This window comes from Cupriavidus sp. FW216-B1 (assembly GCF_058789195.1).
The window spans coordinates 56,686-112,378 of record NZ_JBYTEL010000020.1; the positions used below are offsets into that span (position 1 = coordinate 56,686).

Annotated in this window: 49 protein-coding genes, 2 tRNA genes and 1 pseudogene (2 of these 52 running past the window's edge); 28 read left to right on the forward strand and 24 right to left on the reverse strand. The window is 70.6% G+C overall.

Going from position 1 to position 55,693, the window contains the following annotated elements; genetic code table 11:
* The 7 genes from yjjJ to AC3WXD_RS28295 form a co-directional block, all read left to right on the forward strand.
* Nucleotides 1-565 carry the 3' end of a type II toxin-antitoxin system HipA family toxin YjjJ gene (gene yjjJ / locus AC3WXD_RS28265; RefSeq protein WP_492325124.1) on the forward strand. It extends 761 nt beyond the left edge of the window, so 565 of the gene's 1,326 nt are visible here — the last part of the coding sequence; its start codon lies off the left edge, out of view; the stop codon is at nucleotides 563-565.
* Between the two features lie 81 nt (nucleotides 566-646).
* Nucleotides 647-1,399: a lipoyl protein ligase domain-containing protein gene (locus tag AC3WXD_RS28270; RefSeq protein ID WP_492325125.1), complete on the forward strand. Its 753-nt coding sequence runs from the start codon at nucleotides 647-649 to the stop codon at nucleotides 1,397-1,399.
* A gap of 116 nt (nucleotides 1,400-1,515) precedes the next feature.
* Nucleotides 1,516-2,667, forward strand: a complete 1,152-nt coding sequence (locus AC3WXD_RS28275; RefSeq protein WP_492325126.1) for a CaiB/BaiF CoA transferase family protein — start codon at nucleotides 1,516-1,518, stop codon at nucleotides 2,665-2,667.
* Nucleotides 2,668-3,071: 404 nt separating this feature from the next.
* On the forward strand, nucleotides 3,072-3,365 hold the full coding sequence (locus AC3WXD_RS28280; RefSeq protein WP_492325127.1) for a hypothetical protein: 294 nt from the start codon (nucleotides 3,072-3,074) through the stop codon (nucleotides 3,363-3,365).
* 145 nt (nucleotides 3,366-3,510) lie between these two features.
* Nucleotides 3,511-3,741, forward strand: a complete 231-nt coding sequence (locus tag AC3WXD_RS28285; protein WP_492325128.1) for an AbrB/MazE/SpoVT family DNA-binding domain-containing protein — start codon at nucleotides 3,511-3,513, stop codon at nucleotides 3,739-3,741.
* Nucleotides 3,742-4,064: 323 nt separating this feature from the next.
* A complete protein-coding gene (locus AC3WXD_RS28290) occupies nucleotides 4,065-4,427 on the forward strand; it encodes a type II toxin-antitoxin system RelE/ParE family toxin (protein WP_454732585.1) in 363 nt (120 codons plus the stop codon).
* Nucleotides 4,427-4,747: a helix-turn-helix domain-containing protein gene (locus AC3WXD_RS28295; RefSeq protein WP_492325159.1), complete on the forward strand. Its 321-nt coding sequence runs from the start codon at nucleotides 4,427-4,429 to the stop codon at nucleotides 4,745-4,747. The genes AC3WXD_RS28290 and AC3WXD_RS28295 overlap by 1 nt, the downstream gene beginning before the upstream one ends.
* A gap of 72 nt (nucleotides 4,748-4,819) precedes the next feature.
* Here AC3WXD_RS28295 and AC3WXD_RS28300 read toward each other — a convergent pair whose 3' ends face one another.
* The 13 genes from AC3WXD_RS28300 to AC3WXD_RS28360 all read right to left on the reverse strand — a co-directional run bounded on the left by AC3WXD_RS28300 (nucleotide 4,820) and on the right by AC3WXD_RS28360 (nucleotide 19,584).
* Nucleotides 4,820-5,656, reverse strand: coding sequence for a shikimate dehydrogenase family protein (locus AC3WXD_RS28300; RefSeq protein ID WP_492325129.1), 837 nt, complete (start codon nucleotides 5,654-5,656; stop codon nucleotides 4,820-4,822).
* 93 nt (nucleotides 5,657-5,749) lie between these two features.
* The gene (gene gabD / locus AC3WXD_RS28305) at nucleotides 5,750-7,198 is read right to left on the reverse strand and encodes an NADP-dependent succinate-semialdehyde dehydrogenase (RefSeq protein WP_492325130.1); all 1,449 of its coding nucleotides are present in this window, start codon (nucleotides 7,196-7,198) and stop codon (nucleotides 5,750-5,752) included.
* 99 nt (nucleotides 7,199-7,297) lie between these two features.
* Entirely contained in the window at nucleotides 7,298-8,038 is a 741-nt protein-coding gene (locus tag AC3WXD_RS28310; RefSeq protein WP_492325131.1) for an SDR family NAD(P)-dependent oxidoreductase, read from the reverse strand.
* Between the two features lie 30 nt (nucleotides 8,039-8,068).
* Nucleotides 8,069-9,448, reverse strand: a complete 1,380-nt coding sequence (gene lpdA / locus AC3WXD_RS28315; RefSeq protein WP_492325160.1) for a dihydrolipoyl dehydrogenase — start codon at nucleotides 9,446-9,448, stop codon at nucleotides 8,069-8,071.
* 31 nt (nucleotides 9,449-9,479) lie between these two features.
* On the reverse strand, nucleotides 9,480-10,718 hold the full coding sequence (locus tag AC3WXD_RS28320) for a pyruvate dehydrogenase complex dihydrolipoamide acetyltransferase (RefSeq protein ID WP_492325132.1): 1,239 nt from the start codon (nucleotides 10,716-10,718) through the stop codon (nucleotides 9,480-9,482).
* A 1-nt stretch (nucleotide 10,719) separates the two neighbouring features.
* A complete protein-coding gene (locus tag AC3WXD_RS28325; RefSeq protein WP_492325133.1) occupies nucleotides 10,720-11,208 on the reverse strand; it encodes a VOC family protein in 489 nt (162 codons plus the stop codon).
* Between the two features lie 59 nt (nucleotides 11,209-11,267).
* Complete coding sequence (locus AC3WXD_RS28330) at nucleotides 11,268-13,457, reverse strand: alpha-ketoacid dehydrogenase subunit alpha/beta (protein ID WP_492325134.1); 2,190 nt, start codon at nucleotides 13,455-13,457, stop codon at nucleotides 11,268-11,270.
* A gap of 78 nt (nucleotides 13,458-13,535) precedes the next feature.
* On the reverse strand, nucleotides 13,536-14,360 hold the full coding sequence (locus AC3WXD_RS28335; protein WP_492325135.1) for an SDR family NAD(P)-dependent oxidoreductase: 825 nt from the start codon (nucleotides 14,358-14,360) through the stop codon (nucleotides 13,536-13,538).
* Nucleotides 14,357-15,097: an ABC transporter ATP-binding protein gene (locus AC3WXD_RS28340; protein WP_020205439.1), complete on the reverse strand. Its 741-nt coding sequence runs from the start codon at nucleotides 15,095-15,097 to the stop codon at nucleotides 14,357-14,359. The genes AC3WXD_RS28335 and AC3WXD_RS28340 overlap by 4 nt, the downstream gene beginning before the upstream one ends.
* The gene (locus tag AC3WXD_RS28345) at nucleotides 15,094-15,864 is read right to left on the reverse strand and encodes an ABC transporter ATP-binding protein (protein ID WP_492325136.1); all 771 of its coding nucleotides are present in this window, start codon (nucleotides 15,862-15,864) and stop codon (nucleotides 15,094-15,096) included. The genes AC3WXD_RS28340 and AC3WXD_RS28345 overlap by 4 nt, the downstream gene beginning before the upstream one ends.
* Nucleotides 15,861-17,225 (reverse strand): branched-chain amino acid ABC transporter permease, encoded by a 1,365-nt coding sequence (locus AC3WXD_RS28350; protein ID WP_492325137.1) that lies wholly within the window; start codon nucleotides 17,223-17,225, stop codon nucleotides 15,861-15,863. The genes AC3WXD_RS28345 and AC3WXD_RS28350 overlap by 4 nt, the downstream gene beginning before the upstream one ends.
* Nucleotides 17,226-17,227: 2 nt before the next feature.
* Nucleotides 17,228-18,169, reverse strand: coding sequence for a branched-chain amino acid ABC transporter permease (locus AC3WXD_RS28355; protein WP_020205436.1), 942 nt, complete (start codon nucleotides 18,167-18,169; stop codon nucleotides 17,228-17,230).
* 167 nt (nucleotides 18,170-18,336) lie between these two features.
* Entirely contained in the window at nucleotides 18,337-19,584 is a 1,248-nt protein-coding gene (locus AC3WXD_RS28360) for a branched-chain amino acid ABC transporter substrate-binding protein (protein ID WP_492325138.1), read from the reverse strand.
* Between the two features lie 422 nt (nucleotides 19,585-20,006).
* On the opposite strand from AC3WXD_RS28360, the gene AC3WXD_RS28365 reads away from it, so the two are divergent.
* Nucleotides 20,007-20,711 carry a FadR/GntR family transcriptional regulator gene (locus AC3WXD_RS28365; RefSeq protein WP_020205434.1) on the forward strand — a complete coding sequence of 235 codons (705 nt, stop codon included), beginning with the start codon at nucleotides 20,007-20,009 and terminating at the stop codon, nucleotides 20,709-20,711.
* A gap of 488 nt (nucleotides 20,712-21,199) precedes the next feature.
* Here the strand turns inward: AC3WXD_RS28365 and AC3WXD_RS28370 are convergent, their stop codons facing one another.
* Nucleotides 21,200-22,129 carry a LysR family transcriptional regulator gene (locus AC3WXD_RS28370; RefSeq protein ID WP_492325139.1) on the reverse strand — a complete coding sequence of 310 codons (930 nt, stop codon included), beginning with the start codon at nucleotides 22,127-22,129 and terminating at the stop codon, nucleotides 21,200-21,202.
* 145 nt (nucleotides 22,130-22,274) lie between these two features.
* Here AC3WXD_RS28370 and AC3WXD_RS28375 point away from each other — a divergent pair, with 145 nt between their 5' ends.
* The 5 genes from AC3WXD_RS28375 (at nucleotide 22,275) to AC3WXD_RS28395 (ending at nucleotide 25,531) form a co-directional block, all read left to right on the forward strand.
* The gene (locus tag AC3WXD_RS28375; RefSeq protein ID WP_492325140.1) at nucleotides 22,275-23,393 is read left to right on the forward strand and encodes a muconate/chloromuconate family cycloisomerase; all 1,119 of its coding nucleotides are present in this window, start codon (nucleotides 22,275-22,277) and stop codon (nucleotides 23,391-23,393) included.
* Nucleotides 23,394-23,455: 62 nt separating this feature from the next.
* Nucleotides 23,456-23,734 carry a muconolactone Delta-isomerase gene (gene catC / locus AC3WXD_RS28380; protein ID WP_020205431.1) on the forward strand — a complete coding sequence of 93 codons (279 nt, stop codon included), beginning with the start codon at nucleotides 23,456-23,458 and terminating at the stop codon, nucleotides 23,732-23,734.
* Between the two features lie 53 nt (nucleotides 23,735-23,787).
* Entirely contained in the window at nucleotides 23,788-24,771 is a 984-nt protein-coding gene (locus AC3WXD_RS28385; RefSeq protein ID WP_059412114.1) for a tripartite tricarboxylate transporter substrate binding protein, read from the forward strand.
* 120 nt (nucleotides 24,772-24,891) lie between these two features.
* Nucleotides 24,892-25,128, forward strand: coding sequence for a FitA-like ribbon-helix-helix domain-containing protein (locus tag AC3WXD_RS28390; protein ID WP_020205429.1), 237 nt, complete (start codon nucleotides 24,892-24,894; stop codon nucleotides 25,126-25,128).
* Entirely contained in the window at nucleotides 25,115-25,531 is a 417-nt protein-coding gene (locus AC3WXD_RS28395; protein WP_492325141.1) for a type II toxin-antitoxin system VapC family toxin, read from the forward strand. Before AC3WXD_RS28390 ends, AC3WXD_RS28395 begins: the two co-directional genes overlap by 14 nt.
* A gap of 24 nt (nucleotides 25,532-25,555) precedes the next feature.
* Here the strand turns inward: AC3WXD_RS28395 and AC3WXD_RS28400 are convergent, their stop codons facing one another.
* On the reverse strand, nucleotides 25,556-26,299 hold the full coding sequence (locus tag AC3WXD_RS28400) for a DUF3047 domain-containing protein (RefSeq protein WP_492325142.1): 744 nt from the start codon (nucleotides 26,297-26,299) through the stop codon (nucleotides 25,556-25,558).
* A 292-nt stretch (nucleotides 26,300-26,591) separates the two neighbouring features.
* Between AC3WXD_RS28400 and AC3WXD_RS28405 the strand changes: the two are divergent.
* A pseudogene (locus AC3WXD_RS28405) lies at nucleotides 26,592-27,494 on the forward strand (LysR family transcriptional regulator); the annotation flags it as partial.
* A gap of 64 nt (nucleotides 27,495-27,558) precedes the next feature.
* On the opposite strand, the gene AC3WXD_RS28410 reads toward AC3WXD_RS28405, so the two are convergent.
* Complete coding sequence (locus tag AC3WXD_RS28410; protein WP_020205425.1) at nucleotides 27,559-28,224, reverse strand: DUF746 domain-containing protein; 666 nt, start codon at nucleotides 28,222-28,224, stop codon at nucleotides 27,559-27,561.
* Between the two features lie 141 nt (nucleotides 28,225-28,365).
* A complete protein-coding gene (locus AC3WXD_RS28415) occupies nucleotides 28,366-28,971 on the reverse strand; it encodes a response regulator transcription factor (protein WP_020205424.1) in 606 nt (201 codons plus the stop codon).
* Nucleotides 28,972-29,029: 58 nt separating this feature from the next.
* Here AC3WXD_RS28415 and AC3WXD_RS28420 point away from each other — a divergent pair, with 58 nt between their 5' ends.
* Nucleotides 29,030-30,673 carry a HAMP domain-containing histidine kinase gene (locus tag AC3WXD_RS28420; RefSeq protein ID WP_020205423.1) on the forward strand — a complete coding sequence of 548 codons (1,644 nt, stop codon included), beginning with the start codon at nucleotides 29,030-29,032 and terminating at the stop codon, nucleotides 30,671-30,673.
* A 79-nt stretch (nucleotides 30,674-30,752) separates the two neighbouring features.
* Here AC3WXD_RS28420 and AC3WXD_RS28425 read toward each other — a convergent pair.
* Nucleotides 30,753-30,829: transfer RNA gene (locus tag AC3WXD_RS28425), tRNA-Asp, on the reverse strand.
* 82 nt (nucleotides 30,830-30,911) lie between these two features.
* Nucleotides 30,912-30,987 (reverse strand) — tRNA-Glu (locus AC3WXD_RS28430).
* A gap of 261 nt (nucleotides 30,988-31,248) precedes the next feature.
* Between AC3WXD_RS28430 and AC3WXD_RS28435 the strand changes: the two genes are divergently transcribed.
* Nucleotides 31,249-31,776 (forward strand): metal-dependent hydrolase, encoded by a 528-nt coding sequence (locus AC3WXD_RS28435; RefSeq protein ID WP_020204695.1) that lies wholly within the window; start codon nucleotides 31,249-31,251, stop codon nucleotides 31,774-31,776.
* A 155-nt stretch (nucleotides 31,777-31,931) separates the two neighbouring features.
* Here AC3WXD_RS28435 and AC3WXD_RS28440 read toward each other — a convergent pair whose 3' ends face one another.
* A complete protein-coding gene (locus AC3WXD_RS28440) occupies nucleotides 31,932-32,771 on the reverse strand; it encodes a hypothetical protein (protein ID WP_492325143.1) in 840 nt (279 codons plus the stop codon).
* Between the two features lie 217 nt (nucleotides 32,772-32,988).
* Entirely contained in the window at nucleotides 32,989-33,222 is a 234-nt protein-coding gene (locus AC3WXD_RS28445; protein WP_492325144.1) for a hypothetical protein, read from the reverse strand.
* 582 nt (nucleotides 33,223-33,804) lie between these two features.
* Here AC3WXD_RS28445 and AC3WXD_RS28450 point away from each other — a divergent pair.
* A complete protein-coding gene (locus AC3WXD_RS28450; RefSeq protein ID WP_492325145.1) occupies nucleotides 33,805-35,532 on the forward strand; it encodes a hypothetical protein in 1,728 nt (575 codons plus the stop codon).
* Nucleotides 35,533-35,555: 23 nt separating this feature from the next.
* On the opposite strand, the gene AC3WXD_RS28455 is transcribed toward AC3WXD_RS28450, so the two are convergent.
* From AC3WXD_RS28455 to AC3WXD_RS28465, 3 genes are all read right to left on the reverse strand, one after another.
* Entirely contained in the window at nucleotides 35,556-35,756 is a 201-nt protein-coding gene (locus AC3WXD_RS28455) for a hypothetical protein (protein ID WP_020204690.1), read from the reverse strand.
* A gap of 126 nt (nucleotides 35,757-35,882) precedes the next feature.
* Entirely contained in the window at nucleotides 35,883-36,800 is a 918-nt protein-coding gene (gene cysK, locus AC3WXD_RS28460) for a cysteine synthase A (RefSeq protein ID WP_020204689.1), read from the reverse strand.
* A gap of 134 nt (nucleotides 36,801-36,934) precedes the next feature.
* Complete coding sequence (locus AC3WXD_RS28465; protein ID WP_492325146.1) at nucleotides 36,935-38,176, reverse strand: GGDEF domain-containing protein; 1,242 nt, start codon at nucleotides 38,174-38,176, stop codon at nucleotides 36,935-36,937.
* 14 nt (nucleotides 38,177-38,190) lie between these two features.
* Between AC3WXD_RS28465 and AC3WXD_RS28470 the strand changes: the two genes are divergently transcribed.
* The 11 genes from AC3WXD_RS28470 to AC3WXD_RS28520 all read left to right on the forward strand — a co-directional run.
* Nucleotides 38,191-38,397 carry a hypothetical protein gene (locus tag AC3WXD_RS28470; protein WP_020204687.1) on the forward strand — a complete coding sequence of 69 codons (207 nt, stop codon included), beginning with the start codon at nucleotides 38,191-38,193 and terminating at the stop codon, nucleotides 38,395-38,397.
* A 707-nt stretch (nucleotides 38,398-39,104) separates the two neighbouring features.
* Nucleotides 39,105-41,990, forward strand: a complete 2,886-nt coding sequence (locus AC3WXD_RS28475; RefSeq protein ID WP_492325147.1) for a bifunctional glycoside hydrolase/polysaccharide deacetylase family protein — start codon at nucleotides 39,105-39,107, stop codon at nucleotides 41,988-41,990.
* Complete coding sequence (locus AC3WXD_RS28480; RefSeq protein WP_492325148.1) at nucleotides 41,953-46,110, forward strand: tetratricopeptide repeat protein; 4,158 nt, start codon at nucleotides 41,953-41,955, stop codon at nucleotides 46,108-46,110. Before AC3WXD_RS28475 ends, AC3WXD_RS28480 begins: the two co-directional genes overlap by 38 nt.
* A gap of 67 nt (nucleotides 46,111-46,177) precedes the next feature.
* A complete protein-coding gene (locus AC3WXD_RS28485; protein ID WP_020204684.1) occupies nucleotides 46,178-46,735 on the forward strand; it encodes a hypothetical protein in 558 nt (185 codons plus the stop codon).
* A gap of 13 nt (nucleotides 46,736-46,748) precedes the next feature.
* The gene (locus AC3WXD_RS28490; RefSeq protein ID WP_059412124.1) at nucleotides 46,749-48,197 is read left to right on the forward strand and encodes a PelD GGDEF domain-containing protein; all 1,449 of its coding nucleotides are present in this window, start codon (nucleotides 46,749-46,751) and stop codon (nucleotides 48,195-48,197) included.
* Nucleotides 48,190-49,176, forward strand: a complete 987-nt coding sequence (locus tag AC3WXD_RS28495; RefSeq protein WP_020204682.1) for a tetratricopeptide repeat protein — start codon at nucleotides 48,190-48,192, stop codon at nucleotides 49,174-49,176. Before AC3WXD_RS28490 ends, AC3WXD_RS28495 begins: the two co-directional genes overlap by 8 nt.
* A complete protein-coding gene (pelF, locus tag AC3WXD_RS28500) occupies nucleotides 49,173-50,774 on the forward strand; it encodes a GT4 family glycosyltransferase PelF (protein WP_059412125.1) in 1,602 nt (533 codons plus the stop codon). Before AC3WXD_RS28495 ends, pelF begins: the two co-directional genes overlap by 4 nt.
* A gap of 1 nt (nucleotide 50,775) precedes the next feature.
* Complete coding sequence (gene pelG, locus AC3WXD_RS28505; RefSeq protein WP_020204680.1) at nucleotides 50,776-52,146, forward strand: exopolysaccharide Pel transporter PelG; 1,371 nt, start codon at nucleotides 50,776-50,778, stop codon at nucleotides 52,144-52,146.
* 217 nt (nucleotides 52,147-52,363) lie between these two features.
* A complete protein-coding gene (locus AC3WXD_RS28510; protein WP_492325149.1) occupies nucleotides 52,364-53,074 on the forward strand; it encodes a response regulator transcription factor in 711 nt (236 codons plus the stop codon).
* 70 nt (nucleotides 53,075-53,144) lie between these two features.
* Nucleotides 53,145-54,866: a FecR family protein gene (locus tag AC3WXD_RS28515; RefSeq protein ID WP_492325150.1), complete on the forward strand. Its 1,722-nt coding sequence runs from the start codon at nucleotides 53,145-53,147 to the stop codon at nucleotides 54,864-54,866.
* Nucleotides 54,856-55,693, forward strand: the 5' portion of a protein-coding gene (locus tag AC3WXD_RS28520; protein WP_492325151.1) for a CHASE2 domain-containing protein. The gene runs 1,574 nt beyond the window's last position; 838 of the gene's 2,412 nt are visible here — the first part of the coding sequence; it begins with the start codon at nucleotides 54,856-54,858; its stop codon lies off the right edge, out of view. Before AC3WXD_RS28515 ends, AC3WXD_RS28520 begins: the two co-directional genes overlap by 11 nt.

The window sequence follows — 55,693 nt, forward strand, 5'->3', positions numbered from 1 at the left end:
CTTGCCCGCGGCGCAGAGCGAATTGCTGGATGCCGGCGGCCAGCGCTTCTTGCAGGTCGCCCGCTTTGACCGCACCGAGCAGGGCGGCCGGCGCGGCGTGGTGTCGCTGGCCGCGCTGGACGCGGAGTTCGTCGGACGCGGCAGCAGTGCGTGGCCGGCCGTGACGGACGCGCTGTTCGCGCAGGGCGTGATCACGCAGCAAGCACATCATGATGCCGGCCGGCTCTATGCCTTCGGCCGGCTGATCGGCAACACGGACATGCATTTCGGCAATCTGGCCTTCCTGCATGACGGCGCGCTGCCGTTTCCGCTGACGCCGACCTACGACATGCTGCCGATGGGCCTGCGGCCCCACGACAGCGGCGCCATGCGCGACGACCTCGACCCGCTCACGCCGCCGGCGCAGCCGCCGGTCGCGGTCTGGCACGAGATGCTGCCGCTGGCCCGCGCTTACTGGCAGCGGCTTGCCGGCCATCCGCTGGCCAGCGCGGGATTCGCGGCGATTGCCGGCCGGCAGCAGGCATGGCTGGATGACGTCGGCCAGCAACTCGAACGGCTGGCCTGAAGGCAAGTCACCACTCGGGCGAGGGCGAGGTGGTATTGAACAGCGGTTTCCGTGCAACGTCACCACACTACGGCGCAACCCATGCCCTTCACCCCCTTCACCCCCGACCCAACCGACCCCGATCCCCTCCACGCCGAGCACGCCATGCTCGAGCAGGCCGCCGCCGGCCGCTGGCTGGCCCACCTGTGGCAGGCGCCGGTGTCGCTGGTGGTGCCGCGCAGCTACCTGCGCCATGCGCAACTGGAAGCCGCGCGCCGTGACTTCGCCGCGCGCGGCTGTCCGGTGTGGCTGCGGCTGTCCGGTGGCGGGCTGGTGCCGCAGGGGCCGGGCATCCTCAACCTGAGCCTGGCCTACCCGGTGCGCGGCGGCGCGGGCACGCACGCCGAAGGCGTCTACCTGCACCTGTGCGAAGTGCTGGCCGGCGCGCTGGCCGAGCTTGGGTTGCGCACGCACTGGCAGGCCGTGGATGGCTCTTTCTGCGACGGCCGCTTCAATCTCGCGTGGGGGCCGCAGACGGACGCACGCAAGATCGCCGGCACGGCGCAATACTGGCGCCGGGCGGCCGGCGCCGCCGATGCCGCGCTGCACGTGGTGCTGGCCCACGCCGTGCTGCTGGTGACGGCGGAGCCGGAGGAGATCAACCGGCGCGCCAACGATTTCGAGGCCGCCATCGGCAGTGGCCGCCACTACCGCGCCGACAAGGTGGTGAGCGTGGCTGGCGCGCTCGCGCGAAGCGGGCAGGCCGTGCCGGCAGCATTGGAGGAACTTACCGCCAACGCGCTGCGGCGCGCGCTGGCCGCCAACCCGCCCGCTTTCGCGGTGCCCGCCGCGTGAGGCGGGCCGGGATTCGTCGGTATTGACGATTTCCCGCGGCGGCGGCCGTGGCAAACTATCCGGCAAGACGCATCCGGGGATGGACCCGGCGCAGCGCAGACAACCGGAGACAAGACATGGCGGGACCGTTGGCGGGACTGAAGGTGGTGGAGATGGTGGGGCTCGGCCCGGCGCCGTTCTGCGCGATGATGCTGGCGGACCAGGGCGCCGAGGTGATCCGCGTCGACCGGCGGCGGGCGCCCGGCGCGCCCGCCGCCACCAGCGCCGGCAAGGCCCGCTGCGACGTGACCGCGCGCGGCCGCCGCTCGCTGGCCATCGACCTGCGCAAGCCCGGCGCGGCGCAGACCGTGCTGGACCTGATCGCCCGCGCCGACGTCCTGATCGAAGGCTTCCGCCCCGGCGTGATGGAGCGCCTGGGCCTGGGCCCCGACGCTTGCCTCGCGCGCAACCCCGCGCTGGTGTACGGTCGCATGACCGGCTGGGGCCAGCACGGGCCGCTCGCGCAGGCCGCCGGCCACGACATCAACTACATCGCCATCGCCGGCGCGCTGCACGCCATCGGCCGCCCGGACCGGCCGCCGGCGGTGCCGCTCAACTACATCGGTGACTTTGGCGGCGGCGGCATGCTGCTGGCGTTCGGCGTGATGTGCGCGCTTACCGAGGCGCGTCAGTCCGGCAAGGGACAGGTGGTGGACGCCGCCATGACCGACGGCACCGCGCTGCTCGGCGCCATGATGTACGGCTTCAAGGCCGGCGGGCGCTGGAGCAACCAGCGCGGCGACAATCTGCTCGACGGCGCCGCGCACTTCTACGACACCTACACCTGCGCCGACGGCAAATACGTGGCCGTGGGCGCCATCGAGCCGCAGTTCTACGCGCTGCTGCGCGAGCGCTGCGGGCTGGACGACCCCGCCTTCGACGCGCAGCTGGACAAGCGCCAGTGGCCCGCGCTCAAGGCCCGCATGGCGCAGATGTTCCTGACCCGCACGCGCGACGAATGGTGCGAACTGCTCGAAGGCAGCGATGCCTGCTTCGCGCCCGTGCTCGACTGGGACGAAGCGACCCGCCACCCGCACAACCGCGCGCGCGAGACCTTCCTGGAAATCGACGGCGTGGTGCAGCCGGCCCCGGCCCCGCGCTTCAGCCGCACGCCGGCCGGCGTGCCGAGCGCGCCGGTGGAACCGGGGGCGGACAGCGAGGCGATCCTGCGGGATTGGGGCATCGGCGCCGAGGCGATTGCCGCGTTGCGTGCGGATGGCGCGGTCTGAGGCGACGGGCCGCGCAAGGGTTAAAAGTTGTTGCTGTTGGGTTTGAGCGAGGCGCCGGAATCTATACTGGCTATGTCGCTGCGATCGTGGCGACCCGGGGTGAGAGCCGGAATGTGAGAGAACGGACGACTGCTGCCAGATGGTATTCTTTCGTCCGTTGTGCCTTTGTACGCCTCTACGGGCGGGCCTGGGCGGGGGGCCTTCGGGCCCGCCGGTCGCCTCTCTTCCGGTCTCTCAACCACGCCTTGTGCCCGCCCACCCGTTTGAGAGCGATTGGGCGGATTCCAGATCGTTCAAGAGAGAGGCATACACCATGCGTCAGTCTTCGCTCGCCCATCTCGGGCAGACAGCCGTTTCCATCATCACCCTCCCGCGCGCATCCGTATCGTTCAGGAGGGCGCGCCATGCCTAAACACACCCGCTACGGCATCACCGCCGAACACACCGGCGCCGACCTGTTCGTCACGTCTCACGCGCCATCCGAAACGCCCTTGAGCCTGGCGACAGAGAAAGCAGGTCAGCTTTACGCACTGCTCTGCATGACCGGCGACTATGCCGCGTCAGGCAATGCGTGCGGGGCGTTGAATCAGGAAGTACAAAGCGGAATTTTCTCACTGGCAGCGGGGCTCGCCCATGAGACGCTTGTGCTGAGCGAACTGGCAGCGCTGCGGAAGCAGGAGACCGCTTTGGCGGAATGAGGCCAGTGACCCGGCACGTTTTCGCGCATTGCTGATACGTGTTGCGCAGCCCGGCAAGCGCTTGCGCTTGCCGGCTTCGTCGACGCATCTGTATGCCAGTCGCTCGAGATAGCCAATCAAGATGCATATCTTCCAGGAGCATGACATGCTGATCGAGAAATGGGGCAACAGCCTCGCCGTGCGCTTGCCGCCGAGCGTGGTGGAAGCGCTGGCGCTGCGCGAGGGCGACGACATCGAAATCGTGATCAACGCATTGCGTACCGCTGCAATACGCAAGAAACCGGGCGCCGACGAACTGCTGTCGCGGCTGCGCCGTTTCCGCGGCAAGTTGCCTGCCGACTTCAAGTTTCGCCGCGACCAAGCCAATGCGCGATAGCCGGCAACGCAGCAGGACGACCGCGGCCGCCACCACTTCACGGCATCAGAAAGCCAAAAGCCACCGCTAGGGTGGCTTCGACTCTATCGCAGACTGCGGCGTCACCGGCTTAGGGCCCTCCGGGAGGGGCGGGAGTGGGATCGCAGTTGCCTACGAGCCAGCTAGTAGCGCTTAGCGTATCGCCAATCAAGCCCGGAGACGAGCCCGATCTCGCGCTGTACCGCCGCAGACAAGTCCAGCCCCGAAGAACCGATGCAGGAGTAATCCGAGAGGATTGCCATGATTTCTGCATCTTGTTTTTCATATCCGAACGGATATAATTCATGATCGAGAAACGCAAGCTCTTGTATTGGGAAGGGTCCTCGAAAAAGGACTTCAAGGCATTTCCCGTCCCCGTCCAGAAGGATATGGGAGTCGCGCTGTTCGTGGTCCAGTTGGGCGGCACGCCTGATTCGGCCAAGCCTTGGAAAGGCTTGGGTCCCGGGGTGTACGAGCTGGTGGAAGACCATCGGGGTGACACCTTCCGGGCGGTCTACTCCGTACTGATCGGCGATGCAGTGCATGTGCTGCATGCGTTTCAGAAAAAGTCCAAGTCCGGCATCGCCACGCCGCAGCCGGACGTGGAATTGATAGAGAGGCGGTTGAAGGCTGTGCTCACCCGTTACGGGGTGAGCGGGAGAACATGATGAGTCACAAGCACGATATTCAGGGCACCGACAACGTACTGGCAGACCTCGGTTTCGACGACGCCGAAGACCTGTCCGCAAAGGCCGCGCTCGCGTTCAAGTTCAATGCGCTGCTCGACAAGCGGGGCCTGAGCCAGACGGAGGCGGCCGCCATTACCGGCATGACCCAGCCCAAGGTGTCCCAGGTCCGCCGCTACAAGCTCCAGAACATTTCGCTGGAGCGGCTGATGCAGGCGCTGGTGTCGCTCGACCAGCATGTGGAGATCGTGGTGCAGCCCGCGCGTCGCAAGCATGCCGCCGGGATTACCGTCGCGGCCTGAGTGGGAATCCGCAAGGCCGCGCCGGATACCTGCTGAACGGTTCCGGCCGCGGCATTGCATGCCCGTGTCAACTCACCCCGCCGGCCCCAATATCCGCTCAACAAACGCCGCCTCCAGCCCAACCCCCAGGAAGCGCGCAATCTCCACGATCTGTCCATACAGCATCCACTGCCCGTGATGCACCGCGCAGCCTTGCTCGCGCGCGGCCTTGAGTAGGGGCGTGTCGCCGTCGCGCACCACGGCTTCGCAGACCAGCGTGCCGGCGGCGAGCCGGGTTGCGGGGATCGGCAGCGGGTCGGTATCGCGCAGGCCGAGCGCGGTGGCGTTGACCACCACGTCGAAGCCGGCGGGGTCGTCGTCGCCGGCGCGGATGTTCACCGCGGGCAGGATGGCTTTCAGGCTGGCCGCGAGTTCGGCGGCCTTGGCGGCGGAGCGGTTGTGGATGACCAGTTCGGCCGGCTGCTCGCGGGCGATGGCGTAGGCCATCGATTTGCCGGCGCCGCCGGCGCCGAGTTGCAGCACGCGCTTGCCGGCGAGGCGGTGGCCGCGTTCGCGCAGGCCGGCCAGGAAGCCGTCGCCGTCGAAGTTGCCGCCGATCCAGTGGCCTTGCGCGCGGTCGAAGCGCATGGCGTTGACGGAGCCGACCAGCCGGGCGGTTTCGGTCAGCGCGCCGCAGGCGGCGACCACGGTTTCCTTGTGGGGGATCGTGACCACGAGGCCGTCGAGGTTCTGCGCGCCGGCCACGCCGGCGAGGAAGGCCGGCAATTGCGCGGGCTCGACGTGGAAGGGCACGCAGGTCGCGTTCAGGCCCTGGCGGGCGGCGGAGGCGTTGAATAGCTGCGGCGTGCGCACGTGCGCGACGGGCGCGGCGATGATGCCGACAAGGCGGGTATTGCCGTCGATCTGCATGGCGGATGTGGGAGGGGAAACGGGGAGACGGAGAGACGGGAAAAGGGGGAGAAAGCGGGAGGGACGCGCGTCCTCCCGCCGTGCGCAGCCGGCTTAGATGCCCGCCATGCAGGTGTACTTGATGACGAGGTAGTCCTCGATGCCGTAGTGCGAGCCCTCGCGGCCCACGCCCGATTGCTTGACGCCGCCGAACGGCGCGACCTCGTTGGAGATCAGGCCAGTGTTGACGCCGACCATGCCGTACTCCAGCCGCTCGGACACGCGCCATACGCGGCCGAGGTCGCGCGCGTAGAAGTAGCTGGCGAGGCCGAACTCGGTGTCGTTGGCGAGGGCCACCACTTCGTCTTCGGTCTCGAAGCGGAACAGCGGCGCGAGCGGGCCGAAGGTTTCCTCGCGCGCGACCAGCATGTTGGGCTTGACGTCGGCCAGCACGGTGGGCTCGAAGAACGACTGCCCCAGCGCATGGCGCTTGCCGCCTTCCAGCACGCGCGCGCCCTTGGAGAGGGCGTCGGCGATGTGTTCCTCGACCTTGGCCACGGCCTTGCCGTCGATCAGCGGGCCGATGCGCACGCCGTCGTCCATGCCGTCGCCCACCTTGAGCGCGCGCACGGCGGCCACCAGCTTTTCGGCGAAGGCGTCATAGACCTTGCTGTGCACGTACAGGCGGTTGGCGCAGACGCAGGTCTGGCCGGCGTTGCGGTACTTGGAGACGATGGCGCCTTCCACGGCGGCGTCGAGGTCGGCGTCGTCGAAGACGATGAAGGGCGCGTTGCCGCCCAGTTCCATCGATACCTTCTTGATGGTGGAGGCGGTCTGCGCCATCAGCGTGCGGCCCACTTCGGTGGAGCCGGTGAAGGTGAGCTTGCGCACCAGCGGGTTGGTGCTGAGCTCGCCGCCGATGGCGCCGGCCGAGCCGGTGATCACCGACAGCACGCCGGCGGGGATGCCGGCGCGCTCGGCCAGCACCGCCATCGCCAGCGCGGTCAGCGGCGTCTGCGAGGCGGGCTTGACCACCATCGTGCAGCCGGCCGCCAGCGCGGGGCCGGCCTTGCGCGTGATCATGGCCGCCGGGAAGTTCCACGGCGTGATGGCCGCGCACACGCCGACCGGCTCCTTGGTGACGACGATGCGCTGGTTGCTGACCGGCGCGGGAATGGTCTCGCCGTAGACGCGCTTGCCTTCCTCGGCGAACCACTCGATGAACGAGGCCGCGTAGGCGATCTCGCCGCGCGCCTCGGCGAACGGCTTGCCCTGCTCGGCGGTCATGATGCGGGCCAGGTCGTCCTGGTTGGCCAGCAGCAGTTCGAACCACTTGCGCAGCAGCGCCGAGCGGTCCTTGGCGGTGCGCGCGCGCCATGCCGGCAGCGCGCGGTTGGCGGCCTCGATGGCCTGGCGGGTTTCATCGGCGCCGAGCTGCGGCACCTGGGCCACGCGCGCGCCGGTGGCGGGGTTGGTGACGTCGATATGACGCTCGCCGTCGATCCAGCGGCCGTCGACATAGCACTGCTGGCGCAGCAGGGAGGGGTCTTGGAGGTTCAGCATGGTCTGGTTCCGTAGCGGTGTTGGGAGGATGGGCGGCGAGCCACAGGCGGCAGATTAGCAGGATGCGCGCGCACGCGCTGGCGCGTGCCGCGTCTTGCCTTAGCCGGCGATGTACAGGCCGCCGTTGACGTGCAGCACTTCGCCCGTGACGAAGCTGGCCGCGTCGCTGCACAGGAAGCCGATCGCGGTGGCGATCTCGCGCGGGTGGCCGAGGCGCTTGAGCGGGGTCTGCTCGATGGAGTCGGCGCCGCGTTTCTGGATCAGCTCGGTGGTCATCGGGGTCTCGATCACGCCGGGCGATACAGCGTTGACGCGCGTGCGCGGCCCGAGTTCCCGCGCCAGGCTGCGCGTGAGGCTGAGCAGGCCGCCCTTGGAGGCTGCATAGTGCGCATTGTAGTAAGCACCGCGGTGCGCCGCCACCGAGGTCAGGTTGACGATGGCGCTGTTCTCGCGCAGCGCGGGAATGGCGCGGCGCACAAGATAGAACACGCCGTCGAGGTTGATGGACAGCGTCTGGCGCCATTGCGCGTCGCTCATCTCCGCGACCGGCTGCGCCTGGTACAGGCCGGCCGAGGGCACCAGGAAATCGATGCCGCCGAAGCGGTCCTGCGCCAGCGCCACGGCGCGCGCGCAGTCGTCGGGGCTGGCGGCGTCCATGCGCAGCGTGGCGATACGTTCGCCGGCGGGGTCGAGTTCGCGCGCGAAGCCGGCCAGGCCGGCTTCGTCCAGGTCGGTCAGCACGAGGTTGGCGCCGTGCGCGAGGAACAGCCGGGCCGTCTCGCGGCCGATGCCGCCATTGGCGCCGGTCAGCAGCAGGGTGCGTTGGTCGAAGTTGTACATACTTTGTCTCTCCAGGAATGCGGCGCGGCTTCAGATATGCAGCGCGCGCCCGTAGGCCGCCAGCACCGCTTCGTGCATGGCCTCGGACATGGTGGGGTGGGGCAGCACGGCGGCCATCAGGTCGGCCTCGGTGGTTTCCAGCGTCTGCGCGATGGCGTAGCCCTGGATCATCTCGGTCACTTCGTCGCCGACCATGTGGGCGCCGAGCAGCTCGCCGCTGCCTTCGTCGAACACCACCTTGACCAGCCCGCCGGTGCTGCCCAGCGCGATGGCCTTGCCGTTGGCGGCGAACGGGAACCTGCCGACCCGGATCTGGTGGCCGCGCGCGCGCGCCTGCGCCTCGGTCAGGCCCACGCTGGCCACCTGCGGATGGCTATAGGTGCAGGCCGGAATGCGAGCGGGGTCGAGCGCGTGCGGCTGCCGCCCGGCGATGTGCTCCACGCAGATCACGCCTTCGTGGCTGGCCTTGTGCGCGAGCCACGGCGGGCCGGCCACGTCGCCGATGGCGTAGACGCCGGGCTCCGCCGTGCGGCCGAAACCGTCGGTGACGATGTGCGTCTTCTCGACCTTGACCGCGGTGTTCTCCAGCCCGATGCCCTCCACGTTGCCGACGATGCCGGCGGCCACCAGCACCACGTCGGCCTCGATTTTCGCGCCATCCGGCTTGCCGCCTTGCAGCGTGACCGTCCAGCCGGCCCCGGTGCGTTCGGCCCGCGCGATGCCGGTGGACGTATGCAGCACGATGCCGTCGCGCGCCAGGCTGCCTGCCACCTGCGCGGAGATGTCGGCGTCTTCCACCGGCAGGATGCGGTCCGCCATTTCGATCACCGTCATGTGCGCGCCGACCGCGTGGTAGAAGCTGGCGAACTCGATGCCGATGGCGCCGGCGCCCACGATCAGCATGCGCCGCGGCAGCGCCGGCGGCGCCAGCGCCTCGCGGTAGCTCCACACGGTCTTGCCGTCGGCGGGCAGCGCGGGCAACTGGCGCGCGCGCGCGCCGGTGGCGAGCACGATGTGCGCGGACGATACCGTGCGCGTCCTGCCATCCGGCGCGGTGATGTCCAGCCGGCCTTTGCCGGCGAGGCGGCCGTGGCCGGCGAGCACGGTCACGCCGTTCTTCTTCATCAGGCCCGTCACGCCCTTGTTGAGCTGGGCGGCCACCGCGCGCGAGCGCGCCACCATCGCGGGCAGGTCGGCGGCCGGCGCCGCCACCTTGATGCCGTAGGCGGCCGCGTCCCGCACCAGTCGCAGCACGTCGGCCGAGCGCAGCAGCGCCTTGGTCGGGATGCAGCCCCAGTTCAGGCAGATGCCGCCCAGTTGCGCCTTCTCCACCAGCGCGGTCTTCATGCCGAGCTGCGCGGCGCGGATGGCGGCCACGTAGCCGCCCGGGCCGCCGCCGACCACGATCATGTCAAACGAGGCATTGTCCACGTCGCGGTCCTCAGATCAGCATTGCCAGCGGGTTTTCCAGCAGGCGCTTGAACGCGGCCAGCCACTGCGCGGCCAGCGCGCCGTCGATGGCGCGGTGGTCCACCGACAGCGTGCAGCGCATCACCTGCCCCGCGCGCAGCGCGCCGCCCTCGACCACCGGCACCGCCTGCGTGGCGCCCACGGCGAGGATGGCGGCTTGCGGCGGGTTGATGATGGCGGAGAACTCGGACACGCCGAACATGCCGAGGTTGCTCACGCTGAAGCTGCCGCCCTGGTATTCCTCGGGCCGCAGTTGCGAGGCGCGCGCGCGCGCGGCGAGGTCGGCGATTTCCTCGCTGATGCGCGACAGCGGCTTCTGGTCGGCCGCGCGCACGATGGGCGTGATCAGCCCGGCGTCGGTGGAGACCGCCACGGCGACGTCGGCCTGGTGGTACTGGCGCATGGCCGCGTCGGTCCAGCCGACGTTGGCGGCGGGCACTTCGCGCAGCGCCACGGCCACGGCGCGCACGACGAAATCGTTGACCGAGATCTTGCGCGGCGCGGCGGCGTTGATCTCCGCGCGCAGCGCCAGCAGGCGCTCCATGCGGCAGTCCGCCGTGAGGTAGAAATGCGGGATGGTGGACTTGCTCTCGCCCAGCCGGCGCGCGATGGTGCGGCGCATATTGCTGTGCGGGATCTCGGTGAACGCGGCGGTGGCCGGCGTGTTGGCCTGCACCTGCGGCGCGACCGGGGGCGCGCTCGCGGGCGCGGGAACCGCCGCGGCCTGCTCGACATCGCGCTTGACGATGCGGCCGTTCGGCCCGCTGCCGCGTAGCGCGGCGAGGTCGAGGCCGCGCTGCGCGGCCAGCCGGCGCGCCAGCGGGCTGGCGAAGACGCGGGCGGCCTGCGTTGCGTTGCCGCCAGCAACATCGACAGCGGCGGGCGGGGCGGTTTCCGCTGGCGCTTCCGTCCGCGATGCCGGCGCACCGCCAGCCGCGGCGATCAGCGCATCCACGTCCACGCCGGTCTCGCCGCCGGCGAGCAGCACGCCGATCGGCGCGCCGACTTCCACGTCCTGCCCGGCCGCGACCAGGCGGCGGCCCAGCACGCCGGCGGTGTCGGCGTTGAGCTCGACCACGGCCTTGTCGGTCTCGATCTCGGCGATGCAGTCGCCCACGGCCACGGCATCGCCTTCGTTCCTGGTCCACGCTTGCAGCGTGGCGTGGGTGGCATTGGCCGCCACCTCGGGCATGCGCAACAGGGTGGCCATGTCAGGCGGTCCTCGCTTGGTGCAGGTCGGGGCGGTAGGCCGCGATGTCCGCGTATTGCACGATCTCGAGCACGTTGCCCTCGGGGTCGCGGCAGAAGGCCAGGTAGGTGCCGGGGCGCACTTCCACGCGCTGCGGGCCGGTGAGGAATTCCACGCCGGCGGCCAGCAGTTTGTCGACCACGGCCTGGATGTCCGCCACGATGAAGGTCAGGTAGGTGGCGTTGGCCTTGTCGAGGATGTAGGCGGGCGCGGCCTCGGGCGCGGGCGCCCGGGCCGGCGCGAGCAGCTTGATGCGTTCGCCGTAGGGCGTCTGCAGGCGCACCGCGGTGTAGCCGGCGGCGTGCATGGCGGCCTGCGCGGCCTTGTCGGCGGGCACGGCGACTTCGCTGACGAAGGTCAGGCCCAGCACCTGCTCGTAGAAGCGGCGCATGCGCGGCAGGTCGCGCACGGCGATGCCGACCTCCAGGGGGACGATCATGTTCAGGCTCATCGGAATTCCTTTGCTGTGTCTGGCGTGTTCGGTGTGCTCGGGGTACCGGGCGGCGGCGCTCAGGCCGCGCCCTTGTCGCGCATGGCCTGGCGCAGGCCTTCGGCCACTTCCTCGGTGCGGGCGGCGGCGGCGCGCTCCAGCACGCGGGAGATGCTGGGCGCGGCTTCCGCGCCGCTCACGCGCTGCACCGGCTGGTCCAGCCAGTCGAAGAAGCGGCGCTGGATCTCGTCGGCCAGCCAGCCGCCATAGGAGGTGCCGCGCGCGCCCTGCTCGGCGATCAGCACGTTGTTGGTCTTGCGGATGCTCTGCCCGATGGTGTCCCAGTCCAGGCTGGCGCGGTCCAGCCAGCGCAGGTCGATGACCTCGGCGTCGATGCCGGTCTGCTCCACCGCTTCCAGCGTGTGGCCGACCATCGACAGGTAGGTGAGCACGGTCAGCTCCGCGCCGCTGCGGCGCACGGCGGCCTTGCCCACCGGCAGGTGGTAGTCGAAGTCCTCGACCGGACCCACGCCGGTGGCGTTGTACAGGTCGACGTGCTCGATCACCAGCACCGGGTCCTTGCAGGCCAGCGCGGTGTTCATCAGGCCCACGTAGTCGAACGGCGTGGACGGCGCCACGATGCGCCAGCCCGGGCTGGTGGCGAAGATGCCGGCCGGGTCCATCGAGTGCTGCGAGCCGTAGCCGGTGCCCATCGCCACCTTGGTGCGCAGCACCAGCGGCACGTCGCTCTGGCCGCCGAACATGTGGCGCGCCTTGCCGATCTGGTTGAAGACCTGGTCGGCCGCCACCCACATGAAGTCCGGGTACATGAACTCCACCACCGGCTTGTAGCGGCCGTCCAGCGCCAGCCCGCCACCGAGGCCGACGAAGGCGTTCTCGCTGATCGGCGTGCCCAGCACGCGCTCGGGGAAGCTGTCGCGCAGGCCGCGCGTGGCGCCGTTGGTGCCGCCCTTGAGGCGGTGCACGTCCTCGCCCATCACCACCACGGACGCATCGGTCTCCATGCGGCGGTGCATGACGTCGGCCACCACGTCGATGAACTTGCGCGGCGCGAGCTTGCCGGCGAAGCCTGCTTCTTCCTCGCAGCGCAGGCCTTCCAGCTCGGACAGGTCGCCGCGGATGCCCACGTCGCGGAAATCCGGGCTCGGCCACAGCTCGGGGCGGATGCGGCGCTTGCCGGCCTTGCCGGACGGGTCGGCCTCGGTCAGCGCGGCGGCGGCTTCGCGCATGGCCTGGCGCACGCGCTCGCGCAGCGCGGCGATCTCGTCGGCGCTGATCAGCTTGCGTTCCTGCATGCGGCGCGCCATCAGGTCGAGCGGATCGCGCGCGCGCCATTGCTGCTCTTCTTCCTTGCTGCGGTAGCCGAAGGCGCTGCCCGGGAACGGGCCGTTCTGGTGGAAGAAGCGGTACAGGTCCGCCTCGATCACGGTCGGGCCGCGGCCGGCGCGCATGTGCGCGAGCGCTTCCTGCGTGGCCAGCCAGACCGCCAGCGGGTCCATGCCGTCGACCTTCCAGCTCGGGATGTTGAAGCCCATGCCGCGCGCCGACAGGCGCGGCTCGGCGGTGGACTCTTCCACCGTGGTGGAGACCGCGTAGCGGTTGTTCTCGATGAAGAAGCACAGCGGCAGCTTCCACGCCGCGGCCAGGTTCATGGTCTCCAGCACCGAGCCGATGTTGACCGCGCCGTCGCCGAAGTAGGTGATGGCCACCGCGTCGGTGCCGGCGTGGCGGTGCGACCACGCCGCGCCGGCCGCCATCGGCACGCCGCCGCCGACGATGGCGTTGGTGCCGAGCGCGCCGGCCTCGGCCCACTGCAGGTGCATGGAGCCGCCGCGGCCCTTGCAGTAGCCTTGCGCGAGGCCGAGGATCTCCGCCAGCGTGCGTTGCAGCAGCGTCTGCACGCCGTCCGCCAGCGGCGCGCGCGGGTCGATGCCGCCGGGCGCGAGGTAGCCCAGCGCCTTGGACAGGAACTGGTGGTGGCCGCGGTGCGAGCCGTTGATCTGGTCGGCGCCGGTCAGCGGCACGATGGAGCCCGCGGCGCCGCCTTCCTGGCCGATGCTGGAATGCGCCGGGCCGTGGACCAGCCCTTCGGCGGCGAGTTCGAGCACGGCTTCCTCGAAGCCGCGGATCAGGTGCAGGTGGCTCAGCAGCGTGCCGAGCAGGGCCGGGTCCGCGCGGGCCCAGTCTTCGTCGGTGGCTCGCAGTTCCACCCATTCGGCGGCGGGGCGCAGGGCGCTACGTTCAGACATTTGAGAATCCTCGGTTGCCGGTCGTGGCCGGCCGTGTTGTGTTCGGTGTCGTGTGCGGGAGGTGGCGCCGCGCGCCGTTCAGAAGCCGTCCGCGGTCCAGCCGCCGTCGGAGACCAGCGCGTGGCCGGTGATGAAGGCGGCCGAGTCCGAGGCCAGGAACAGCGCCACCTCGGCCATCTCGTCGGGCGAGCCGAAGCGCCGCAGCGGCGTGCGCGCGAGCAGCGCCTCGCCGTCGATGGCGCCGCGCGCCAGCAGCGTTTCCATCAGCGCGGTGCTGGTGTAGCCGGGGCACACCGCGTTGACGCGGATGTTGTATTCGGCCCATTCGGCGGCCAGCGACCTGGTGAGCGAGACCACGCCCGCCTTGGCCGCGCAGTAGGCCAGGCGCCGCGCCGACGAGGCCAGGCCCCACATCGAGGCGGTGCTCAGGATGTTGCCGCCGCCCTGGCGCGCCATGCGGCGCGCCGCCGCCTGCGCGCAGTAGAAGACGCCGGACAGGTCGATGTCGATGGCGCGGCGCCAGTCCTCGGGCGTGAGTTCCAGCGCGGGCTTGTTCATCGAGATGCCGGCGTTGTTGAGCAGGATGTCGATGCGGCCGAAGCGCGCCTCGGTGGCGGTGCAGGCTCGCTCGACGGCGTCGGGGTCGGTGATCGAGGCGACCACGGTATCGACCTGGGCTTCCGGATACGCCGCTTCCAGCTCGGCGCGGGTGGTGGCCAGCCCGTCCGCGTCCAGGTCCAGCAGCATCAGCCGCGCGCCGTGGCGGGCGAAGCCGTGCGCCATCGCGCGGCCGATGCCGCTGGCGCCGCCGGTGTTGAGCACGGCCTTGCCGGCCAGGCCGGGGTAGGTGGCGCGCGCGAACGGTTGCGCGTTGGGGTATCCAGTCGGCAAAGAGGTGCTCATACGGCTAGCCAGTCCTTCAGAAGTTGGGTATTGGAAGTGAGTTGCGCGGGCGTGCCTTCGTAGACGATGCGGCCGTGGCCCATCACGCAGACGCGGCTGGAGACCTTCAGCGCGATGGCGAGCTTTTGCTCGACCAGCACCACCGACACGCCGCGCCGGTGGATGTCCTGGATGGCCTCGCCGACCACCGCCACGATCTTGGGCGCGAGGCCCTCGGTGGGCTCGTCGATCAGGATCACCAGCGGGTTGCCCAGCAGCGAGCGGCACATGGTCAGCATCTGCTGCTCGCCGCCGGAGAGGCTGCCGGCCTTGGTGTTGCGGCGCTCCTTGAGGCGCGGGAAGTAGTCGAACATCTGCTCGAGCGTCCATTGCGGCGCGCCTTCGGTGGCGCGCTGCTCGCCCATGCGCAGGTTCTCGTCCACGCTCAGGTTGGCGAACACCTCGCGCTCCTCCGGCACGTAGGCGATGCCGCGCCGGCAGATCGCGTAGGACTGCGCGCCGGCCAGGTCGCGCCCGCGCAGCCTGACCTCGCCCGCGCTCGGCGGCACCAGGCCCATGATGGCCTTGAGCGTGGTGGAGCGGCCCGAGCCGTTGCGGCCCAGCAGGCTGACCACCTCGCCGTGGCCGACGTGGAAATCCACGCCGTGCAGGATGTGGCTCTTGCCGTAGTGCGCGTGCAGGCCCTGCACGGCGAGCAGCGGGGCGCCGCTCTCGTTCTGCATGGATGGCGTGCTCATACGCTGACCTCCTCGCCCAGGTAGGCTTCCTTGACGCGGGCGTTGTTGCGGATCTCGTCGGGCGTGCCGGTGGCCACGATCTCGCCGTAGACCAGCACGCTGATGCGGTCGCTGAGCGCGAACACCACGTCCATGTCGTGCTCCACGATCAGCAGCGTGCGGCCCTGCGCGATCTCGCGGATCAGGCCGGCGGTGTAGTCGGTCTCTTCCTGCGACATGCCGGCCATCGGCTCGTCGAGCATGATGACCTTGGGGTCCGAGGCCAGCGTCATGGCGATCTCCAGCGAGCGCTGCTCCGAGTACGACAGCTCGCCGGCGGTGTCCTGCGCGCGCGCGGCCAGCCGCACCTGCCCGAGCAGGTGCATGGTTTCGTCGCGCACCGCGCGCAGCTTGTGGGCGAATTTCCACAGCGTGTATTGCAGGCCGTGGCGCCGCATCACGGCCAGGCGCAGGTTCTCGTACACGCTCAGGCCGGCGAAGATGTTGGTGATCTGGAACGAGCGCGCCAGGCCGCGGTGGTTGATCTGCTGCGGCGACAAGCCCTGGATCGGCTCGCCGCCCAGCACGATCTCGCCGCGCGTGAGCGGCAGGCGCCCGGAGATCAGGTGGAACAGCGTGGACTTGCCGGCGCCGTTGGGGCCGATCAATGCATGCCGCTCGCCGCCGATGAGGTCGAGGTCCACGCCGCGGATGATGTCGATGTCGCCGAAGGACTTGCGCAGTCCGCGCAGGGAAAGGATCGGTTCGGTGTTCATGCGCGTGCTCATGCGGGGGTCCTCCGGGCGGTGGTGGCGGCGCCGGCGGCTTCCGTCCCGGCGGCGGGCGCGGCCTCCTTCAGCCGCAGCCAGCGGCCATTGGCCAGCCGCGCCGTGGCGATGCCGGCCAGCAGCAGCGCCGCCGGCACCAGCCAGGTCAGCGGCGAGACCGGGTCCCACTCGCGGCCGAACAGCGGGATCGCGGGCCAGCCGGCGCCGCCGTTGAGGGAAGCCATCGAGCGGTAGTCCTGCGAGAAGAAGCGCTGCAGCATCTCCACCGTGAACACCGTGCCGCAGGCCAGCAGCAGCGTGCCGACGAGATAGGCCAGCGTGACCGGCAGCAGCGCGCGCAGGCCGTAGGTCTTGCCGTGGGTGACGAAGGATTGGATCAGCCCGGCCAGGCCGGTGGGCATGAACAGCATCACCAGCACGAACACGATGCCCTGGTACAGCAGCCACGAGCGCGTCAGGTCCGACACCGCGTAGCCGAAGAACGTCATCACCGCCGCGCCGAGCGCCGGCCCGAGGAAGAGCTTCACGCCGCCGATGTAGCTGTTGAGCACCACGGCGGCCGAGGCCGAGGACTCGAACACCACGTAGTTGGCCGCCTCCATGTTGATGGCCTGCAGCGCGCCGGCAATACCGGCGAACATGGCCGAGACCGCGAACACCAGCACGCCCAGGCGGTGCGTGTCGTAGCCGAGAAAGCGCAGGCGGTTGGCGTTCTCGCGCAGGCCGAGCGTCAGGCGCCCCACCGGCGTGAGCGTGAACAGGTACAGCAGCGCCAGCGACAGCAGCACCCAGGCCAGCGTCAGGTAATAGACCTGGTTGCTGTCGCCGAAGCTCAGGCCCCAGGTCGGCATGCGCATGGTGGACAGGCCGGCCTCGCCGCCGAACCAGCCCTTCAGGTGCGGCGCCAGCGAATGCAGCAGCTCGGCCAGCGCCAGCGTGATCATGGCAAAGTACACGCCGGTGCGCTTGGTGGCGAACCAGCCGGCGGCCAGCCCGGCCAGCAGGCCCATCGCGCCGCCGGCCAGCGGCAGCAGCGGGGTGGGCAGCAGGCCGTTGCCGCCGAAGGCGTTCATGGCGTGCACGGTGGCGAAGCTGCCGATGCCGAAGTAGGCCGCGTGGCCGAACGAGAGCATGCCGCCCTGGCCGCTGAGCAGGTTGAAGGCGGCGGCGAACAGCACGGCGATCAGCATCTGGATCGAGGCGTTGACCAGCGACGGCGACAGCACCAGCGGCAGCGCCACCAGCGCGGCGGTGCCGAGCAGCAGCAGGATCTTCTGCGCCGGCGACAGCCGGGGAACGGGCGCGGCGTGCGTGGCGGGCGTGGCGCGCGGCAGGCGCGGGGAATGGGGGACTTGGGTCATGCTTACTCCTTCTCGCCCATCAGCCCGGACGGACGCACCAGCAGAATCAGCAGCATCAGCGCGAACGGGATGGTCCCGGCCAGGCTGGAGAGCTTGAGGGTCAAGAGGCCGCCGACGTCCTCGGCCCAGGCGCCCGCGCCAACCAGCGCGAGCAGGTCGGCGAGGCTGCGGTCGATGCCGACCGAGAACGACGTGATCAGCCCGATCAGCAGCGACGCCAGCATGGCGCCGCCGAGCGAGCCGAGGCCGCCGACCACCACCACCACGAAGACCATCACGCCGAGCTCCAGCGCCATGTTGGGGTTGGTGGTGTAGAACGCGCCGGCCACCGCGCCGGCCAGGCCCGCCAGCGCCGCGCCGATGCCGAACACGCCCATGAAGACCAGCGGCACGTTGTGGCCGAGCGCTTCGGCCATGCGCGGCTTGTAGATGGCCGAGCGCACCACGATGCCGACCCGCGTGCGCGTGAGCAGCAGGTAGATGACGGCGAACATGGCCAGCGCGATGGCGCCCATGAACACGCGGTAGAACGGATAGGCCGAGGCGCCCAGCCGGAACGCGGCAAAGTCCAGCGCCGCCGGGATGCGGTAGTCCACCGGGAAGTTGCCGAAGAACAGCTTGATCAGCTCGGCGATGATGAACGACAGGCCGAAGGTCAGCAGCAGCTCGTGCGCGTGGCCGTGGTGGTGCACGCGGCGCAGGAAGAAGCGCTCCACCGCCACCCCGACCAGGCCGACCAGGACCGGCGAGACCACGATGGCGGGCCAGAAGCCGAGCGTGCCCTGCAGCGCGTAGGCGAAGTAGGCGCCCAGCATGTAGAACGAGGCGTGGGCGAAGTTGAGCACGCCCATCATGCCGAAGATGAGCGTCAGCCCTGCCGACACCATGAACAGCAGCAGGCCGTAGATGGCGCCGTTGAGCAGTGAGACGATGAGATATTCCATGAAGGCTTCCTTGGAACGAGCCGGTGCGGCGCGCGGCGGTGCGCGATGCGGCCGGCCGCGTCCGGCCCGGTCCGCGCCGGGAGGGCGGGAGCCGGGCCGGTCTTGCTGGTGTGGTGCTGGCGGAGTGCTGGCGGAGTGCTGGCGGAGTGCCGGGCGAAGGCGGCGGATCAGCCGGGGCGCTGCATCTTGCAGCTGGCCTGCGGCGGCGTGGCGGCCTCGGCCGCGGAGAAGGTCTTGACCGGCTTGAAGCCCATGTCGGTGCCGTCCACCTTGAACCTGGCGTCCCTGGAGACTTCCGACACCACCATCGGCAGCAGCACCTGGTGGTCGGCCGCGCGCATGCTCATCTCGCCCATCGAGGTCTTGATGCGGGCCGCTTCGAGCGCCTTGGCCAGCGCGCTGGTGTTGAGCTTGCCGCCTTCGGGCTTGACCGTCTTGAGGGCCTCGCCCAGCATCTCCACCGCGAACACGGTCTGCGGCTCGATGTAGGCGGGCATGTGGCCCTGCCTGGCCTTGAAGTCGTTGGCGAAGCGCTCGCTGTCGGCGCCGCTGGCCTCGGCGTTGAACGGATGGGCGACGAAGTGGCCGAGCGCCACGTCGGCGGCGTTGCCGATGTTGCCGGGCTGGTCGAGGAACACCGTGGCGAAGCGCGTCTTCAGCCCGGCGGCCTTGCTGGCCTTCATCAGCAGCAGCAGGTCGTTGGACCAGTTGCCGGTGATGACGCTGTCGGCCTTGGCCGCGGCGATCTTGGCCACGTAGGGCGAGAAGTCCTGCACCTTGTTGACGTCGTGCAGGGTTTTCTCCACCACCGTGTAGCCGCCGGGGCCGGCGTAGTCGATGGTCGCCTTCTCCATGTCGGCGCCCCACGAGTAGTTCTGGTTGATCGCGTACACGCGCGTGCCCAGCGCGTGCAGCGGCTTCATGGCGCCGACCAGCGCCTTGACGCGGATCTGCGCGTTGGTGGCGAACTTGAAATGGTAGAAGTGGCACTTCTCGCCGGTCAGCTCCATCGCTTCGCCGCCGACGTTCATGAACAGGATTTCCTTGCCCGGATTGCGCAGGTTGTACTTGCGCACGTCCTCGGTGATCTGGCCCGACACCGCCGACGACGAGCCCTGCATGACGATCTGCGCGCCGTCCGCCACCGCGGCCTTGAGCTTGTCGGCGGCGCCGGCCGGGCCGCCCTGGTTGTCGTACTCGACCAGTTGCAGCGGCTCGCCGTTCCAGCCGCCGGCGGCGTTGATCTTGTCGATCGCATAGCGCGCCGCCGCGCGGAACATCAGGCCGGTGGAGGCCTGCGGCCCGGACAGCGTCTCGACCAGCGCGACCTTCACCGGCGCCGCCGATGCCGCGCCGGCCAGCAGGCAAAGCGCCGCGGCTGCGAACAAAGGACGGGGGATGCGGCTACCGCTCATGAGTGTCTCCTTATCTTGTTGGGATCGTCCGGGGCCGCTGGGATGGGTCCGCCGTGGCGGTCTGACCTGTGGTTAAAGTGGTCTGACAGGTTTACTATAGGGAGATGCGCGGAAGCCGTCAACGGCGAAGTGCGCGCTGTGAGGGTTTCTACCAAGGCGTAGCCGGCGCTTGCCTCAAGGAACCGTCGTCATTGCCGCTTTCCGTTGTATGGGTTGGCTTGGCGGGAAGCCGGGGGAAATGGCCGCAGGCGCCGTGTCGGGGCATTCCGCACGTTTCACCCCGATCAAGACGTGCTACATTGACCTGTAAGGCCAATTCAAGAATCATGCGCAGCCGCGGGGCGGCTGACGCCAGGGAGCAAGCAGTGAACAAGACCGTGACCGGTGCCTCGCCACCGTTGACCCAGCGCCCGGAGGGAACCATGTTCCATCCCGAGCCCAGGCACCTGCCCGACGAAATCGCCAGGCGCCTGATCCACGCGATCCAGACGGGCGAGTTCGCCGTGGGCGACCGCCTGCCGAGCGAGCGCGTGCTGTGCGAGCAGTTTTCCGTGAGCCGCGCGGTGGTGCGCGAGGCGCTGTCGCAGCTCAAGTCGGAAGGCCTGGTCGCGCCCAAGGCCGGCAGCGGTGTGTTCGTGACCGAGCGCAGCCAGCGCCAGGCGTTCCGCATGCAGGACGTGGCCATCGACGAGAAAGACTCGCTGGCGATGGTGATGGAACTGCTGGTGACGATCGAGGTGGCCGCCACCCGCTTCGCGGCCATGCGCCGCACGCCCGAGGACCTCAAGCGGATCCGGCGCGCGCTGATCGGCATGGAATACGAGATCGCCAACGACCGGCTCGGCGACGAGGAGGATTTCGCTTTTCACCAGGCCATCGTCGAGGCCACCCACAACCCGCATTTCCAGGCGCTGAGCGAGCATCTCGAACACGGCGCGCGGCGCGTGATCCGGCAGGCCAGGAGCAATACCAAGAGTCATCACGCCAATCTTGTCGAGGCGGTGCAGGACGAGCACAAGGCGATCTACGAGGCGATCGTGGCGGGGGATGCGGAGCGCGCGGCGGAAGCGGCGGAGACGCATTTGCGGAATGCGGCTAAGAGGTTGAATATGTATTTGAAGGGGTGAGGTTGAAGGCTTTGGCTTCAAGGTCAAGGTCAAAGGATTAACTTCAACTGCTGAACGTCAAAGTCAAAGGCTTTCGCGCCCCCGGCGCGACCTACTTTCTTTTGTCCGAAAAGAAAGTAGGCCAAGAAAGCGGACTGCCTGGCCGGCAGGGGCAGAAACGTTGGGGTTTCTGGTTGTTGGTGGTTTCGTGGTGGGGTTGGTGGTTCTGCTGGCATCCTGCCGTTACCGGTTCTGGCGGCCACGACTTTGCTGGTGGTGTTGGTTTCGTAGTCAGACCTATGATGGCGAGTGCACTGCTTGCTCGGCCATCTGCCGTTACCGGTTTGGGCGGCCACGACATAGCATTCTCGTGTTTTCGTGGTGGGCGTGGTGGACCGGGGCGCGGGCGTGCGAGGGGTGGGGACATCGTGCTTGTCCCGGGGTCCTTGTTGTTCTGGTTTCTTCTCTCTTCCTCTTTCCAAACCGGCCGGCGGGCGCGCATCACCCGTTCATGGGATAAATGGCGCTTTTTTGCGCACCGCAGCAGTTTCGGCGCCGCGTCCGGCCAGCTTGCCCACGCGAGCGATCACTTCGGCCAGCAGCGCGGAGCGGTCGTCGGTGCGGTAGCTCATCATCACCGGCGAGGTGAAGCCGGGCGCGTTGATGGGCATGTAGGCCACGTCGTCGCGGTGCAGCCGCTGCACCGACGCCGGCACCAGGCAGATGCCCAGCCCGGCGGCTACCAGCCCGATGGCGGTCTGCAGTTCGTTGGCTTCCTGCGCCACGCGCAGTTGCAGGCCGCGCGTGCGGAACAGCGCCAGCACGTGGTCGGCGTAGCTGGGCCGCGGGCGCGCGGGGTAGAGCACGAACGGGTGGGCGGCGAGCTGGTCGGGCGTCATGGGCGGGCGCTCCAGCGCGGGGTGGCCGCCGGGCACGGCCACCATCAGCGGTTCGGCCATCACCACGGTGCGGGTGATGGCGGGGTCGTCCAGCACGATGCGGCCGAAGCCGATATCGATGCGGCCGGCCTTGAGCGCTTCTAGCTGCTGCACCGTGGTGAGCTCGGACAGCCCTACCTCCAGCGCCGCGTCGGAGCCGCGCACCAGCCGGATCAGCTCGGGCAGGAAGCCGTACAGCACCGACGGCACGAAGCCGATGCCGAACCAGCGCTTCTCGTTGCGGCCGATGCGCCGCGTGCCTTCCACGATCTCGTCGATGCGCTGGCCGAGCTGCAGCGACTGTTCCAGCAGGAAGCGGCCCGCCTCGGTGAGCCGCACCGCGCGCGAGGAGCGGTCCAGCAGCACCGTGCCGATCTCGTCTTCCAGCTGGCGGATCTGGCGCGACAGCGGCGGCTGGGCGATATGCAGGCGCTCGGCCGCGCGGGTGAAGTTGAGTTCTTCCGCGACGGCCTGGAAATAGCGCAGGTGGCGAAGCTCCACGGCGCCTCCTTTCTATACTCTAAAGGTATGGATCGGGACATACTCGGTCTTGGACACCCCCGATGTCAAGCCGGATACTGCGTGCAGCGAATCCGGGCCACTCCCCCTCCGCAGGCCCGGCGGACATCAAGGTAGTCACGCAAGCATGAAAGCCACCGTCACCTCCGTCGAAGCCATCCTGGTCGACCTGCCCACCATCCGTGCCCACCAGCTGGCCATGACCACCATGCAGCGCCAGACCCTGGTGATCGTGCGGCTGCGCTGCAGCGACGGCATCGAGGGCATCGGCGAGGCCACCACCATCGGCGGCCTGAGCTACGGCGACGAAAGTCCCGAAGGCATCAAGCTGACCATCGACACCTACCTGGCGCCCGCGCTGGCCGGGCTCGACGCGAGCAACGTCCACGCCGCCATGCAGCGCCTGGGCTCGGTGGCGCGCGGCAACCGCTTCGCCAAGTCGGCGCTGGAGTCGGCGCTGCTCGACGCGCAGGGCAAGCGCCTGGGCCTGCCAGTGTCGGCGCTGCTGGGCGGCGCGGTGCGTCCCAGCCTGGCCTGCCTGTGGACGCTGGCCAGCGGCGACACCGGCCGCGACATCGAAGAGGCCGAATCGCTGCTGGCGGCGCGCCGCCACAATACCTTCAAGCTCAAGATCGGCCGCCGCCCGGTGCGCGAGGACGTGGCGCACGTCTCGGCCATCAAGCGCGCGCTGGGCGAGCGCGCGCGCGTGACGGTGGACGTCAACCAGGCCTGGAACGAGGCCGAGGCCGCCACCGGCATCGCCATGCTGGAAGCCGCCGGCATCGACCTGGTGGAGCAGCCGGTGCCGCGCGAGCAGCGCGGCGCGCTGGCGCGCCTGGCGGCGCGCTTCGTGGTGCCGGTGATGGCCGACGAGGCGGTGTGCGGCCCGGAGGACGCGATGGAGCTGGCGCGCCAGGCCGCGGCCGACGTGTTCGCGCTGAAGATCTCCAAGTCCGGCGGCATCTACGAGATGCTGCGCACCGCCGCGGTGGGCGACGCCGCCGGCATCGCGCTGTACGGCGGCACCATGCTCGAAGGCAGCGTGGGCACCATCGCCGCCGCGCACGGCTTCGTCACGCTGCCGCGGCTGGCCTGGGGCACCGAGCTGTTCGGCCCGCTGCTGCTCAAGGACGACATCGTGACCGCGCGCCCCGAATACCGCGACTTCGCGCTGCACCTGCCGCCCGGCCCGGGCCTGGGCCTGGCGTTGGACGAGGACAAGCTGGCCCACTACCGCCGCGCCTGAGCGCGCCGAAACCCGTCGATGCGCATCGATGCGCGTCGACATGACAAGACAAGGACGACGACATGCTTTTCCTGGTGAGAATGGACGTGAAGCTGCCGGCCGACATGCCGGCCGCGCTGGCCGACGAGATCAAGGCGCGCGAGAAGGCCTATTCGCAGGACCTCCAGCGCCAGGGCAAATGGCCGCACATCTGGCGCGTGGTGGGCGAGTACGCCAACTACAGCGTGTTCGACGCCGAAAGCAACGATGCGCTGCACGCGATGCTGTCCGGCCTGCCGCTGTTCCCGTACATGGCCATCCACGTCACGCCGCTGGCGCAGCATCCGTCGTCGATCCGGTAGCGCCGCCGCGCGCCGGACCCGATAAATTCAATAAATCCCAAGAGGAGACTTCGATGCGCCTGCCATTCCTGCGCAACCTCGCCGTCGGCGCCGCCTGCGCACTGGCTACCCTGGCCGCCGTCCCCGCGGCCCATGCCGCCTGGCCCGACAAGCCGATCCGCTGGGTCGTGCCGTTCCCGGCCGGCGGCGCGATGGACAATATCGCCCGCACGCTGGGCGAGGAAATGTCGGCCTCGCTCGGGCAGGCCATCGTGGTGGAAAACCGCCCCGGCGCGGGCGGCAACATCGGCGCCGAGATGGTGGCGCGCTCGCCCGCGGACGGCTACACGCTCATCATCGTGGCCAACGGCATGGCGGTGAACCCGGCGCTGTACGGGCGCCTGAACTACGACCCGGTCAAGGACTTCGCGCCGGTCTCGCTGCTGGCGGTGGTGCCCAACGTGCTGGTCACCAACAAGGCCAGGAAGCTGCCCGCCACGGTGCCGGACCTGATCGCCGCCGCGCGCGCCAACCCGGACAAGTACACCTACGCCTCCGCCGGCAACGGCACCTCGATCCACCTCGCCGGCGAACTGTTCACCTCGCTTGCCGACGTCAGGATGCTGCACGTGCCCTACAAGGGCAGCGGCCCGGCCATGACCGACCTGCTCGGCGGGCAGGTCGACTACATGTTCGACAGCATCACCTCGGCCAAGCCGCACATCGACTCCGGCAAGCTCACGGCCATCGCGGTGACGACCGCCAGGCGCTCCACCACGCTGCCCAACGTGCCCACGATGGCCGAGGCCGGCGTCAAGGGCTACGACCTGTCGCCGTGGTTCGCCGCCTTCGTGCCGGCCCGCACGCCGCCCGAGGTGATCGCGCGCCTGAACCAGGCGATGGTCGCCGCGCTGGCCAGGCCGTCGGTGCGCACGCGCCTGGCCGGCATCGGCGCCGAGCCGATCGGCAGCACGCCGGCGCAACTGGGCAAGCACCTCGCCGAGGAAACGCAGAAGTGGGGCAAGCTGATCCGGGAGCGGGGGATTCACGCGGATTGATCATTTGAGTGGCGCTTCCGCCTCTTCTCGGCGGGTACCGTGTTTCCTGGCGGTGCGCCGATTGCCCCTTGTTGATAGCAGTGCTATCGTTCTTGCGTGACAGTATCGGAAGGGGAAATCATGGCCACTCTCCTGGTTCGCGGGATTGACGAGGCACTGGTGCAGCGGCTGCGCGAGCGCGCCGCCGCGCACGGGCGCAGCGCAGAGGCGGAACACCGCGAGATCCTCGCGCAGGCCCTGTCGGCAACCCGGCGCAGGAGCTTTGCCGACATCCTGGCCAGCATGCCGGATGTCGGCGAGGACAGCGATTTCGAGCGGCTCGATCCGTCGTCCGGGGCCGTCCATGTATTTGATTGATACCAACGTCATCAGCGAAGCGCGCAAGCGCGAGCGCGCCAACCCGGGGGTGCGAGACTTTTTCCGCGAGGCCGCGCAACGAGAGTCCGCTTTGTTTCTCTCCGTGGTCACGGTCGGCGAACTGCAGCGTGGCGTCGAGTTGATCCGGCATCGCGGAGATACCGCGCAGTTTGCCGCTCTGGGGGCCTGGCTCGAGTCCGTGTTGAGCGAATTCGCAGAGCGGATCTTGCCCATCGACGATGTCGTCAGTCAGGTCTGGGGCCGCCTGCGCGTACCGCGCGCGGAGCATGCGCTGGACAAGCTGATTGCGGCGACGGCGCTGGTGCATGACCTCACGGTCGTGACCCGCAATGTCGATGACTTCGCGGGCTGCGGCGCTCGCTTGCTGAACCCCTTCGCGTAAATCCCCCCGCTTTCGCCTGCTGCGCTATTTCCCCGCCGAAAACCGGACATCCCCATACCACGCCCGCGCGACCGCGCCGGTGTTGTCGGTATCGGTGAGCAGGCCGTAGGCGGTGAGCTTGCCCGGTGCTTCCTTGAAGGCGCGCTCGTAGTCCTGCGCCACGTTGCGGCTCAGGGACAGCCACTTGCCGACGTCGCCGGGGCCGCCCGATACCACGATCATCTTGACGCGCGAGGTGTGCGGGTTGTCGAGGATGGTGCCCACCGGCACGCTGTCGGACCAGATGTACATCAGCGTGGCATAGGGCAGGTCTTCGCCGGCCAGCGTGTGCGCGAGCTGCATGGCGGCGCGGTCGCCAAGCGAGAGTTTTTCCTTGTCGCCGTCGAACAGGAAAAGCAGCCGCGCGGGCGCGTCTTCCTGCGCGGCCACGCGGTTGTCGGCGTTGTCGACGGGCTGCTCGATCTTCCAGCGCCAGCTCACCCGGGGCGTGGCGGCGAGATCGATGTCGCCGTCGTGCATCAGCGCCGAGGCGGAGGCGTCGGCGCTGGCTTCCAGCACCGTGACGTTGCCGTCGGCCACCAGGCTGTAGCGCGTGGTCATCTTGCCGCGCGCCACCGGCAGGTTCTTCCAGCCGGCCGGCAGCGCGCCGCCCGGCGTGTCCGTGGAGAACGCCACGCCGGGCGGCGCGGCCTGCGCGGCGGCCCACAGCGGCAGGCCGCAGGCCAGCAGGCCGGCCAGAAGCCGCCTCGATGCGCGGTGCATGGTCATGTGCGGGGGCTGGCCGGCGGTGTGATGGGAGTTTCATTGTAGGCAGGCGGCCCGGGGTTTGTCCGGCCCGGCGCGGCTCCCGGCCGCGGGCCGGCGGGACGCGCGCGGCCCGCCCCGGGGTCTGCGATGGCTTGCCGCGCGCGCGACGGCGCTCAGGCGATGCCGCCGCCGGCGCGCGGGATCTGGCCGTTGACCCGGCCGGTGTCGGGTCATGGACCATTCCGGTGAATGGATAATCGGCCGGGAATTGGTATCATTGCTCCATCTTCCTCAATAATTGACCGCCACCGCGATGGACCGCTTCCAGGAAATGCAGGCGTTCGTGCGCATCGCCGAGCGCCAGAGCTTTACCCAGGCCGCCGAGGACCTGCGCATCCCGCGCGCCACCATCACCAACCTGATCAAGCGCATGGAGCGCCGCATCGGCACGCGGCTGCTGGAGCGCACCACGCGCACGGTGCGCCTCACGCACGACGGCGAGGCCTACTACCGGCGCTGCGTGCGCCTGATCGCCGACCTCGAGGAAGCCGAGGGGTCGTTCCGCAACACCGCGCCGAAGGGGCTGCTGCGCGTGAACCTGCAAGGCACGCTGGCGCGGCATTTCGTGGTGCCGTCGCTGCCGGATTTCCTCGCGCAGTACCCGGAGCTGGAAGTGCATATCGGCGAGGACGACCGCCTCGTGGACCTCGTGCGCGAAGGCGTGGACTGCGTGCTGCGCGCGGGCAACCTGCAGGACTCGTCGATGGTGGGGCGGCGCGTGGCGCTGCTCGAGCAAGTCACCGTGGCCAGCCCCGCCTACCTGGCCCGGCATGGCGAGCCGGCGGACCTGGAGGCGCTGGCCACGCATCGCGCGGTCAACTACATCTCGAGCGCCACCGGCAGGGTGGTGCCGCTGGAATTCACCGTGGACGGCCGCGTGAGCGCCGTGCAACTGCCGGGCACGGTGTCCGTCACCGGGGCCGATCTCTACACGGGCGCGTCGGTCGCGGGGCTCGGGCTGGTGCAGGTGCCGCGCTACCGCGTGGCCGGCGAACTGGCCGACGGGCGCCTGCGCGTGGTGCTGCCGCAGTTGCCGCCGCCGCCGATGTCGGTGTCGGTGCTGTATTCGCATAACCGCCAGCTTTCGTCGCGCGTGCGCGTGTTCGCGCAGTGGCTGCGCGAGGTGTTCGAGACCGCCGGCGCGCGGACGGGCGACTAGCGCCGCGCGCGGCGCCGCCGGTTCGGCGCGCGGCGGATGTCGACGGAAAAAGGGGGAAAAGTCAGTGCGCCTTCAGCTCGCACGCCGGGCACACGCGCACCAGCAGCGGCGGGCTTTCCATTTCCGCGAGCGCGTCGCTGTCGTCGGAGGCCACCGCGCAGCGGCACGCGGGCGACGCGGCCAGCGGCTTCACGGGGTCGCCCTCCGGCAGCACCGCGTAGCGCACGCCGAGCAGGACGCGGCGTTCCCACGCGCCGGTGGGATCGAGCGCGAGCAGCCACAGGCGCGTCTGCAGCGACCAGTGCTTGACGGTCTCGCTCTTGATGAGCAGCCGCCGCGCGGCTTCCGCCGTGGTGATCTGGTGCGACACCAGATGGAAGAACGCTTCGGCCTTGTCGCCCAGGCGCAGGCGTCCCATCGGCGTGCCGGTCAGGCGCGTGAACGGCTGGCGGCAGCCGGAGCACTGGAACTGCGGCAGGCCGCCCTCGTCGGTGCTGTGGAAGGCCGCGCCCGCGCCGCAGCGCGGGCAGCGCGGCGCGCGGCGGCTGGCCACGTGCAGGCGGCGCCAGGCGGCCATCAGGTAGTCGGCCAGGGCTTCGTCGCCGGCGGCATTGGCGGCGCGCGCGCCGATATGGATCAGCGTGGTCGCGCGGCGCGGTTCGCGCGCGGGCGGCGGCGCGCTGCCGAGGTCGGCCAGTGACGGCCGGGGAGGGGCGAATCTGCTCATAACGTCGGCGCGGGCAAACCGGCCCAGGCTCCGGGAGCGATGAAAGTGGGCAGATTCTATGGGGGATGGGGTCGGCCCGAAACTGTGATTGATCACAGTGGGCGGTGCCGCCGGGCCGCCTTGCCGGGCCGCTGTGCCGCGCTAGGGCTTGATGATGCCGGCCGAGGCCGCCTTGACCACCGCCTCGATGCGCGTGGCCACACCGAGCTTCTGGCGCGCGTTGTCGATATGGAAGTCCACCGTGCGCTTGGACAGCCCGAGGATGGTGGCGATCTCGCCGGAGGTCTTGCCGCGCGCGGACCAGACCAGCGCCTCCACCTCGCGCTCGCTCAACTGCACGTCGGGCAGGCCGTGCCGCGTGCGCGCCACGCGCGCCAGCCGCGTCTCGACGATGCTGGTGAGGATGTCGAAGTCCACCGGCTTGGTCACGTAGTCGTCGGCGCCGAGCCGGCGGCCGCGCAGCTCGGCCTCGCGCTGGGCCAGCGCGGTGAGGAACACGAACGGCATGTCGGCGAAGCGCGGCGCCAGCGCGGCGATCTTCTCCAGCAGTTCGAAGCCGGTCATCACTGGCATACTCACGTCGCAGAGCACCAGGTCCGGCGCGTCGCGCAGGATGCTGGCCAGGCCCTGCTCGCCATCATGCGCGATGCTCACGTCGAAGCCGCGCTCGACCAGTTCCTCGGCGATCAGGGCGGCCGTTTCGGCATCGTCCTCGATGCAGAGTATCTTGCGGCTGGCGTCGTGCATGGCGTTCCTCGGTGGTGCGGGCGGGCAGAGCGTAAGCGATTTCCAGGATGACAGTCTCATGAATCACCCGATTCAGCCGGCGCCGGGCGGCCGGCGCGTGCGCCGCGGGCTCGGGCGGCGCCTGGCCGGGCTGCCCGATTCGGTGCCGATGCTGCGGCCGATCCGCGTGCGGCTGTCGCTCGTGTTCGTGCTGTTCCTGCTGCTGGTGGCCGGCGTGGGCCTGTTCGGCATCAACCGCCTGAGCAACTTCCACAGCGTGTCGGCGCAGATCAGCGGGCGCTGGCTGCAGAGCAACCGCATCCTCGGCGACCTCAACAATTATATTTCCGACTACCGTGCCTTCGAGGGCGATGCCCTGATCGCCACCACCGGCGCCGACCTGCGCGCGGCGCAGGCGCAGATCGCCCGGCTGGACGACGTGATCCGCGAGGTGGAGGGGCGCTACGGCAAGATCGCGCACGACCCGGCCGAGCAGGCGCTCTACGAGCAGTTCATGGCGCAATGGGCCGCCTACCGCCAGTGCGTGGACGACGTGGTGGCGCTGGCCTACCGCAAGGACACCGCGCCGGCGGTGGCGCTGTACCGCGGCGAGTCGCGCCATGCGTTCGAGCGCGCCAACGGCACGCTCGGCACGCTGACCGAGCGCAACGTGGCCGGCGCGGCCGCGGCGACCGAGCGCGAGGCCGACGCCTACCGCGAGGCGCAGCGCCTGATCGCCGGCGCCATCCTGGTGTCGTGCTGCCTGGTGATCGCCGCGGTGGCCTACCTGGTGCGGGCAGTGTCCAACCCGATCGCGGCGCTAGTCGAGCGCATGCACCGCATCACCGACAACGACCCGCACGTCGACATACCGGGCGCCGGGCGCCGCGACGAGATCGGCGAGATCGCGCGCGCGGTGGTGCGCTTTCGCGACAACACGCTGGAGCTCGAGCGCAGCAAGGCCGCGCTGGCCGCGCAGACCACCATGCTGCAGGACACGCTGGAAAACGAGCGGCGCATGGCCATGCTCCAGCGCAATTTCGTCTCGATGGCCTCGCACGAGTTCCGCACGCCGCTCAACGTGATCGACGGCCACGCGCAGCGCCTGATGCGCATGAAGGAAAGCCCGTCGGCCGAGGTGCTGGCCGAGCGCTGCGGGCGCATCCGCGGCGCGGTGCGGCGCATGACCAGCCTGATCGACCATCTGCTCGATTCTTCGCAGTTGCTCGACGGTGGCCGCCTGGCCACGCTGCGCGGCGTGGATTTCTCGCTCAGCCTGCTGGTGCACGAAGTCTGCGAGATGCACCGCGAGAGCTCGCCGGCGGCCGTGATCGAGGAGATCGTCGATCCCGGCGTGGCGGAGATCTTCCACGGCGACGCCAAGCTGCTGTTCCAGGCCTTCAGCAACCTGATCGGCAACGCCATCAAGTATTCGGCCGCCGGCACGCCAGTCACCGTGCGCGTGCGCGGCGACGCGGACACCGTCAGCGTGTCGGTGGCCGACCGCGGCATGGGCATCCCGGACAAGGACCGCGGCCATATCTTCGAGCGCTTCGTGCGCGGCGCCAACGTGGCCGGCACGGCCGGCGCGGGCGTGGGCCTGTATCTGGTCAAGCTGGCGGTGGACCTGCACCGCGGCGAGATCCGCGTGAGCAGCAAGGAAGGGCAGGGCTCGTGCTTCGACGTGCGGCTGCCGCGCGGGCTGGACGGCGCCGGCGGCTGAAGCCGCCGGCGGCGGCAACGCGAGGAAGGGAAAAACGGAGGGCGAAAAAAAAGCCCGCCTGGCGGCGGGCATTTTCTTGTGGCGGAGCGGACGGGGCTCGAACCCGCGACCCCCGGCGTGACAGGCCGGTATTCTAACCAACTGAACTACCGCTCCACATTGGCTGCGGAAACCGGACGATACCGGCCTCCGACGCGCTTGCCGAAGCTGCCATGAGTGACTGGCATGCCTTCGAAACTGGCGTCCCCTAGGGGATTCGAACCCCTGTACTCACCGTGAAAGGGTGATGTCCTAGGCCTCTAGACGAAGGGGACATGAACCTGCTTGCAACACCTTGCGGTTTCATGTCGCGAGGGGCGCAATTGTAGCGCCCTTCATTGCGGCTGTGAAGCGTTTATTCATCGAAATGCAAAAAACGCGCGCGCGACACGCGCGGCACCAGGCGCTTCGGCGGCGTGCTTCCGCGCGCCGCCGCAGCGCCCGTACCTGCCGTTCCCGCCGGCGCTGTTCAACCGCGCGCCGATCTGCCACCATTGCGGCCCCTCGTTTTCATGGCCCGGCAAGGCGCCCTCGCAATGGCTTCCAGCAAAGCACACCACGCCACCGGATGGGCGGCCGGACTGATCGCCGCGGCGATCGTCGCCAGCGCCGGCGCGGGCGGCCCCTATTCATTCGGCGCCGCGCTGGCCTTTGCCGCGGGCGTGGCCGGCGGCGGCGCGCCGGACTGGCTGGAGGTGGCGTGGTGGTCGCGCTCGCGCCGCCTGTGGATCGCCCATCGGACCTGGACGCACTGGGGCGTGGCCTGGCTCGCGCTGCTGGTGCTGTCGCACCGCGCGCTGGGCAGCCACGCGCTGGCCGCGCCGGCGTTCGGCTTTGCCTGCGGCGGGCTCATGCATCTGCTGGCGGACTGGCCCAATCCGCTCGGCGTGCCGTGGATCTGCGGGCGGCATTCGCTGAACTGGTGGAAGAGCGGGCGCTGCGACGCGCTGGTGGTGGCGGCGTCGTGGGCGGGCGCGCTCACGTTGTCGCGCCATGTGTGGTTCCACGGCGCGCACGGCCTGGACCTGCTGCATTACCTGCGCGCGTGGCATCTGCGCGCGTGAGCACGGCAAAAAAAGAGGCGGCCACGAGGGGCCGCCGATCGGGAATACGAGGGAGGCAATTCCCTCAGGGATGACTAACGGCCGGCAAAAGTGCCACATTCACCCCTCCGATGTGGGGTGACTTTCCGTGCATATGCGTCGCGCCGATGCGCGCCTCAGGCTTCCAGGCAGCTCAGCGGCGCGCTTTCCGGGCCGGGTTCGTTGGCGCTCTGGCGTTGCCGCTGGCGCCGCACGCCGAGGGTCATCTCGGCGTGCGCGGCGTCGAGCCAGGCGGTGCGGTGGCGCACCGGGTCGCGCGGCGAGAGCGCTTCGGCGCCGACCTGCCGCAGGAAATACTTGACCATGCTGCCGGCGCGCGCGGGCACCGGCAGCATGCCGAGCAACTGGCGCCGCTGCAGCAGGCCGGTGTCGACGGCATGGCCCAGCGCGGCCCACGCGGTGCGGCCCAGCGCCACGTACAGGACTTCGCCGCCGGCCTGGGCGAGCCGCTCGAGGAACAGCGCCTCGAACACGTTGCGCAGCATCGGCACCGCCATCAGTTCTTCGAGGTCGCCGTCGTAGGCCAGGCCGCGCCGCGTGGTGGCGTAGGGCAGCAGGGCCAGCGGCTGCAGCCGCGCGAAGCCGTCGCTCCACAGCGAAGCCGCGTTCGGCAGGCCCACCAGCTGCGGGATGCCGAAATGGTCCAGCATGCGGATCAGGTTGGGCCGCACCAGCCGCCCGCCCAGCTCCACCTGGCGCTTGTTCTCGCGCTGGATGGCGCGCCCGGGCGCGTGCCGCTGCAGCAGGCGCTCGGTCAGTTCCGCGGCGAGCTGCACGTGGGTGTGGCCGGGCGTGGTGCTCACCAGCGCCAGCCGCGCGTCCGCGTGCGTGTGCTCGAACGGCACGTAGCGCATGACATAAAAGCGATCGCGATCAACCAGTACCGGCTTGTCGATCACGGACGCCGCCGACCCGCGCCGGATGCGCGAGCAGTACTCTTCCAGATAGTTCGCCAAAGTGTCCCCGCCTTACCGCAGATTTCTCTCTGTCTTCGCCCTGTCGCCGGGCGTGTTCCTGCATGGTAAGTCGCGTGCGCGCGCCAGGCAAAGGCGGCGGTGCCGTTTCCGGCGCGGGGGGCCGGCGGGTATGTGGGGCAGCGAACCAAGCGCGCGCGGGTGCCATCCCGATGGCGGATGGACGCGGCGCGCCCGCGCGGCCGGTGGCCGCGCCGCGTCAGCGCGCCACGCGCTGCTCCTTGCGGCAGGCCTTGCAGACATGCTCGAGGCCGCCGCGGCGGCGCCCGTCGCGCGAGAAGAACTCGCCGTCGGCGGGCCAGTATTCGCCGCAGTTGCGGCACAGCTTGAGCGGGCCGATATCGGACATCATCACCTCGGTGGCGGCATGGGCGGCGTGGCCCGCATGGGAGGCGGCGCCCGGGCGCTCGAGTGCGGTGGCGTGGTCGTACATGGTTTCTCCTTGCCTGGCGCGAACGGGCCGGCGTTGGTCAGGTGTGCGGGCGCGGGCGCGTGGCGCGCGCGGCGCGGATCCCGGCGGGACGGCTGAAATACCCGGTTACGAAATGGACGGCCGCGCGGGCCGGATCCGCCCCGGCCGGGCGCGCGCGCGGGGCGCGGGCCGCATGGCCGCCGGCGCGGGCCGTCATCGCGCGAGCAGGCTGGAGCAGGCCATCAGCAGCCATCCCGCCGCCGCAAGGGCTGCGCGCGGTGCGGCAGGGGCGGCGCGGCGGCGCGCGGGCAGCGCTGCCGGGCGCCATGACGGCGGCTGTGCTCGGGTGTCATTCATGCGACTTCCTTCAGACAGGCAAGACGGCGCTTGCACAACGGTGCAGCTTAGCCACCGCGCAGCGCCGCTGTGTGTCCGGGTTGTAAGGAAATGTGCACGGCCGCGGGCGCCGCCGGGCGCGCCGGCGCTGCCTGGCGCCGCCCGGCGTGTTCCGGTCGCCTTCCCTATAATGGCCGCTCGTGCCGCCGGCCTGGCGCCGCCGGCACGCCGCATTCCGCATCCATCCGCTTACGCTCCGGCCACGCCATGACGACCCTGCTCGACGCCACCTTTGCCCGCACCCTCGATACCCTGGTCGAACGCCTCGCGGCCATGCCCGGCGCGCGCGCCCAGGCGTGGGTGTTCGAGGATGCCGACGCGCGCCGCGCGGCCGAGCGGCGGCTGGCCGCCGCCGGCGTGCGGGCGGAGATCCGCAGCGCGTACAAGCCGCTGGTGCATTTCTTCCTCGACGATTTTCCCGGTGAGGTGGATGTGGCGCAGCGCGCCGCCCACGGCGTGACGGTGCGCCTGCCCGCGGCCGCCACGGACAAGGAGGCGCAGCGCTTCCGCCTGGAGGCTTATCCGCTGGCCGGCCTGCTGCCCGAGGGCGCCCTGCGCCTGGCCGATGGCGACGCCGACGCGCACTACGTGGTCGAAGCCGGCGGCGAGGCCCGCCGCGTGTTCGTGCCGCTCGCGGCCTCGGGCGCGCCGTGCGGATGGCTGCGCCTGTGGCAGGGCGAGGCGCTGGTCGAGGACGGGCCGCTGGCCACCGAATACGAACTGGCCTTCGCCGCGGCGATGGACGCGATCCGCGCGCACGGCTGGGGCGAGCGCGCGCCGTATTTCGACGTGCTGCGCATCGCCATCGGCACCGGCGGCATCGAGCGCCGGCTGGCCTACCAGGACGAATGCATCAGCACGCGCGAGGCGCTGCACGAGGACCTGTATTTTTCCGTGCTGGAATATTTCCAGGACCGCGCCGGCCTGCCGCGCGGGGACCGCACCCTGCAGCCGGGCCAGATCGTGCCGGACGTGCATGCGGGCGCCAGCGAGGGCGCCACGCACGTGCGCGTGGAGGTGCTGCCGCACCCGCGGCCGGCCGCCGCCGGCGCCGCGCCGCTGTCCGCGGCGGCGCTGGCCGCGCTGGCGCGCCCGCTCACGCCCGAGGAGGCCGCCACCGAAATGGCGGCGCTCGGCGGCACGCGCTTCAGCGCGATGTCCACGCAAGGGCGCGTGGTCCACGGCACGCATATCGAAGGCGCGCTGCCCGGGCTGGTGATCTCCGGCGGCCAGCATGCCAACGAGAGTTCCGGCGTGGTCGGCGCGCTGCGCGCGGCGCACGCGCTGCGGCAGCGCCCGCAGGCCAACTTCGCCGTGATCGCGCTGGAGAACCCGGACGGCGCGGCGCTGCACGCGCGGCTGCGCGAGGACAATCCGCGCCACATGTCGCATGCCGCGCGCTACACCGCGCTGGGCGACGACCTCGAGGCGCGCACCGCGGCGCCGTTCGGCGAAAAGGCGGCGCGGCTGGAGGCGGCCGAGCGCACCGGCGCCGGGCTGCACATGAGCCTGCACGGCTATCCCGCCCACGAGTGGACGCGCCCGCTCACCGGCTACGTGCCGCCGGGCTTCGAGACCTGGACCATTCCCAAGGGATTTTTCCTGATCCTGCGCCATCACGGCGGGGTCGAGGACAAGGCGCTGGCGTTCATGCAGGCGCTGACGGCGGCGCTGGCCGCCTCGCCGGAACTGGCCGCGTTCAACGCGCGGCAGCTTGCCACCTGGGGCGCGCATGCGGGCGCGGTGCCGTTCCCGGTGATCAACGGCATTCCGTGCATGATCGTGGAGGATCACCGCTCCACGGTGCCGTTCATGCTGGTCACGGAGTTTCCGGACCAGACCGTCTACGACGATGCCTTCCGCCTGGCTCACACCACGCAGATGCGTGCGGTGCTGGCGGCGGCGGAACTCTACTGGGCGGGCGCGCTGGCGTAAGGGACAGGGCGCGCCACGCGGCGTCAGTGAATCGTGCGCGTCACTTTGGTGTGGGCGGCCTTGGCCGCCGTGCCGCCGCCGGGGGTGGCGTCTTCGTCCTGCTCGATCATCGTGGCCGCGAGGCTGAGCGCGGCCTGCATCTCTTCGTGCGTCAGCCCCGAGGACAGGGCCAGGCGCACCGCGAGCGATGCGAGCCGGGCGACTTCATAACTGGGAATGGTCATCTCTGCTCCTTGTTCCGGCCTGTCCGCGGCCGGCGGGCCGCGGACAGGCCGCTTGTCATGGTGGTCGGCGCAAGGCCGGGTCCCTTTTAGTATGGTTCACCGCGCGCCGCGCGCGCATGATTCCGCTCAGGCCGGCAGGAAACCTTCCACCGTCAGGTAGCGCTCGCCGGTGTCGTAGTTGAAGCCGAGCACGGTGGCGCCGGCCGGCAGGTCGGGCAGCTTCTGCGCGATGGCGGCCAGCGTGGCGCCCGAGGAAATCCCCACCAGCATGCCTTCTTCGCGCGCGGCGCGGCGCGCCATCTCGCGCGCCGGCTCGGCGTCGACCTGGATCACGCCGTCGAGCAGCGTGGTGTCGAGGTTGCGCGGGATGAAGCCGGCGCCGATGCCCTGGATCGGGTGCGGCGCGGGCGCGCCGCCGGAGATCACCGGCGAAGCCACCGGTTCCACCGCGAAGACCTTCAGTTGCGGCCATTTCTGCTTGAGCACGCGCGCGCAGCCGGTGATGTGGCCGCCGGTGCCCACGCCGGTGATCAGCGCGTCGATGCCCTGCGGGAAATCGGCGAGGATTTCCTGCGCGGTGGTGGTCTCGTGGATCTCGACGTTGGCCGGATTCTCGAACTGCTGCGGCATCCAGGCGCCCGGCGTGGCCGCCACCAGTTCCTCGGCGCGGGCGATCGCGCCCTTCATGCCCTTTTCGCGCGGCGTCAGGTCGAAGGTGGCGCCGTAGGCCAGCATCAGGCGGCGGCGCTCCACCGACATGCTGTCGGGCATCACCAGCACCAGCTTGTAGCCCTTGACCGCGGCCACCATCGCCAGCCCGATGCCGGTATTGCCGGAGGTCGGCTCGATGATGGTGCCGCCGGGCTTGAGCACGCCGGACCGCTCGGCCGCCTCCACCATCGAGAGCGCGATGCGGTCCTTGATCGACCCGCCGGGGTTGGCGCGCTCGGACTTGATCCAGACCTGGTGCGTCGTGCCGAACAGGCGCTGGATGCGGATGTGCGGCGTGTTGCCAATGGTCTGCAGGATGTTGTCGGCCTTCATTCAGAGATCTCCAGGGATGGTTTCGATGCGGACCTGCGCGCGGGCCCGCCCATGCATGCACGGGAGGATTCTAGCCGGCCACCGCGCCGGCATCACGATTTCCGCGCGGCGCCGGCGGCTTCGCCTGACCCCGCTCAATGACAGGCTTCGGCGCACGCCGGCAGGCGCAGCTCGCGCCCCGCGCCCGGCGCCCGGGCCTCCAGCGAGGACGCGCTTACCACGCGGCCGCGGCCGCGCCGCTTGGCCTCGTACAGGGCGCGGTCGGCGCTGCCGAACAGGCGGTCCCAGGCCGCCGCGCCGCCGCCCGGGCCGCCACCCGCGCCGCCGCGCATCTCGGCGACGCCGATGCTGGCGCTGGCGAAGCCGCCCATCTCCGGCGGCAGCGCGATGGCGCGGATGCCGCGCAGGATGCGGTTGGCCAGCAGGAGCGCGTCGGCCTCGGCGGTATGCGGGCACAGTACGCAGAATTCCTCGCCGCCGTAGCGCCCGGCCACGTCGGTGGCGCGGTGCTCGCCCTCCACCACTGCGGCGATCTGTCGCAGGATGAGATCGCCGGCGCGGTGCCCGCTGCTGTCGTTGATGCGCTTGAAGCGGTCGACGTCGATCACCAGGCAGCTCAGCGGGTGGCCGTGGCGCGCGTACTCGGCCGCCAGCACCCGGGCCGCGCCGTCGACGGCGTCGCGGTTGAGCAGGCCGGTGAGCGCGTCGAGCCGGGCCTGCCGTTCCTGCGCGGCGAGTATGGCTTCCATCGTCATCACGGTGAAGGCGGCCAGGCCCGCGAGGATCGCCACGAACGACGGCAGCAGGCGCAGTAGCAGCAGCGCTTCGGCATGGCTGGCGGCCACGGCGGCGCTCACGCCCCACACCGCGTAGAGCCCGCAGCACTGCGCCAGGCACTGCAGCGCGCAGGCGGCCAGCACCAGCGGGCGCGCGCGGCGGCCCGGCGCCTGCGGCCGCGGCAGCAGCCAGGCCAGCGTGAAGGCGGCGCAGACGGCCGCCGCCGCGTAGCCCGCGGCCGCGGCCGGGCGGCTGCCTTCGCCCAGCGCGGCGGCGCCCAGCACCGCCAGCATGGCGGCCGCGGCGGCGCCCGCGGCGCCCGGCGTGGCCGCGCGGCGGCCGTCGGCCATCACGATGCCGCGGTGGATCAGCAACTGGGCGGCCAGCCCCAATGCCGGCGCCAGCAGCAGGGGCCAGGCCGGCTCGCCGGGCCCGTCGGCCACCAGCAGGCCGGCGGCGCAGGCCAGCGCCAGGCCCACGCCCCAGGCACGGCCCGCGGCGCTGCGGCGCAGGGCCAGCATCAGCGCTGCCAGGATGCATTGCACGGCGGTAAACAGGACCAGCAGCGCCATGACGGCAGCGCTCTCATCAGACGGCATGAGATTCCCACGGAATGCGGCGCATCGGCGATGCGCCGGAGTTTGCCTTCGAAGATGGCCATGCGTGTCCGCGCGCGGCTCGTCCGCGCCGTGACCTGGCCAGGGATATTCCCGAGAGTGGCGGCGCGTGGCCGGAGCGGGTCCGGTGCGATATGGCCGCGATGGGCCGCCATGAAGTCGTTTTCTTGTTTGAGAAAATTCTACACAGTGCCGACCTGTAAGAGCTATGTCGTAACAAGGTATGACAATTGTTGACATTGGGTTTGAAACGGGTGACTTACCATTCCTTTCCCGATGCTGCCGGCGCGGCCTGGGTGGAGGTTTTCCCGGGTGCCGCCCATTTCGCGGGTCGTATTTCATCTGTCGTTTATCGTCCATTCCGACGTTCGGCGGAACGGCTCTGTGCTATGGTTGTCGCTGCCCAAAAACAACAAAAATGCAGAAAGTATCGACACGGCACGGTGATGCGAAAGTCGCTATCGCCGACCTCGGGAGACAGGCGCCGGATGCCGGCATGCCCTGTTCCATCAACGGATTGCAGCCGCGCGCACGGAATCGTCGCCGGATGTGACAAGGGACTGCATTCGCCCATCGTGCGAAATCCCTAGTCCGAAATGCTTATAGGCATGACCATCGGCATGCCTCAGAATTTGCGACCGTAGTGCTTAAATCTGCACTTCGGTATGACCGCGAAAGGGACTGACCGGCCGACGCCGGACAGCGCGGGCGCAGTAGACGTAAGCAAGCCATGCCTGGAACGCATCGCCTTTCCGGCGCCGCAGCGCGGCGCTCAGAGCAGACGAGGCGAGCGGCTCCAGGACGGGAATAAAAAAGCCAAAAAAAAAGGGGCCAACAAGTGAAATTGTTGCGATTGGACGGCGTCCTGCGTCGTGTGCCGGCCGTGCGAAGAGGCCGCCGGGATACGATCATGACCAGGGTCAGGCTGGGTGCGTTGCTGGCGCCGCTGCTGGCCTCATTGCTGGCGCTGCTTGCCGCTTGGTGCTGCCCGGCGCAGGCGCAGGCGCCCGCACCGGCCGGCGTGCGTCCGCCCAACATCGCCTTCCACTACGGCAGCAAGCCTCCCGTGGATGCCTTGCAGGCATTCGACATCGCCGTGGTCGAGCCCGACAGCGGCTTCGATCCGCGCCGCGCCGCCACGCCGAAGACCGCCTGGTTCGCCTACGTCAGCGTGGGCGAGGTCGAGCCGTCGCGCCCCTACCTCAAGGACATGCCCAAGGCCTGGCTGACCGGCAACAACGATGCCTGGGGCGCCCGCGTGGTCGACCAGGCCGCGCCGGGCTGGCCCGCCTTCTACGTCGACAAGGTGATCGCGCCGCTGTGGGAGCGCGGCTATCGCGGCTTCTTCCTCGACACGCTCGATTCCTACCAGCTGGTGGCCAAGACCGACGCCGAGCGCGCGCGGCAGGAAGCCGGCATGGTCGCCGTGATCCGCGCCATCAAGGCGCGCTACCCGGACGCCCGGCTGATCTTCAACCGCGGCTTCGAGATCCTGCCGCAGGTCAACCAGCTCGCCTACGCGGTCGCGTTCGAATCGCTGTACCGCGGCTGGGACCAGGGCAACAAGCGCTACACCGAAGTCAGCGACGCCGACCGCGCGTGGCTGCTCGGCCAGGCCCGCACCATCCGCGAGCAGTACCGCCTGCCGGTGATCTCGATCGACTACTGCCCGCCGGCCGAGCGCCAGTGCGCGCGCGACACCGCGGCGCGCATCCGCGCGCAGGACATCGTTCCCTACGTGGCCGATCCCGGCCTGCAGACGGTCGGCATCGGCAGCATCGAGGTCATGCCGCGCCGCGTGCTGGTGGTGCAGGACCGCGAGCCCGGCGTGTCGATCGACGATTCCGCCGGCGTGCGCTTCGTTTCCATGCCGCTGAACTACCTCGGCTACCGCGTCGACTTCGCCGAGGCCAGCGAGCCGCTGCCGGAGATCGGCCCGGACCGCTACGCCGGCGTGGTGGTGTGGATGGACGGCAACGTGCGCGCCGAGCCGGGCCGCCTGTTCAGCTGGGTCCAGCGCAACATCGGCCAGGGCATCCCGGTGGCGTTCCTGAACGATTTCGGCGCGCGCATCGGCGGCTCGCTGGCGTCGTCGCTGCAGCTCGAGGCGGTCAAGGGCAAGATCGGCAAGACCGCCGAGATCGTGTCGAAGGACCCGATGATGGGCTTCGAGATGCCGGTGGCGCCGGACCGCACCCGGGCCGCCCCCGTGCAGGTGGGCACCGGCCCGGGCTTCCGCTCGCTGCTGCGCCTGCGCTCGGGCACGCTGACCTACGACGCGGCCGCGATCACGCCCTGGGGCGGCTACGTGATGGGCCCGTACGCGGTGCGCCAGAGCGTCAACGACCAGGACCGCTGGGTGGTGCAGCCGCTGGACTTCCTGCGCGCCGCGCTGCGCCTGCCGTCCATGCCGGTGCCGGACGTGACCACCGAGAACGGGCGCCGCCTGCTGACCATCCACGTCGACGGCGACGGCTTCGCCTCGCGCGCCGAGATCCCCGGCGGCGGCTTCTCCGGCGAGGTGCTGTTCCGCGAGATCTGGGACCACTACCGCCTGCCGATGACGATGTCCATCATCCAGGGCGAGGTCTCCAGCGACGGCATGTACCCCAAGCTGACCGCGCAGCTCGAGCCGATCGCGCGCAAGGTCTTCGCGCAGCCCTACGTGGAGGTGGCCAGCCACACCTTCTCGCACCCGTTCGACTGGGGCCGCACCGTGCCCAACGGCACGCACGCGCAGAACCCGACCGAAGGCGACGACGACTACCACCTCGCCATTCCCGGCTACCAGATGGACCTGCGGCGCGAGATCGGCGGCTCGATCGACTACATCAACCGCACGCTGGCGCCCGCCAACAAGCCGGTCAGCATGCTGCTGTGGTCGGGCGACTGCCAGGCGCCGGCCGAAGCCATCAAGCTGGCCGACCAGGCCGGCGTGCTCAACATGAACGGCGGCGACACGCTCATCACGCGCAGCAACCCGACCTGGACCGCGATCTCGCCGCTCGGCGTGAACAAGGGCGACGGCACCTTCCAGGTGTTCGCGCCCAACCAGAACGAGAACATCTACACCAATCTGTGGCACGGCCCGTTCTACGGCTTCGAGCGCGTGATCGAGACCTACGAGCTGACCGACCGGCCGTACCGCTTCAAGTCGGTCAACATCTACTACCACAACTATTCCGGCACCAAGGCCGCCTCGCTCAAGGCGCTGCACAAGGTCTACGACTACGTGCTGAGCCAGCCGCTGATGCCGGTGCACGCCAGCGACTACGTGCGCAAGGTGATCGACTGGCAAGGCATGGCGGTGGCGCGCGAGGTCGGCGGCGACAGCGGCGGCCAGCCCGGCGCCTGGATCGTGCGCGGCGACGGCAACCTGCGCAACGTGCGCTGGACCGGCGCCGGCGTGCCCGACGTGGCCGCCTCGCTGAACGTGACCGGCACCTCGCCGGCGCCCGGCGGCGGCGTCTACGTGCACCTGGCCGATGGCGACTCGCGCATCGTGATGCGCGACGGCGCGGCCCAGGCGCCGGCGGTGCCGCAGATCGTCGAGGCCAGCGGCTTCGTGCGCGGCTGGCAGCGCGGCGTCCAGGACGGCGCGCAGCACATCCGCTTCGAGTTCAGCGGCTACACCAAGCCCTTCTTCCGTCTCGCCGGCGCCGAGCGCTGCCGGGTCGCCATCGATGGCAAGGCGGTACAGGGCGTGCGCGAGCGCGGCACGCTGCGTATCGATACCACTCCCGTTCCCGATCCGAACAATGCCAAGCAAAGTGTCGAAATCACCTGCGCGGCCTGAGCGCGAGCGGCTGCTGCCGCCTGCGTTCGTGCTGACCTTCACCGCGATGGTGGGGATCGGCCTGGCGCTGATGTTCCCGCGCGAGACCCTGCGCGAGCGCCTGCTCGGCGAAGGCCGCGCGGTCGACGGGCTGAGCATGGCCTACCTGGAAGCCTGGTGGCGCGCCTCGCCCGACGACAGCGGCTTCATGGCCGTGCTGGCCGAGCAGTACGCGCGCACCGGCCGCCTGGACGAGGCCGAAAGCATGCTCGGCCGCCTCGAGGCGCGCTACAACGCGGCGCGCCAGGGCCCGGTGCGCAACCCCGCCGACGCCGACCTGCCCGGCCAGGTGCTGCGCACCCGCATCGAGATCATGCAGCAGCGCGCGTTCGCCGCGCAGCCGGACACGCCCGAGCGCAAGCTGTACGTGGACCGCCTCGCCGGCCTGCTCGACCAGGCCGTGCCGATGCCGTGGTCGCGCGGCGACCTCGAAGACCTTGCCACCACCGCGCGCGCGGTCAACGCGCTCAAGCCGGCGCAGGCGTTCTACCGCGCGCTGGCCAAGAGCGACCCGGCCCGCGCCGAGCTGTGGAACGCGCAGGCCGCCTCGGCCGCGCTGGCTGGCGGCGACTACCAGCAGGCCGCCGAAGCGCTGTTCAGCGCGCAGGCGCGCGCCACCGACCCGGCCGAGCAGCGCCGGCTGTTCCTGGCCGGCCTCAAGACGCTGCAGTCCGGCAACCTGCTGGACCAGGCGCTGGCCCAGGCCGAGCAGCGCGGCGGCAAGCTGCTCGACAACGCCGAGGTCCTGCGCTACCTGACCCGGCTGGCGCTGGCCGCCAACCGGCCCGAGCAGGCCGCGCGCTATGTCGAGCGCCTGCTGCGCCAGCCGCCCAGCGTGCAGGGCCTGCCGGCCGCGCCGCGCGCCGAGCTCCGGCGCGCCGAAGTGCGGCGCATCGCCGCCACGCAGCCGTGGGCCGCGCAGGGCGTGGTGTTCCTCGACGGCCCGCGCGGGCTGGCGCTGCGCCGCGCGATGGGCGAGGACGGCATGCCGCATCTGCGCCGCGTGGCCGATACGCCGGGCGCCGCCGCGGCATCGGCGCCCGCCGCCGCGCCCGCCGCTGCCGCCGCCACCGATCCCGCCGCGGCCGACCGCGCCTTCAACGCGGACGACTACGAACTCGCGTTCCAGGTGTTCCTGTCCGCCGGCAAGCTGAACGACGCCCAGCGCGTGGCCGAGACCGCGGTCAAGCGCCTGCCGGGCTCCGCGCGCTGGCGCGAGCGCCTGGCCCAGGTGGCCGAATGGAACCGCCAGCCCGCGGTCGCGCTGCAGAGTTGGCTCGAATACGCCCAGGCCAGCAACGACGAGGCCGCGTGGAAGGCGGTGCTGCGCCTGGCGCCGGCCCTCAACGACGACCGCGCCTACCTGGCCGCGCTGCGCCACCGCGCCGGCAACGGCGACCTCGCCACCATCGACGAGGTGGTCGCCACCTACGAGCGGCTCGGCGAGCCCGAGGACGCGATGGCGTTCCTGCAGGGCCTCAGCCAGGGCCCCAACGCGCGCCCGGCGATGGAGCGCCAGGCCGAGCTGGCCGAGCGCGCCGGCAAGGACGCGCGCGCCTTCGAGCTGTACACGGCGCTGCAGACGCGCTTCGGCCCGCGCCCGCAATACGCGCTCAAGCAGGCCAACCTGCTCTACGTGCGCGGCGCGCTGCGCGAGGCGCTGCAGGCGATGGTGCCGTCGATGAAGAAAGCCGGCCCGGCCGACATCGAGTTCTGGCGCACGCTGACCGAGCTGGCGCGCCTGAACCAGCGCGACGACCTGCTCGAGCAAGGCTACCGGCAACTGATGCTGGCGATGGCCGAGACGCACGACGACCACTGCCTGAAGATGCCGCCCGGCGCCGGGCGCAACGACTGCCTGGCCGAGGTGCGCGACACCGAGGAATCGGACTTCTCCAACCTGATCGACTTCTACGACAGCTCGCCCATCGATGCCGGGCGCATCGCCGAAGCCGGCTGGCGCAAGGGCGGCAAGCTCGAGTCGCTCGAGCTCGCCATCAACTACTACACCCGCGCGCGCGCCTACGGCCGCGTCGCCAGCCTGCTGCAGGCGATGACGCCGGCGCAGCTGCGGCAGGCCGAGCAGGCCAGCCGCTTCCTCGCCATGCGCGCCGAGTACCTGCGCGCGCGCGGCGAGCGCGAGCGGGCGCTGGCCGACCTGCGCCGCGCCGCCGCGCTGCCCGACGCCGGCAGCGAGACGCTGGCCGCGCTGATGTGGTCGCTGGTGGACCTGGGCTCCGACACCGAGGTGCGCGCCATGATGCAGCGCCTGCAGGGCGAGGCCGAAGGCAACCCCGACCTGTGGGGCGCCTTCGCCGCCGGCAGCATGCGCTTCCAGGACGGCCGCGGCTCGCTGCACTACCTGCGCAAGATGGCCAGCGGCAAGAGCGCCGACCCGCTCTGGCTGGGTCTGGCCGCCGACGCCTACGACGCCATCGGCCAGACCGACACCGGCTGGCGCCTGCGCCGCCAGGCCTGGATCGACCTGCACAGCGACAAGACCCCGGAAGGCCGCCGCGCCTCCGACCCGCGCGCGTTCGGCCCGGCCGCCGAGGAAGAAGACGAGCAAGGCGGCCCGGCCCCGGCCGAGCTGCAGCGCCAGACCGTGGCGCTGGGCCAGATCTTCGCCTCGGGCGACGTCTCGCGGCGGCTGGTGATGGAGATGCTGCGCGCCGACCGCACCGTGATGGCCGGCAGCCGCGCCGCCGACTGGACCGGCCCGGTCGCGCCGAAGTCGCGCCTGGGCGAGATCCCGGGCCTGCCGCCGCTGGCGCTCAAGCTGCCGCAGGACATGGCGCAGCGCGAGGCGCGCCAGCAGGCGGTGGTCTCCGCCGCCGCCAGGGAAGTGGCGCTGGCGTGGGCGCTGTCGAACGAATCCAACGCGCTCGCGCGTGCCTGGCTGGCGCGCCAGTACGCGCGCCAGTTGCTGCGCCCGGCCTACGCCGAGGTCACGCTGGCGCTGGCCGGCGGCGACCTGAACGCGCTCGACCGCGTGCTGGAGCGCCAGGCCGGCCGCGTGCCGGTGGACAACCAGATCGAGGCCAACATGCAGCTCGACCGCCTCGGCGCGGCGCAGACGCAGGCCTTCGAGACGCAGGACGTCGCCCGTACCGACGACAGCCTGCAGGAAACGGTGCAGGAGTCGCTGCTGTTCAACGCGCAGGCCATCGAGCCGCGCGTGACCTACCAGCGCCAGAGCCCGCTGGCCTATTTCAACTACAGCCTGGCCGGCGGCGTGCGCCTGTGGGACGGCTACGACCTCAACCTGCGCGGCGTCTGGCGCAGCCAGCACAGCACCGACCAGACCCAGCTCACCGGCGTGCCGGGCTCGGACCAGCGCGGCGAGCTGTCGCTGGGCTACCGCGACCAGCACAAGCGCTGGCGCCTCGCGGTGGGGCGCCGCGACGGCCTCGACAGCATGACCACCGCGCGCTTCACCGGCGAGTGGCGCGAGGACAGCCGCCTGAGCTTCACCACCGAGGCGGGCCTGAACCAGAGCGCCGACGAATCGGCCGCGCTGCGCGTGGGCGGCGCCAAGGACGTGCTCGGCCTGGGCGCGACCTGGAACTTCAGCCTGCGCGAGTTCGCCGGCGCGCGCGTCGAGTACAACCGCTTCCGCGGCCAGGACGGCTCGTCGCTGGGCAACGGCATGGTGTACGACTTCGAGCTCGGCTACCGCATCCGCACCGCCTACCCCGACTACACCGTGCGGCTGGTGGGCACCCATGCCCGCTACAACACGCGCAGCGGCACGCTTAGTGGCAAGCTGGCCACGCTGGTGCCCACCGACGACGAAGCCACGCCGGCGTTCTACATGCCGCAAGGCTTCACGCAGGCCGGCGTGACCTTCGGCTTCGGCACCGAGCTGCTCGACGACTACACGCACAAGTGGCGGCCGTTCGCCGAGCTCGGCCTGCTGCACGACACCCGCGCGGGGCAGAACTTCCGCGCGCAACTGGGCATCGCGGGCACGGTCCTCGGCAACGATCACCTGTCCATGTACTTGCAGCACGAAACCGCCGCGCGCAACGGCGGCACGCCGCTGACCGAAGTGGGGGTGCGTTACAAATGGCTTTTTTGATCCGGCCCGGCACGGCGTGCCGGTCCATCGCATGAAATCGGATTCAATCGAGAAGGGGAGAAGCGTCATGGAAACAACGAGCAAGACGCCGCGTCGCGCGGCACGCCTGCTGGGCTGGTGCGGTGCGCTGGGCGCGGCCCTGTGGCTGGCCGGCTGCGCGGTCACGGACGTGGGCCGCGCGCCCGCGCTGAGCGCCGGCGAAGCGCTGGCGGTGCTGCCGATCGTCAACTACACCGAGACGCCGCAGGCCGGCCTGCGCGCCGAGGCCATCGCCGAGAGCCTGCTCAAGACCGGCGGCGTCACCAACGTGCGCCGCTATCCGGCCAGCCTGAATCCGGAAACGCTGTTCGAGCCGGCCGAGCGCGAATCGGTGGGCAAGGCGCTGGAATGGGCGCGCACGCAGAAGCTGCGCTACGCGCTGACCGGCGCGGTGCAGGAATGGCGCTACAAGGTCGGCGTGGACGGCGAGCCGGCGGTGGGCATCTCGCTGCAGCTGCTGGACGTGAGCACCGGCGAAGTGGTGTGGTCCGCCACCGGCAGCGACAGCGGCTGGAGCCGCGAATCGCTGTCCGGCACGGCGCAGAAGCTGCTGCGCCGCCTGCTGGCGCCGCTGCGCCAGGGTTGAGCCGGAGGAGGGTGTGATCGTGGCCAAGACAGCCGACAAGATACGGGAAGGACAGGGCATTGGCGCGGGCGGCCGCTATCTGCGGCTGATCGCGCCGGCCACGAGCGGACCGGTATCGCTGGTCGAGCTGGTGGTGACCATGATCCTGGCGATGGGGCTGGCCTATCTGGTGCTGCCCGGTAATCCGCTGCTGCTCGGCCTGGGCTTTCCCTGGGCCTGGCTGCTGCCGATGATCCTGGCGCTGCGCTACGGCACGCTGATCGGCGTGGGCAGCGTGCTGATGATGCTCGGCGGCTGGTTCTTCTTCCACCAGACCGGCGCGCAGCCGGGCGAGTTTCCGCGCCTGTTCTTCCTCGGCGGCCTGCTGATGGTGCTGGTGGCCGGCCAGTTCGGCGACGTGTGGGGCACGCGGCTGGCGCGCGCGCGCGCGGTCAACCGCTACCTGGAAGAACGCCTGGCCGCGCTCACCAAGAACCACTACCTGCTGCGCGTGTCGCACGCGCGGCTGGAAAACGACCTGCTGGCCAAGCCCACCACGCTGCGCGACACGCTCTCGCAGATGCGCGCGGTGTCGCTCGAGAACGGCAGCGCCGCCGGCGGCGAACTGGTCGGCGCGCGCGCGATGCTGCCGGTGGTGGCGCAGGCCTGCCAGCTCGAGGCGGCCGCGCTCTACGCGGTGCATGGCGACACCGTGGCCGGCGAGGCGTCGGCGCGGATCGGCCCGAACTTCGAGTTCGATGCCGACGACGCGCTGGTGCGCCACTGCCTGGAGACGCGCCAGCTCGCGCACCTGCAGACCAGCGGCCCGGCGGGCCACGTGCCCGACCATCCGCCCACGCGCTACCTGGCGGTCGCGCCCGTGCTGTCCGGCGCCGACAAGCTGGTCGGCCTGCTGGTGGTCGAGCGCATGCCGTTCCTGTCGCTCAACTATGAGAACCTGCAGCTGCTCATGGTGCTGATGGGCTATTACGCCGACGGCATCGAGCATGCCGCCTCCACGCGCGCCATCGAGGCCGCGATCCCGGGCGTGCCGTACGATTTCGCGCTGGACTACGCGCGCCTGTCGCGCCTGCGTCGCGACAGCGGCATCGAAAGCACGGTGGTGGCGCTGGTGTTCGACCTGGACGAATCGCGCGACGCGCTGTTCGAGCAGGTCATCCGCAGCCGCCGCGCGCTCGACGTGGCGTGGCCGCTGACCAGCGCGCACCAGCGCGCGCTGCTCACGCTGATGCCGCTGTCCGGCAGCGAGGCGGCCTCGGCCTACCTGGTGCGCATCGAGGACATGCTGCGCGCCCAGTTCGGCACCGACTTCGAGGCCGCGCGCATCGGCGTGCATACGCTGGCGGTGCCCGCCAGCGCGCCGGTGGAGCCGCTGGTGCGGCTGCTGCACCGCTGCCACGTGGACGTGCAGCCGGCGCCGGTGCCGGTGCCGATCGCGCTGAGCGAGGCCGGCCGTGGGTAAGCTCGGCATCGGCGGCATCGCCGCGCAAATCGCCGCCCTGGCGCTGCTTGCGCGCGCGGGCAACAGCAGCGCGCTGCTGCTCGCCTTCCTGGGCGCGCAGGCGCTGTCCGCCGCCATGATCGCGATGGTGCTGTGGCGGCTGCTGCCGCGGCGCTTCCGCGTGCCGTTCGCGTGGACCTACGGCTACCTGTTCGCGTTCTGCTTCCTGGTGCCGCTGGCCGGCAGCATCGTCTGCGCGGGCAGCCTGCTGATCGCGCGCCTGCTGCCGGCGCGCCGCGCCGCGGGCGGCATCGGCATGGTCGGCCTGCCGGTGTTCGTGACCCACCTGATCTCGCGCGTCACGCACGGCGGCGGCGCCCGCCTGCGCGCGCAGCTCGGCAACACGCGCGCGCCGCTGCCCGAGCGCATGACCGCGCTGGTGGCCATGCAGTCGATGCCGGCGCGCACTTCCAGCCCGGTGCTGCGCGACCTGCTGGCCGACAGCGCCGACGACGTGCGGCTGCTGGCCTACGGCATGCTCGACGGCGCCGAGAAGCAGCTCACGCAGCGCATCCTGGCCGAGCTGCCGCGCCTGGACGAAGCGCGCGACGACGCCGAGCGCGCCGAGATCCACAAGCGCCTGGCCGACCTGTACTGGGAACTGATCTACCAGAATCTGGTGCAGGGCGACGTCTACCGCTACACCGCCGACCAGGTCGAGCATCACGCCCGCGCCGCGCTGGAGGCGGACGCCGGCCAGCCCGGCCTGTGGTACATGCGCGGCCGCCTGGCGCTGAACCGCAACGAGCCCGCGCAGGCGCGCGAATGGCTGGAGCGCGCCGAGCGCCTCGGCTTCGCGCGCGAGCGCACGCTGCCGCTGCTGGCCGAGGCCGCCTACCTGGAGCGCGACTACGCCGCGGTGCGCGCCATCCTGCTGTCGTTCGACAGTCCATCGCCGCTGCCCCTGGTGCGGCCCATGCTGCGTTACTGGCGATCATGAGCGATACCTCCCTGCCCCGCGCCGACTCGGCCGACGTCTGCCTGCTGCTCGAAGGGACCTTTCCCTACGTGAGCGGCGGGGTGTCGAGCTGGGTCAACCAGATGATCCGCGCCTTCCCGGAGATCCGCTTCGGCATCGTCTTCATCGGCAGCCGCCGCGAAGACTACGGCGGCATGGTCTATGCGCTGCCCGACAACGTCGTGCATCTGGAGACCCATTTCCTCTACGACTTCGCGCCGCCGCCGCTGGTGCACGGCAGCGAGGGCGACCCGATCACCTTCGCCGCCTCGGCGCGCCTGCACGAGGTGCTGCGCGAACCCGGGCGCGAGGCCGAGGCCGGCGAGCTGATCCGCGAGCTGATGCCCGAGCTCGACGACGACGGCAGCCTCTCCGAGGACGCCTTCCTGTACAGCCGCCACGCCTGGCAGACCATCACCGACCAGTACCGCCAGTACTGCACGGACCCGTCGTTTACGGACTACTTCTGGACCGTGCGCATCATGCACAAGCCGCTGTGGCAGCTTGCGCGCATCGCCGGCAAGCTGCTGCCGGCCAAGGTCTACCACACGGTGTCGACCGGCTATGCCGGCTTTCTCGGCGCCATGCTGCATTACCAGACCGGGCGCCCGCTGCTGGTGTCCGAGCACGGCATCTACACCAAGGAACGCAAGATCGACCTGTTCCAGAGCCAGTGGATCCGCGACAACCGCAACGTGTTCGAGCGCGACATCTCGCAGATCAGCTATTTCCGCGAACTGTGGGTGCGCTTCTTCGAGACGCTCGGTCGCGTATGCTATGACGCGGGCGACACCATCGTGGCGCTGTACGAAGGCAACCGCCTGCGCCAGGTGACCGACGGCGCTGCCGCCGAGCGCACGCGCAACATCCCCAACGGCATCAACCTGCCGCGCCTGTCCGCGCTGCGCGCGAAACGCGCGCCGGGCGTGCCGCCGGTGCTGTGCCTGATCGGGCGGGTGGTGCCGATCAAGGACATCAAGACCTTCATCCGCGCCATGCTCACGGTGGTGCGCCAGTATCCGGACGCCGAAGGCTGGATCGCCGGCCCCGAGGACGAGGACCCGGAATACGCGCGCGAATGCCGCAGCCTGGCCGAGAGCCTGGGGTTGGGCGAGCGCGTCAAGTTCCTCGGCTTCCAGCGCATCGACGACCTGCTGCCCAAGGTGGGCGTGCTGGTGCTGAGCTCGATCTCCGAGGCGCTGCCGCTGGTGGTGCTCGAAGGCTTCGCCGCCGGCGTGCCGTGCGTGACCACCGACGTGGGCTCGTGCCGCCAGCTGATCTTCGGCCTGCCCGGCGAGGACGCCGCGCTGGGCGCGGCGGGCGACGTGGTGCGCATCGCCGACCCGGCCGCGCTGGCGCAGAAGGCCCTCGACCTGCTGGGCTCGCCCGAGGCCTGGCACGCCGCGCAGCAGGCCGGCATCCGCCGCGTCGAGCGCTACTACACGCAGGAAATGATGGTGGGCAGCTACCGCGAGCTGTACACGCGCCTGATGGCGCAGTCCGGCGCGCAGGCGCCGGCGGGCGCCTCGCCGGCCAAGGCCGCCCAGGCCGCGGGCTGCCCCATGAAGGGAGGTCGCTGAGATGGCGGGGATCGGTTTCGAGCTGCGCAAGATGCTGCGGCGGGACAGCCTGTCGGGCATGCTCGGCGCCTATGCCTATGCCGGCATCATCAGTTCCGGCCCGTGGGTGCTGTCGATCGTCGGCATCCTGCTGATCGGCGTGCTGAGCCTGCCGTTCGTGGTGCCGGGCAGCCTGGTGACGCAGTTCCAGGTGTCGGTGACCTACCTGATCGCGGTCAGCCTGATATTGACCGGGCCGATGCAGCTTGCCTTCACGCGCTTCACCTCGGACCGCCTGTTCGAGAAGCGCGACCACCTCGTGCTGTCGAATTTCCATGCCGTGGCGCTGCTGGTGACGGTGCTGTCCGGCGCGATCGGCATCGGTTTCGCGCTGTTCTCGTTCCAGGCGCAGTCGGTGCTGTACCGGCTGCTGATGATCGCGGGCTTCGTGGTCATGAGCAACATCTGGATCGCGGTGATCTTCCTGTCGGGGATGAAGCAGTACAAGGCCATCGTGTGGACCTTCCTGATCGGCTACACGTTCACGGTGGTGGCCGCGCTGGCGCTGCGCGGCTTCGGCCTGGAAGGGCTGCTGTCCGGCTTCGTGGCGGGCCAGCTGAGCCTGCTCACGGCGATGGTGGTGCTGATCTACCGCAACTACACCAGCCAGCGCTTCATGTCGTTCGAGGTGTTCCAGCGCCGCTACGCCTATCCGAGCCTGATGCTCATCGGCCTGCTGTACAACCTCGGCATCTGGCTCGACAAGTTCATGTTCTGGTACGCGCCGTCCACCGGCCAGCAGGTGATCGGGCCGCTGCACGCATCGATCATCTACGACATCCCGGTGTTCCTGGCCTACCTGGCGATCATTCCCGGCATGGCGGTGTTCCTGGTGCGCATCGAGACCGATTTCGTCGAGTACTACGATGCGTTCTACAACGCCGTGCGCGGCGGCAGCTCGCTCGAGCACGTCGAGGACATGCGCAACACGATGGTGCAGACCATCCGCCTGGGGCTGTACGAGATCGTCAAGGTGCAGGCCATCGCCGCGCTGCTGCTGTTCGTGGTGGGGCGCTACATCCTGGCGCTGCTGGGCATCTCCGAGCTGTACCTGCCGCTGCTGTACGTGGATGTGATCGGCGCCAGTCTCCAGGTGGTGCTGCTGGGCGTGCTGAACATCTACTTCTACCTGGACCGCCGCCGCGAGGTGCTGTTGCTGACCGCGCTGTTCGTGATCCTCAACGTGGCGCTGACCTCGCTTACGCTGCAGCTTGGCCCGGCCTGGTACGGCTACGGCTTCGCCGTGTCGCTGCTGGTCGTGGTGGCGCTGGCGATCTACCTGCTCGACCGCAAGCTGGATCGGCTCGAATACGAGACCTACATGCTGCAATAGGACAGGTCAGGGCCGCCCCGCGCGCCGGCACCGGCGCGCCGCCGCCCGATTTTCGGTACCATTCTCCCCACGTGCCCGGCCCCCGCCGGGCTGTCGTGCTTGCGGGCGCCGCGCCAGCGCCCGCCTGCGCTTGCTTGCCACGCCCGCCTGTCGTGCCCATGCCCGTGCCGGTGCGTGGCGCGGCGGCGGGCGCGGGCGGCGCGATGAAGAGGTAAGTATGAGAATAGCTTCGGTGGAAGACGACAAGAGCCAGGCCGAGCTGATCCAGCAGATCCTGGTCTCGGCCGGCCACGAGTGCGAATGCTTCGCCAGCGGCGGCAGCTTCCTGCGCGCCCTGCGCGACAAGGCGTTCGACCTGCTGGTGGTGGACTGGCAACTGCCCGACACCAGCGGTTTCGAGGTGGTCACCTGGGTGCGCCAGAATTCCGGGCGCAACCCGCCCATCCTGTTCCTGACCAGCCGCTCGCTGGAAGAGGACATCGTCGCCGGGCTCGGCGCGGGCGCCGACGACTACATGATCAAGCCGGTGCGCCGCGCCGAGCTGGTGGCGCGCGTGGGCGCGCTGCTGCGCCGCACGTATCCGCAGGCGCAGCAGGACGGCGACCTGATCCGCGTGGGCAGCTACCTGGTCGACCCGGCCGCGCGCACGGTGGAAGTGGCCGGCGTGCGCGCCGAGGTCTCGCCGCGCGAATTCGACCTGGCGCTGTTCCTGTTCCGCAACCTCGGCCGGCTGCTCTCGCGCGAGGTGGTCGAGCAGGCGGTGTGGGGCAGGGCCATCGGCGCGGGCTCGCGCACGCTGGACACGCATATCTCGCGCCTGCGCATCAAGCTCGCGCTGCGGCCCGAGAACGGCGTGCGCCTGACCTCCGTGTATTCGCACGGCTATCGCTTCGAAGCCACGGCAGATGGCGACAAGCAGGAAGACTGAGTTTATGAAGCGGTTCGACATGGCGACAAGCAGAACGGGCGGGATGGTCGGAATGGGCGGGATGGGCAGGATGGGTGGAGCGCGTGGCGCGGGCAGCGCGCGCGGCATGGCAGGCCGCGCCGCGCGGCATCCGCGCCTGCGCGCGGTGCTCGGCGCAATGGGCACGATGGGCGCGGCCGGCCTGATCGGCATGCTCGGCGCCGGCTGGCCCGGCGATGCGGCCGCGCAGGCCGCGGGCGCGGACGGGCAGGACTTCATCTACCTGGTGCGCCCGGGCGACACGCTCATCGGCCTGGCCGGGCAGTTCATGGACACGCCCGGCGGCTGGCGCGAGCTGCAGGCCCTCAACAAGGTGGCGGACCCCTACCACCTGCCGCCCGGCATGCGCCTGCGCATCCCGCTCGCGCGCATCCCGGTCGTGCCGGGCAGCGCGCGCGTGGTGTTCGTCACCGGCACGGCCCGCGCCGACGGCCGCGCGCTGCAGGCCGGCATGACGCTGGCCGAGGGCGCGCGCCTGGCGACGGAAGCCGGCGCTACCGTCACCATCGAGCTGGGCGACGGCTCGCGCGTCACGGTGCCGCCCGCGAGCGCGGTGGAAGTCCGCCGCCTGCGCGCGTTCGCGCGCACCGGGCTGACCGACACCGTGATCGGCATCGACCGCGGCGAGGTGGATTCCCGCGTGGCGCCGCGCGGCACCGGCGTGGGGCGCTACGAGATCCGCACGCCGTCGCTGGTGACGGGCGTGCGCGGCACGCATTTCCGCGTCGGCACCGACGACGGCGCCAGCCAGGGCGCGGTGCTCGAAGGCCGCGTGCAGGCCAGCGCCCGGCGCGGCCAGCGGGCCGCGGTGGCGGCCGGCTACGGCGTCAGCGTGTCGGCCGCCGGCGTGCTGGCGCGGCCGGTCGCGCTGCTGCCCGCGCCGGCGCTGGCGCCGCTGCCGTCGCCGCTGCTGGCCAGCAGCGCCACCGTCACCTGGGCGCCGGTCGCCAGCGCCGCCGCCTACCGCGTGGTGGTGTCGCGCGATGCCGCCCAGACCGAGTTGCTGTCGTCGCAGACCGTGGGCGCGGCCGAGGCCGCGCTGCAGGACCTGCCCGAGGGCACGCTGTACCTGGGCGTGAGCGCGCTCGACGCGCGGCGGCTCGGCGGCGCCGGCACGGTGGCGCCGCTGGTGGTGCGGCTCAACCCGGCCGCGCCGTTTACGCTCGCGCCCGAGCGCGGCGGCACCGCCTACGGCGAGGAAGCCGCGCTGCGCTGGGCCGAAGTCACCGGCGTCGCCCAATACGAATACGAGGTGGCCGCCGACGCCGACTTCCGCCAGGGCGTCGTGCGCGCGCGCGCGGACACGCCGTCGGCCAGCCTGCCGCTGGCGCCGGGCCGCTGGTGGTGGCGCGTGCGCTCGCTCGATGCCGCCGGCCAGCCGGGCCCGTGGAGCGAGGCGGTGGCCTTCACGCAGGAGCCGTCGCCGCCGCAGCCGAGCTTCGACGACGACGGCGGCGACACGCTGCACATCGCCTGGCCCGGCGCCGCGGCCGGCGCGGCGCAGGCCTACCGCCTGCAGATGGCCGCCGATGCGGCCTTCACGCAGATCGTGGCCGACGTGCGCAGCGACACCAACGACGCGCGCCTGCCGCGCCCGGCCAGCGGCACCTATTTCGTGCGGGTCGGGCGCGAGGGCGCCGCCGCCGGGCCGCACTACTCCGCACCCCAGCGCATCGAGGTGAAGCAGTACGTGCGCGACGCGCAAGGCCGGCCGGTAGGCGCCGGCGGGCGCATGCTCGACCGTGCCGACTGAGCAGGCCCGTATCGCGCGGATCGCCCGCGCCGCGGCGCGCGCCCGCGCGCTGGCGCGCCTGCCGATGCGCCTGCTGGCCGGCTACCAGCGCCGCACGCTGGTGGAGTGGGCGCTGCTGAGCGCGGCGGTGCTGCTGCTGGTGGCGGCCTGCGCGCTGCTGGGCTGGAGCGAGCGCGCCGACAAGGCGGTCTACGACCTCGCCGTGGTGGCCCAGCGCCACGCGCCCGCCGACGACATCGTCATCGTTGCCATCGACGATCCGGGCATCACCGCGATCGGCCGCTGGCCGTGGCGCCGCCACGTGCTGGCCGACCTGATCGACCATGTCGCCGCCGGCGCGCCGCGCGTGATCGGCGTGGACGTGATCCTCTCCGAGCCGGACCTGCAGCATCCCGCGGACGACCGCGCGCTGGCGCTGGCGATGGCGCGCGCCGGCAACGTGGTGCTGCCCGCGCTGGCCGAGCCCGGCGGCGACGGCCTGCAGGTGCGCTATCCGCTGACCGGCCTGGGCAGCGCGGTGGGCCACATCAACATCGCCGTGGACCTCGACGGCATCGCGCGCCAGGTATTCCTGCAGGAAGGCCTGCCGGGCCAGCTGCTCGATCATTTCTCGGCGGCGATGGTCGCCTTCGGCCGTCCGCCGCGGCCGGTGTCGGGCTACCGGCACGACCACCAGGACAGCGCGCCCGACGCCGACGGCTGGCTGCACCGCTACCGCCTGCGCATTCCGTTCGCCGGGCCGCCCGGCACGTTTCGCCAGATCCCCGTGCTCGACGTGCTCGGCGGCAAGCTGCCGCCGGACACCTTCCGCGGCAAGGCGGTGCTGA

Excerpts from the sequence above, each read along its gene's own strand:
- AC3WXD_RS28330 (WP_492325134.1), bottom strand. The coding sequence starts at position 13,457 with ATGTCTGAACGTAGCGCCCTGCGCCCCGCCGCCGAATGGGTGGAACTG.
- AC3WXD_RS28450 (WP_492325145.1), top strand. The coding sequence starts at position 33,805 with ATGACGACCCTGCTCGACGCCACCTTTGCCCGCACCCTCGATACCCTG.
- AC3WXD_RS28400 (WP_492325142.1), bottom strand. The coding sequence starts at position 26,299 with ATGACCATGCACCGCGCATCGAGGCGGCTTCTGGCCGGCCTGCTGGCC.
- AC3WXD_RS28350 (WP_492325137.1), bottom strand. The coding sequence starts at position 17,225 with ATGACCCAAGTCCCCCATTCCCCGCGCCTGCCGCGCGCCACGCCCGCC.
- pelG (WP_020204680.1), top strand. The coding sequence starts at position 50,776 with ATGGCGGGGATCGGTTTCGAGCTGCGCAAGATGCTGCGGCGGGACAGC.
- AC3WXD_RS28470 (WP_020204687.1), top strand. The coding sequence starts at position 38,191 with ATGCGGCGCATCGGCGATGCGCCGGAGTTTGCCTTCGAAGATGGCCAT.
- AC3WXD_RS28290 (WP_454732585.1), top strand. The coding sequence starts at position 4,065 with ATGATCGAGAAACGCAAGCTCTTGTATTGGGAAGGGTCCTCGAAAAAG.
- AC3WXD_RS28340 (WP_020205439.1), bottom strand. The coding sequence starts at position 15,097 with ATGAGCACGCCATCCATGCAGAACGAGAGCGGCGCCCCGCTGCTCGCC.
- AC3WXD_RS28415 (WP_020205424.1), bottom strand. The coding sequence starts at position 28,971 with ATGCACGACGCCAGCCGCAAGATACTCTGCATCGAGGACGATGCCGAA.
- gabD (WP_492325130.1), bottom strand. The coding sequence starts at position 7,198 with ATGCTGAACCTCCAAGACCCCTCCCTGCTGCGCCAGCAGTGCTATGTC.
- pelF (WP_059412125.1), top strand. The coding sequence starts at position 49,173 with ATGAGCGATACCTCCCTGCCCCGCGCCGACTCGGCCGACGTCTGCCTG.
- AC3WXD_RS28475 (WP_492325147.1), top strand. The coding sequence starts at position 39,105 with ATGACCAGGGTCAGGCTGGGTGCGTTGCTGGCGCCGCTGCTGGCCTCA.
- AC3WXD_RS28395 (WP_492325141.1), top strand. The coding sequence starts at position 25,115 with ATGTATTTGATTGATACCAACGTCATCAGCGAAGCGCGCAAGCGCGAG.
- AC3WXD_RS28325 (WP_492325133.1), bottom strand. The coding sequence starts at position 11,208 with ATGAGCCTGAACATGATCGTCCCCCTGGAGGTCGGCATCGCCGTGCGC.
- AC3WXD_RS28465 (WP_492325146.1), bottom strand. The coding sequence starts at position 38,176 with ATGCCGTCTGATGAGAGCGCTGCCGTCATGGCGCTGCTGGTCCTGTTT.
- AC3WXD_RS28410 (WP_020205425.1), bottom strand. The coding sequence starts at position 28,224 with ATGAGCAGATTCGCCCCTCCCCGGCCGTCACTGGCCGACCTCGGCAGC.
- AC3WXD_RS28275 (WP_492325126.1), top strand. The coding sequence starts at position 1,516 with ATGGCGGGACCGTTGGCGGGACTGAAGGTGGTGGAGATGGTGGGGCTC.
- AC3WXD_RS28285 (WP_492325128.1), top strand. The coding sequence starts at position 3,511 with ATGCTGATCGAGAAATGGGGCAACAGCCTCGCCGTGCGCTTGCCGCCG.
- AC3WXD_RS28385 (WP_059412114.1), top strand. The coding sequence starts at position 23,788 with ATGCGCCTGCCATTCCTGCGCAACCTCGCCGTCGGCGCCGCCTGCGCA.
- AC3WXD_RS28280 (WP_492325127.1), top strand. The coding sequence starts at position 3,072 with ATGCCTAAACACACCCGCTACGGCATCACCGCCGAACACACCGGCGCC.
- AC3WXD_RS28375 (WP_492325140.1), top strand. The coding sequence starts at position 22,275 with ATGAAAGCCACCGTCACCTCCGTCGAAGCCATCCTGGTCGACCTGCCC.
- AC3WXD_RS28360 (WP_492325138.1), bottom strand. The coding sequence starts at position 19,584 with ATGAGCGGTAGCCGCATCCCCCGTCCTTTGTTCGCAGCCGCGGCGCTT.
- AC3WXD_RS28510 (WP_492325149.1), top strand. The coding sequence starts at position 52,364 with ATGAGAATAGCTTCGGTGGAAGACGACAAGAGCCAGGCCGAGCTGATC.
- AC3WXD_RS28365 (WP_020205434.1), top strand. The coding sequence starts at position 20,007 with ATGTTCCATCCCGAGCCCAGGCACCTGCCCGACGAAATCGCCAGGCGC.
- AC3WXD_RS28300 (WP_492325129.1), bottom strand. The coding sequence starts at position 5,656 with ATGCAGATCGACGGCAATACCCGCCTTGTCGGCATCATCGCCGCGCCC.
- cysK (WP_020204689.1), bottom strand. The coding sequence starts at position 36,800 with ATGAAGGCCGACAACATCCTGCAGACCATTGGCAACACGCCGCACATC.
- AC3WXD_RS28270 (WP_492325125.1), top strand. The coding sequence starts at position 647 with ATGCCCTTCACCCCCTTCACCCCCGACCCAACCGACCCCGATCCCCTC.
- AC3WXD_RS28310 (WP_492325131.1), bottom strand. The coding sequence starts at position 8,038 with ATGTACAACTTCGACCAACGCACCCTGCTGCTGACCGGCGCCAATGGC.
- AC3WXD_RS28320 (WP_492325132.1), bottom strand. The coding sequence starts at position 10,718 with ATGGCCACCCTGTTGCGCATGCCCGAGGTGGCGGCCAATGCCACCCAC.
- AC3WXD_RS28455 (WP_020204690.1), bottom strand. The coding sequence starts at position 35,756 with ATGACCATTCCCAGTTATGAAGTCGCCCGGCTCGCATCGCTCGCGGTG.
- lpdA (WP_492325160.1), bottom strand. The coding sequence starts at position 9,448 with ATGATCGTGGTCGGCGGCGGCCCGGGCGGCTACGTGGCCGCCATCCGC.
- AC3WXD_RS28335 (WP_492325135.1), bottom strand. The coding sequence starts at position 14,360 with ATGAGCACCTCTTTGCCGACTGGATACCCCAACGCGCAACCGTTCGCG.
- catC (WP_020205431.1), top strand. The coding sequence starts at position 23,456 with ATGCTTTTCCTGGTGAGAATGGACGTGAAGCTGCCGGCCGACATGCCG.
- AC3WXD_RS28420 (WP_020205423.1), top strand. The coding sequence starts at position 29,030 with ATGAATCACCCGATTCAGCCGGCGCCGGGCGGCCGGCGCGTGCGCCGC.
- AC3WXD_RS28480 (WP_492325148.1), top strand. The coding sequence starts at position 41,953 with ATGCCAAGCAAAGTGTCGAAATCACCTGCGCGGCCTGAGCGCGAGCGG.
- AC3WXD_RS28345 (WP_492325136.1), bottom strand. The coding sequence starts at position 15,864 with ATGAGCACGCGCATGAACACCGAACCGATCCTTTCCCTGCGCGGACTG.
- AC3WXD_RS28515 (WP_492325150.1), top strand. The coding sequence starts at position 53,145 with ATGGGTGGAGCGCGTGGCGCGGGCAGCGCGCGCGGCATGGCAGGCCGC.
- AC3WXD_RS28295 (WP_492325159.1), top strand. The coding sequence starts at position 4,427 with ATGAGTCACAAGCACGATATTCAGGGCACCGACAACGTACTGGCAGAC.
- AC3WXD_RS28435 (WP_020204695.1), top strand. The coding sequence starts at position 31,249 with ATGGCTTCCAGCAAAGCACACCACGCCACCGGATGGGCGGCCGGACTG.
- AC3WXD_RS28445 (WP_492325144.1), bottom strand. The coding sequence starts at position 33,222 with ATGTACGACCACGCCACCGCACTCGAGCGCCCGGGCGCCGCCTCCCAT.
- AC3WXD_RS28355 (WP_020205436.1), bottom strand. The coding sequence starts at position 18,169 with ATGGAATATCTCATCGTCTCACTGCTCAACGGCGCCATCTACGGCCTG.
- AC3WXD_RS28485 (WP_020204684.1), top strand. The coding sequence starts at position 46,178 with ATGGAAACAACGAGCAAGACGCCGCGTCGCGCGGCACGCCTGCTGGGC.
- AC3WXD_RS28390 (WP_020205429.1), top strand. The coding sequence starts at position 24,892 with ATGGCCACTCTCCTGGTTCGCGGGATTGACGAGGCACTGGTGCAGCGG.